Below are 40496 nucleotides of genomic sequence, written 5' to 3' on the forward strand. Positions count from 1 at the left end.
ACTTCGTCTTGCCGGATAGGGCGCTGATCAACTTGCCGACCGGTGTATCCGGCATGCATTCGGGTTTCGACAGAACGGCCGGCGTTTGCTCTTCGAGCGCCCTTGCCTCCTCTTGGAGTCTAGCTTTCACCTCTTGGCAGGCCTGTGCGAGGATGCGGAGAGGGAGCGGCGTGTAGGCGAGATCGTTGGTGTTTTCGACATGATGTTGGCGGTGCGCCAATCGAAGACGCTCACGGCGGAGAGCATTGGGTCGGGCGCGCACCCCTGTGTCCAGGATGCGCTTCGCTTCTGTCCACCTATGTTGAAATCGACACCGGCGGCTGGGGTGCCGATTGCTGCCGCATAGATGTTGGGCAGGATCGCCTCTCCTTTTGGCGAGCGGGCGCGGCAAAGTTGCTTAAGGACACGGGCGTAGCCCGATTTGCCGGCGCCGTTGTCGCCGTAGATAACGGTAACGCCCGTCTTGCCGAAGGACAGACGCTCGCCAGGCGCAAGGGCGTTGACGTTCGACAGGCCATGGAGTGCCCCAAGGTTAACCATAGCGTGGCTGGCGGCCGGATCTCTAATGTGGCTTGCGTCGAGCGGCGCGGCATTGTCCATCCCCTTGCAGATGGAGACCAGGGTCGTGATGTCGCCGGTTTCCAGCTTGGTCTGGCCACATAGCCGGCGCAAAGCGTCACGTTGCCAACCCGGCAGGTCCGCCGACCATTTGAGGATATCGGCGAGCGCCGCTGCCTCGTTCGAGAGATCGCTATCTTGCGTTTCCATTCGTTGTCCTAAATCCTGGCGCCTCTGATGGGGTCGGTCGTTGCCGGTGATTTTCATCTTCGGCGGCTGTGTTTCAGTTGCTGCTTTTGATATGTCGCTCCTCGCCAAGCGGGATGATCCAGCCGCCGGCACGATCAGGGCGAGCAAATTCGTCTGGGGCCCCCTTATCGGCGAGGCGGTTCTGCACGATTTGAGGCTCTGCCTCGATAGCTGCGCGAATGAGATCACGTTCGACACCCACGAAAACCGGCCGCAGATTGAGTCGAGCGAGCGTTTCCTGGTCGGCCGGCGAGACCTCAGCATCGGTGACCGGCCGGGTACGGGTGACGACCCCGCCAACCAGTCCATCTAGCGTGCCCGCTTTCGCGACTTCCCTGACCGGAGCGGCATCCAGAAGTGCTCGGGCGGATTCGAGATCGCCCTGAAGTCGTCGCGCAAAGGACTGGTGCGTGAGGCGTTGGAGCGCGCCGGCCAGTTCGGGATGACCGAGCGGCATGATTAAGTTGGCGATATGGAGCCGAAGGAGTCCAATAAAGAGCGCATCCTTTTCTTCGGGATCGACGGGCTCGCCTTCATCGATGGGATCGCGAACCGATATGAGGGCTTCCGAGGGGCCTGCCGCAGCATTCGCCCAGCGGGTCGCGATCGCGATACGTTTCACCGTGACTTTCCGCCCTCCGGCGGTGACGTCGATCCGTCCCGCTTGCGCCCAAGCGCGGTCCAGCGCCTTGGCGGGCCCTCCAAAATCGTGGCAGCCTTTGGCTTCGGCCACGGTCAGTGACGACAGGTCCGAAGCGCAGGCGATCCAATCAGGTAAATCGCCTCGATATAATCGTTTGACTTTCACTCTTCTGCGCCGATCCAAGTCGATGGTTCGGCTGCCGAGATGAGCGAAAATCGAGAGATTTAAGTGCCGCTCGAGATAAGCGCGAGCGACAAATCGCCCAAATAGGCCCGATAGGGCGACCTTGACTTCGCGAGCCTGACCAAGCGGCTCTTTGAAGATGAAGGGTGTTCCTGGACCGGTTGACGTCAGGAGCGCATCAAGAATAGACCATGCGCCATAAGCAGCACCAGGCGTCTGTAGTACCTCGCGAAGCCCAGCATCCTCAATATGCGTTACCTCTAGGCTGACGGTCGGGCCGACGACCGGGCTTGCTGTCGGCGGATCGAAGTTATGAAGAAAGGTCCTTGTCATGAGTCGGCGGCGGCATTCGGTCTCGATAAGTCACAGGGAGGGTGCGCAGCGCCCCGCAAAACTTGCGAACTCACAAGGGGCGCACGTGCAGGTTCGTGAAAGACTTTTAGAGAGCTTCGTTTGCGTTCTCCGTCTTGAACAAAGCTTTAAATAAATATCTCAATTGTCCTCTTATGCGCCGATGAAAACTCTCCGGGCCGAGGTGCTCTAAGACTTGCGATTGCGGCTCCCCCTTTTGCACGACGTACCTATCCATGATGGATTTTGCGCGGACGACGTGCTTGCCAAACACCCTTTGGACTAATGACGTACGACGTATTCGAACATTAATGTGCAATGCTAGATATCTGCAGACACCGATCGGTACGAATCGTCCTACCGAGCGACGGTCGAACTTCATCCAAACCCGACGAGGACAGGAAGAGCTAGATCCGTGTCGTACGAATCGTGTCTTAGTCGACGGCAAATAGCCGGTCGCGTTCCGTTTGTCGATTGCCCTCGGAAGACACCCGAGCGGGTTAGAATACACACGAGCACGAAAGTAAACAGGGTTTCGCTTCAGCGGAAAGCGCACGAAGCCCGAGCATCGGACGCCGGCAGCAGTCATGATGGGAAGCCGCCGAGATGCGGCAAGAAAGTAGGCCGATTCGAGGCAGCATTCCTGCTCTTTTCAAGGAAAGGATGCATCTTTCCAGCGCGGCGGGTGCATCGCCGAGCTTCGCCGGCACACGGCCCAGCGTTAGATAGACGAACCAGCAAAGGCGCACAGGACTATCAGACATTTGCGGCACGCAGCAAGTCCGAGACGAGGCTCGACGCGGTGTGAGTATTTAACGGAGAAACATGCAAGCGAAACGGCCGGAGCCCAAGTCGTGAGGGCGCGGGCACGCCGAGAACTCGTACTTGGTACTGTCCCGCGGAAGAAACGAATAGCGATAGCCTCAACCTTATCTTGGCGATGCGAATATGTCCGATGCATTTGAAGAGCTGATCAACAATAATCCGGAATGGAAACGTCATTATGAGCTGATCAGGACGCTTGGCGGCGAGAGCGAGCGAGGCATGGCTGTCCTGGTCGGGGCCGAATTGGATCGCGCGCTAGAACTCGTGCTGCACGCGTATCTTGCGCCTGGAAAGGCGCGGACAGAACTCTTCTCTGGCAGCTCCCCGCCGCTCGGCACGTTTTCAGGTAAGATCAATCTTTGTCGAGTGCTCCATCTTATCACGGACGGCGAGTGCGCGGCCCTGCACACCATCCGGAAGATTAGAAATGAGTTCGCACATAACCCGAGCGCATCGTTCGCAAATGCGCAAATCAGGTCCTGGGTGAACATATTAAAGAGCGATCCCGAACAGGATCACAAGGCCAAATTCGAGATTGAGGCCGCGGGACTGATCGCTTCGCTCGAAACGACGGCTGTCGATCAGGCGCACGGGAGAGTCTATGAAGAGTCGTACAACAACTGGTACCGACGTGGTGCCGATCCCGACGCCAAGCCATTCGGATCGAAAGAGGAGGCAGCCCTGGCATATCAATCGAAAGAAACTGATACGGCTGCGCGTTGATTTGGGTGGCGCTTGACAACGGAGCCCCCAAGGAAACCGATCTACCGGTGCTCCTTCATAAAACCGACCAATATCGACTGACAGGTCAACCGTCTGCTCTCGGCGGTCAGGCCTTCAATTTCGTGCGCGCGGTGTAAGGATGGGAGTCCGACATAATGGCTCCCATGTCGTTGCCCAGGACCGAACTCGATCCATATTGAAGTTCAACATAGACCGTTCCCCGGACAACGAGGTCGATAAATTCATCGTCGATACTCACCACGCGAACATCGCCAACGTGGTGCTTATCGAATGTCGTGTGGGTCGAAAGCTCGTCCAACTCCTGCAAGGTCTCCAAGAATGCATCGAAAGGCGTGTCGTTGAACGCTCCGGAACGGATCTATTCAATACCATCCGCGATCAGCTCCTAACCAAATATATGGCTGCTAACGACCGCAGCGCCGGATGCCTCCTTGTCGCCATTGCAAAGGACGATCGGCAAACGTGTCGGCTTTGACGAACTGATGATCGTTCTGACGAGGAAGCCGAGAGGAGATCCAGGGAGTTCGGCGCAACATAAAGCTCATGGCGCGGGGATTGGACCGCCGGCCGCGGCTATCCACGGAAAAGAGTTCTCGCCTGGAGGGTCCATAGAGGGATGCCGAACTACGACCGGTTCTTGTACTCAAGAAAAATTGCCCGATCTCTTGCCCGCGCTTGAGCTTACGGTCATCAACCACGGCAGAGGCAAGATCATAGACTTTATGTGAAGAGAACCTTTTCGAGAGCCGTGACAAGCTCAGCGCGCTTCTCCTTTGATAGTTTGTCGAGATTCTGCTGACGCCATTTGACAGCCGGTAAATCGGCGGCAGATGGCACGCCAAGAAGATTCCAGTCCGGCTGGCCACGCTCGAATAAGACGAGGAATTTGCGGTGGGCCTCCGGCATCTTTCCAACGATCTCGTGCACGAGCGCTTTGCGTGCAGCAAGAAGCTTATCTTTTGAGACGGGCTGGTCGGTCATGCCCTCAAAACCATGAAGAAACTCGTCGCTGATGTCCTTTGGCGGTGAGGCCAGGACCTCAAACATCGGACGGTCATGGCTCAAGAGATAGACAATAAAGGCCTTGCGGAGGTCATCGGTAATGCCCTCATTGGCGAGCAGATCGCGTATATCAAACAGGTCGCGTGGATGCTGCCGGTCCAAAGCAGCGACGATCTTTCCGCCATAGAGATCGGCGAAGGAGACGATGCGGGCCTCCGCAAACCCGAACTCCTTCTGGACGGCCGAACTCGCAGGAGCCAGAACAGGCTCAAACACACAGCCGCGCAGGACGGGCGTGACTTCAATTTTGATCTGGACGCCCTGCGAACGAACGACCAGTTTGACGGTGGCGCCCTCTTTTTGTGTCTCGTGAACCTGCGCTGCCGGAATTGTCTCTCTGACTTTGGTGGCGATGCGCTTCATCGCAGCGTCGATGTCAGCGAGAGACTCGGGTCGTGGCGCGACGGGAACATAGGTCAGGTCGATATCGACGGAGAGACGCGGCATGTTGCGCACGAAAAGGTTGATGGCGGTGCCGCCCTTCAAGGCAAAGCACTTCTCTTCCGTGACGATCGGCAGGACGCGTAGCAGCAGCGCGACCTGCCTTTTGTAGATGTCAGCGAACGCCATCGAGATCTCCAGGAACGGTTATCTGATAGGTGGGATCGAGGATGCCACCTCTCACGAGCAGGCGCTTGCCGTGACCGAGATCAACGGATTCCTTCTTGAGGTACTTGAGCCAGGCATGCTTGTGGCGATCGGCAAAATAAAAGAAGAGACGCTTGACCTTCACGCTCGCGCAATCGTGCAGGAGCTTTTGCAGACGGTCGGGCCGAAGATTGGTGAGACCGCCAAGGAGAGCATCGACCTGCTCGAAACTCTCGTGGTTGGGCAGTTCGTCGAGCAGTTCGAAGACGGCGCGCTCGGGCGTCGAGAGCGTCAGAGGCCAGTCCCATTGCCCCCAGTTCAATTGCGTGACGTCGCCGCCGCGAAATGCCGTGACATCCGTCATCTTCCCGGTTTCGACATTCCAGCGGACGCTGCTTATGCCCTTTGCAACGGGATCGTTTTTGAAGAGCCGCCGGTCGTTGTGATAGACGAATTTGAGGTGCAGCGGCAGCTTGTGGACCCATTGTGGTGGCGGCTTTGGTCCATAGAGATGAACGCGGGTGGCCGATTGTGGAAGGTAGTGCGCATATCCTTGTAGCTCAAGCGCCGTCCGTCCTCCGACAACAAGAGGCGAATAATTAAGGATCGTCTGAAGTGAGATGACCACCTGTTGCCAGCTCAAGCCCCCGCGTGGTCGACGGAAGACGCTGCGGGTCGGCTGCTCGAGCCAACCTGATTTGACGTACTGATGCTGCAGTTGGGTCGAATAGCCTTGGGACTTGAGCCAAGCGGCGTCGACGAGCATGCCTTCCGGGAGGATGCTGGCAAGGCGGTTTAGGAGTCCCGTCTTTTGTCTATCCATACTTGATACTTGAGCATACTCTCAAACCACCGTCAAGTTTGAAAAACCTCTGGAAAATCCAGCAATTATTGACAATTAGCAAAACTTATAAACTGGGGGCGGAAGAGCTTGCGCAGCCAAAGCGCCACGCCTCTGCCAGAGCGGGAATGCCTTACGATAAGCTTCCTCGCCGTGTCGCAAGAACCGGGAGTGCGGGGGGCGGATTTGAACCAACACCCCTCAGGCTATAAGAAATCGAAAAATGCTCCCGGGCGCGTCCAGGCCAATCGAACCTGTTCGTCCTATTTGTACGCTACAATCACCCAGCAGCCATACCTGTGCACGTGATTTCTTTCTGGCTGGAGCAGCTTACGATCTTATCGCCTCAGACCGACCATGGTTCGGGGCGGAGGCATGAGCGGCAAGGACGAAAGGACTAGGACCGAGGCATTAGGGTCACCAGATAGTCGGAAAATGCCGCTTGCCACGAAGCGCCGTCGCAAGAACCGTGGCGTGCCACCGCCGGCGGCGTTCGACATCGATGCGCTGCCGGCCAGCTCCAATTTGACGGCATTGGAGGCGGCCGCCGTTATCCGGCGCACGCCCGGTGCTCTGGAGCAGTGGCGGCGTGATCCGAACCACCCGCTGAAATGGCGCTACGTCGACGGCCGCCCGCTCTATCGTGTCGATGCGGTGCGCGACTATCTGGCCAAGTGCGATAAAACCACTAAGACGCCTCGGCCGCATAATGCTCACGGAGACGCCCGAGGAGCTCGGCCTTGATCGGGTCAAGCGGATTCGTCCGCTGCAGGCGCACGATTTTGCCGACCCGTCTTGCGCCTACCAACTCCGCAATATAGTCGTGAGCCGCTTCGAACGCCATCTTGCGGATGATCCACTGTTCGTCGTGATTGTAGACCTGATCGATTCCGCTTGGCTTTTGCCCAACACACAGCCGCTGGATTTCGTTGTCATAGCCACAGCGTGACATGATGGTGCGTAAGCTGCGCCTTAGGTCATGCATGGTGAACTTGGCGACCCCCGATTCCTTGACCAGGCAGTTGACCATCTTGGTGAAGCCCGACATCTGGCCGCCGGTCTTCGGTGACGGGAAGACACAGTCGGACGTCGCGCGCTGGAAATGTTTCGCTGCTGCGAGCACCTCGTCAACGAGGTGAGTGCGCGGCACATCGTGGTGTAAACCCATCTTGGTCCAAGCCGCATCAAAGGTGACGCGGTCGTTCATGATGTGCTTTTGCCACTCGATGATGGTCGGTTCGCTTCGGCGCGCGCCGCCGAGCAAACACATCCTTGTCAGGAGCCCAAAAGTGCCGAGCTTGCCGGACGCTTGCCAGACCTTGATGATTTCTTCATCGCTCAGTGCGCGGCCCTTCGTTCGGCGTCCCACTCTCTGCGCACGAGTTTCCTTGGGCTCGCGATAGCCAGCCAGCACATTGTGGTCGACATAGCCCTCGCCGACGCACCATTCGAGGAACGTGTGGGTCTGCTTGCGCAGGTCCCTGGCCGCGCCGCGCTTGCCGGTCTTGGCGACGCGGTCGACTGCCGCCATGATTTGCCGCCGCGTCAGGTCCCCTACGCCGCTCTCGGCGTGCTGCTTGAGCCCGCGCCGCAATGCCGACATGGCTGGCTTCCAGTTGACGACCTGACGTCCGGTCAAGGACATCTGGTAGGGACCATCTTCGACGATGAGGTCCGCCAGTGTGGTGCGTTGCTTCTCGGTTGCCTGTTGTCGCTTCGCCTGGCGTTTCGCATCGTTGGGGTCCATGCCCTTGACCACCTCGCCGGCGGCGATGGTGGCAGCCTTGCGCGCGGCCTTCTCGTTATACTTGGGCCACGGGCCGAGGGTCTTGCGCTGGGTCCCCCTCACTCCCGGCTTGGTGAAGAGGTAGACCCAGGTCCGGCCGCCGGTGGCGCGCATGCGCAGGGCGAGGCCGGGCAGCTTGTCGTCGTGGAGATAATGCTGCGCCTTGCCGAGCGGCAGCGTGGCGTTGCGGATCACCGCATCGGTGAGTGTTAGCTGGTTGGTCGGCTCTGGCATGACTCTTTCCCCGCCTTTGTGCCCCGGCGTGCCCCGCGAGGGGAAAATCGCGCCCTATCAGAACCGGCTCTCCGAGCATCACCGTGTGCCCCAAAAAGGAAGGACCGAGAGACCGTAGCTCAGACCCACCCTCATTTTTGTGCCCCAAGGGAAAAATCTGAGGGGGCACAACAGGGGCACACAAAATGCAGCATGGCCGCTTATGGTTCACTGAGGCTTAAAACGACCATAAGACACTGTAATAAAACGAATTATTTCGACATAACTATGGCTAGCTGGGGCCCGCTTGGATCTACAGATTGTGGTTCACACGGGAGAGGTCCAAGGTTCGATCCCTTGTGCGCCCACCATTTATCCTAGATGTCGAGGATCGCTGAGGGCTCCCTCCTGCTGAGGGATGCAAACGTCCGATTTGCCCTCGCAAGCGGAAACCAGGCAGCCGACCGACACAGTCTGCGAGGGCCGAAAAGCCACCGAACGAACCGCACACAACGCGAGCACACCGATGAAGCTTGAGGTCGATCTGTCGAGGTAGAAGGTATGGATTTCTCAGAGTGGATAACGTTTGAAGCTGGCCGAATTATCCGCATGGGACTTGCCGCCCCCGAGGAACACCGAGCGGATTACATGCGGATTCAAATTGAGTGCGCCTTGCGCAAGGCGTTCGCTCACGGGAGAGATGGACTTACTGAGGCTGATCCACCTCGCGCGCTTGGTAGTGCCCACTCCAGGTCAAAAGCGCTTTTAAGGCGCATGAGATCAGGATGAATCGTCATCGCGCTTTGGGTTATTGTTTGAGCTGATCTCCGCGCAATCGCCAGCTTGTCGCACGAACCGTGAACCAGTTCACAGGGTGCTCTGTATGGCTTGCGCTACCTTGGAGCGTGTCGAATTGAAGCGGCAGTCGGCGAGAGGTTCTTTCCGGCGGGGTGATCCACGTCATGCGGTAAACGGAGGTTTATGTCATGTCGGATTCCAATGCGCTTTCAACCGTCGCGATTTCAAGCGTGGTCGCCCTCATTGTTTCCGGGCTCACAAGTTTTACGACTATTCACGTGACGAACAGTGAGATAGCCCAAAAGAAAGAGGAACTTCAGCTGAAACGGCGCGGCGAACGGCTGGAGAATTATCAAACGGCCATTGACCTGCTGACGGATTACGGCTGGCGAAGCGACGACCCCAAATATCGTGATGCGATCGTGCGTGAGTTTACGATCCCACTTGTACAGGCTGCCAATCGGCTGCGGGTTTATGGCAGTCCAGCCACTATTGCCGCGATGGACGAAATCCAAGGTGCATTCGGGATGTTGAATAAGGCCAAGCGGGACAGTGAACGCGCTGATGCCGAGAAAGCGATCAGCCTCGGTCTCGACCACCTCGTCATCGCTGCTCGCGAAGATGTTGGACCGAAGAAAGAGGATGACTTGAAGGATGTCCCATTCCGTCAGGGCGCCGGACCTCGAGCAAACTGAGGCAACAAAATCATACACCGACGTTTGATCTGGATAACTCGCACATCACTTGATCCTGAGCAGCCTTGCCGCGTTCAGACTGGGAACGGACGCCTCAGGCGGATGGCTGAACCGGTAGAGTGAGCTTTCTCGAACTTGTGACCAAATCTTCCAAAGCGCGATGAGATCGGGATGAATCGTCATCGCGCCTTGGATTGTTGTTCGAGCATGATCTCCGCGCAAACAGCGATCCGCTGATGTCGCGAGGGAAAACCGCTGCACGGTTTGCGTAACGCGGCCCTTCGGGGCCGGATCATGCTCTCGATGCCGCCATCAAAGATTCTTGTTGAGGTAGTCGCGAACCAGCAGCTTGTTTTGATTCGGCGTGAGACTGAAGTTGAACTTCACTGTTCCTTCGCCGTCCAGGGTCACCGATGGGGTGGCCGCGCCACCGCAGGTCAGCGTCTTGACCTTTGCGCTCAATGCTTCCTTGCCGAGAGAATCCGAACAGATATCCTCCATCGCAGCCAGGGCCGCGGTACACCACGAGACGACGTTCTGGCTGGCGATCTGCGCGGAGTCGAAGCCGCTCCAGTCGAAGCCAGTCTTCAAATGTGTGCCACAGGCGCGGTCCGTGAGTTCAGCGGCATGCCCCAGCTCAGCTTCGCGTGAAGCGTGCATCCGCCGATCTTCCAACGATTCCGCCGCCGCGATACGTACCCCAAGGCAGCTAAGCGCGAGCGTGAGTGCAAGCGCCGACCACTTCAGGCCACGGATCCTTAGTCTACGCATTGAATTTCTCCCTTGTATTCGTGCAATTGGCCTTGCGATACACCGATTGCCTGTCGGCAAGAGCCATATCACCCAAGCTTGGTCGCAAGTCGCCCTTCTCGGGTTCGAACAGCAGCAAGGCTGCCAGCGAGAACGTTTTCGGGCGAGCGATGGATTCGAACCCACGAGCCCAACCCTGGCAACACAACGAGACGGCGCGCTGTGGCCGGCGATGATGAGAACTACGCCTACGCCGCGGCCCGCTAGCGGCGACGGCAAGACACTGCTATCGACGACAGCGGCGAAGCGGCATGCGCTTGAAGGTGCAAACCGAGACTTCTAAGATATCGGCATGGTCGCGAGCCAAGAGTATGCCGACTTTTTGCGTGAGCAACTGGCCCCGCTGGGCCGGATCACAACGCGACGCATGTTCGGCAAGACCGGCGTATTCTGTGATGACGCGATGCTCGGTATGGTCACGGAGAATACGCTGTATCTCCGGATAGATTAAGAGAACCGTGCGACGTTCGCCGAAGCCAAATCCTATCCGCCGTTGAACTACAGCAAGAAGGGGACTCTCATAGACCTCGCATTCTGGCGTGCGCCGGATCGGCTGTTCGACGACCCTGACGACTTGTCCAATGGGCGCGGTCAGCGTTGGCGGCTGCGCGTCGGGCTGCGGCAAAGAGGAAGGTCTCGAGCGCAAAGAGACCAGCAACCGAACGCGCGTCTACCCGCGTCAGGCGCACCAAATAGCAGCCACTGGACCGCGGCGGTTCAGAACCCGGCCCGGCCGGTCTCTTTCTCTCCTTGCCCGGAGAGGGGGGGGCGCCGGCGGCGCATAGAAGGTGATGCGAGAAACCGAATATTGCTTATATGAGATAACAATGTTTGCTCTGACCTAATCAAGCGATTACGGTCCTCATCCCTTTTTTAGTAATGAGTTCGGGGCCTGCCAATGACTGGTTTCCAAGCCAAGCTGGAACGCTTTGAAAGCCTTGCTGACGAATGCGAGTTGATTGCCAAACGTGCGCATGGAGGCAACCGCGAGTTATACCTGCGGATGCGCGAGCACTATCGCGGCCTCGCAAATGATATGCGCGCCCTCATTGCGTCGTTCGACGTCGCCGCCTGATCGCTCGCACCTCTGCCCCCCGGCGCGCCGTCACCCAATCCGCAGACTTTCCGCAGACATTTTGCCCGAGCGCCCAGCCCTCAGCTCGTAGCTGATCCGCGCGCCCTCGGCCAGGCCCGTATAGCCGGCTTGCTCGACGGCACTGATGTGGACGAAGACGTCTGAGCTGCCGTCATCAGGCTGAATGAAACCATAGCCTTTGGTCGCGTTGAACCACTTTACTTTGCCCATTGCCAAGGTCGTATTCTCCGAATCACGAAAGTATCTCCTAAGGCTAGCCTAACAACGGACGCCTGACTGTTCGATTCCCGACGCTGGAACGGCACCGACCGTCGGCCGGGAGCGGCCAACCAATCACACTGACCGTAGGAACGTTCTGGTCCGCCGCGCGTCACTACAGGCGCAATCGATCCTGTGTGCCTTGGGGGTCGACCAATGGACAGAGCGGCCGCTTACGCCATCTCGGCCCTCCTCTTGGGAGGCGGTATCTGGATCTTTGTCGCGGGCCTGTCCTCCACCTCGCCCACCCTGTGGACTGTCGTCGCGCTAGACCATATCTTAATCGGTCTCATAAGCGCCGTCGGCCCCAGCTAACAATTTCAGTGAGGCCTCAGGATGCTCGACAAAGCGCTGCAGCTTCAGCTTCCTCATTGGCTGATGATCGCCGGCATGTTTCTGGTGATCATCGGGACTCTCGGTATGCTCTTTCCGCGTCGAAGGGAGCCGTCTTCGGAGCGGTCAGTCAATACCGATAACTAGCCTTACCGGCGCCCGGTTGCGCTCGCCCTCGTGACTGCTGGGGAAAATCTGTACTGGGTCAGCCTGTCTGCATTTTCCGAATCGGTGACCCGTGCTCGCTCTCTCCTCGCAGTTTCAAATAGCGGGGTGCGTACGCGTGGGCCATTTCGTCTCGATGCTTCTGCTTGCCATCGCACTCACCCTGACTTTGTGCTTCGGGGTGGCAGCTTGGCGCCTTTCGGCCAGCAGGGATGCCGACATAACTGCAACGATTCCACATCAGGAATACGGCTGGAGGTTGAGGCCCGAACACAACTGAACGCCCTTGCGCATGCTCGCGCTTTCGCAAACATGCGCGTCGAGCCTGAGCCTGTGGAACGCCTCCACGCGCACCTACGCGATCGACAGAATCTCGATCTCCTGATTGCCCGCCCCGACGACGTCTCCCACCGCCTTCCCGATCAGCGATTTCGCGACCGGAGCCACGAACGAGATCGACCCGGCCTTCGGATCCGCTTCATCCTCCCCGACGATGCGATAGGTCTGCACGCGGCCGTCGGCTCGGCTGAACGTCACCGTGCTGCCAAAGGCGACGGTCTCGCTCGACGCCGGATTGGGGACCAGTTGGGCCGTGCGGAGCCTTTCGGCGAGGTAGCGGACGTCGCGCAAGGGGACCGCCGACTGCCGGCGCTTTTCGTTGACGTCTTCGATGCGCTGCGCGGCCTCATAGGCCTCGCGCGCCTGCCGAAGCTGCAACTCCAAAGCCTGCAATCCCGATCGGGTCACCAGGTTGGGATGCGGCGAAATCGGGCGATCCGGCAACAATGTCTCGGACGCGGTTTCGGCACTCTCTTCTTTCGTAAAGGCAACGCTCAATCCAGGACCTCGTCGATGTTGAGAGGCGACGCAACGCCGTCGCGTCGCGCCGCCCGCGAATATGCGCTACTTCTTATCAAACGGAATGTATTGCTGATACTCCTTCGGCACCGAGCTGCGGTAGCGCGAGGGAACCGTGCCGGTGTTGATCGAATGATCTATCTCCTGCTGCCGCGTCATCTGCTTCTTCTTGGCCGGCTTCTTCTCGGTGGTCTTCTTCGAATCCGTTGACGGCGTCGTGGCGGTCGCGGCAGCCGGGGGCGTCGTTGTCGCCGGCGCGGTGGTCTCGGTCGTCGCGGCCGGCGCTGTCGTGGTTCCGGCAGGCGCAGCGGTCGTGGCTTGAGGCGGCGGTGCGGTTGCCGCAGGCGGCATGGTGGTGCCGTCGGTACTCTGAGCCAGCGCGATCGGCATCTGCAACATGAGCGCGAATGCGGCACTCGCGGCGAGCAAATATGACTTTTGCATCGAACCTCCAAAGTTCCTGATCCGAATGATGAAGGCTAATCCCGCGCGATGGGCGTGCGCAAGTCGCCGAGCATAGGCCGAAAGGGCCGCACTGTGGCCAGCCTCACACAGCAGGCATTGCCGTACCGCCTAAAGCGCGATGAGATTAGGATGAAGCGTCATCGCGCTTTAGGTTGTTGTTCTCGAGCATGATCTCCGCGCAAACGCGTTCCGCTGATGTCGCGAGGGAAAACCGCTCCACACTTTTCCGGATCATGCTCTATTGCGGCATACCGGGCCCGGTCTCCTTCAGCCGTTCCGTGAACCAGGCGGTCTGCATCTTGTCGAGCACGCCACCGACATAGATTTCCACGGTCGTTACGTTCGTCCTCGCAAGCACGAGCAGCACGCCGATCTGGTAGGCGAACCAGATATCGGGATCGGTGAGCGCCTTCAGCTTCTGCTGGTCGTGCTCGATCGCGGTGTGATTGCTCGCGTTGCGGATTTCAACGGCGATCAAATTGTTCGGGATCTCGCGCTGATGCACGACGACATCAGGATAGATCGATTTTCCCAAATGATCGTCGGTCGAGATGATCGAGCCGCGCGGCAGGTGCAGCGTGCGCTCGCCGAGGCGATCGTAGTTGCAATCGACCGACCAGCCGGAGAACTGCTTCTCCAGATAGACGGCGAAGCGGTGGGTGATCGCGCGCTCGCCGACATCCTTCGCGAACAGGAAGTCTTCGTGCGTGTAGAGATCCCGCAGCGCCGCGATCATCTTGTTCAGCTCGGTCTGCATCGTGCTCCCCGCCCCCAGGCGCTCTAGTCCTGCCGCGTTACAAGACCCTCATGGTGAGGGGCGCGGAACGCGCGTCTCCGGTCGATGCTGCGCATCGCCGGGAGAACCATGAAGGCCCGGATCTCGCCCGCGGCCATCCTTCGAGACGCCCGCTCATCGCGGGCTCCTCAAAATGAGGGGAGAGTACGTATGGCACAGTCGAAGCAATCGGAGCTTACCTCACATCACGACTTCGATCAGCCGCGGCCCCGGCTCGGCGACGGCTTCCGCAAGCGCCTTGTTGAACTCGTCGGCGTTGGTGACGGCGCGGCCCGGCACGCCCATGCCCTTCGCCAGCGCCACGAAATCGAGGGTCGGGCGATCGAGCCTGAGCATGTCGTTCGCGCGCTGGCCAGGCTCGCCGGCGCCGACGCCGTCGAACTCACCACGCAGGATCTGGTAGATGCGATTGGCGAACACGATGGTGACGATGTTCAGTCCTTCGCGCGCCTGCGTCCACAGCGACTGGATCGTGTACATCGCGCTGCCGTCGCCGACCATGCACATGACCTTGCGATCAGGACAGGCGATCGCAGCACCGATCGAGAGCGGCGTCGAGAAGCCGATCGAGCCGCCCATGTTCTGGATCCAGTCGTGTGGTGCCGCCGCCGCCGTCGGCGGGAAGAAGCCGCGCCCGGTGGTCAGGGTTTCGTCGACCAGGATCGCATTCTCCGGGATCGCGTACGCAATTGCCTGCGCGATGGTGGTGAAATTGAGCGCGCCGGTCGGCTTGACCAGCTCCTGGAGCTGCTGCGGCTTGACGTCGTGAGAGGTGGCATGCAACGCGCCGGCGAGTGCCTCGAGCGCAGCGACTGAGTTCTCGCCCCACTCGGTCATGCGATGAACCTCGCAGCCCTCGGGCTTCAAGAGGCTCGGCTTGTTCGGATAGGCGAAGAAGGCGACGGGATCGTTGGCCTCGACCAGGATGATGTGGCGGAAATCCTTCAGCAGGGGCAGCGCCTGGTCGATCACATAGGGAATGCGGTCGATCGAGAAGCGGCCGCGGCCGCGCGCCATGCGCGGGCGGAAGGTCGGGCCCATCACCTGGCATCCGGTCTTCCCGGCGATGCGCTGCGCCAGCGCCAGCCCCTGCTCGGACAGCGCGCTGCCGACCATCAGCATCAGCGTGCGGCTGCCGTCATTGCGGAGGATCTTGGCGGCGGTGTCGACCGCCTGCGGCGAATAGGACGGGCGCTGCTTCTCGGCCGGCACCTCGGCGATGCCATCGGCCTCGTTCCAGGCGGTGTCGGCGGGCAAGATCAGGGTTGCGATCTGCCCTGGCGCGCTCTTGGCGGCAGCGATCGCCGCGGCGCCGTCGGCGGCGACCGACTTGGCATCCGGCGAGGTCCGCACCCAGGACGACATCGGCCGCGCCAGGCCCTCGATGTCGGAGGTGAGCGGCGCGTTGTAGCCGATGTGGTAGCCGGCATGCTGGCCGACGATATTGACGATGCCGGAATGCGCCTTCTTGGCGTTGTGCAAGTTGGCAAGGCCGTTGGCGAGGCCGGGGCCGAGGTGCAGCAGCGTCGAGGCAGGCAGGCCCTTCATGCGGTAGTAGCCGTCGGCCGCGCCCGTCACCACGCCCTCGAACAGGCCGAGCACGCAGCGCATGCCGGGAACGCGGTCGAGCGCCGCGACGAAATGCATCTCCGACGTCCCGGGATTGGTGAAGCAGATGTCGACCCCGCCCTTGACCAGCGTCTGTACCAGGCTTTCCGCACCGTTCATCGTTTTCGCTCCCGCGGCCTCTTTTCGGATCCGTTATCGATCAACCATTGTTCGCCGTCTTCGTCAAAGCAATAGCAGACATTGCTGCCCTGCCGCGCGACGACGAGGCATCTTGGCTAATGCGTCTTTGCCGTCCTGCGAGGTTTCCGCGTTTGGCAATCGTTAAGGATTGCGCCTGCTCACGCCAGCGTGGCTTGCGAAACGCCGGCAAATATGGCCTGTGGTCGTCCATTGAATCGATTTTTTGCTGGGGGAACGAATGAACCGGTTTTTTGCCGCACCGATCGCCGCCATCGCGGTCCTGACCATCGGCGCTAGCAGCGCGTCTGCGGCGGGGATGTTCGATTTCACTGGCACCAGCTCCACCGGCTATCTCGGCGGCGGGGCGAGCCCGATCCCCCGCAGCACCGTCATGTATCCCACCAACTACGCCCCCGGCACCATCGTGATAAACACCGGCGAGCGGCGGCTCTACCTCGTGTTGTCGAACGGCCAGGCGCTGCGCTACGGTATCGGCGTCGGCCGCGACGGCTTCCGCTGGGGCGGCGTGCATCGCATCTCCGCCAAGAAGGAGTGGCCAGAGTGGACGCCGCCGGCGCAGATGATCGCCCGCCGGCCGGACCTGCCGCGCCATATGCGCGGCGGTATCGAGAACCCGCTCGGCGCCCGCGCGATGTATCTGGGATCGACGCTCTACCGCATCCACGGCTCCAACGAGCCGGAGACGATCGGACAGGCGGTCTCCTCCGGCTGCTTCCGCATGACCAACGACGACGTGACCGACCTCTATAGCCGCGTCTCGGTTGGCACCACCGTCGTCGTCCTGAACAACTAGGGTCACGCACGGCCGAGGGAACCCGATGGGCTCCCTCGAAGGTGGTCTTGTGCGCGCGGCCGTATTCCGGCAGCGTCGGCTGACAATGATCGCATCGCGCCCGCTTTCACATCTCTCGCGCGCCTGCCTGCTGGCTCTCGCCATGCTCGGCTGCGCCGACGTCGGCGCGAACGCAGGCGCGGGGGGCGAGCTGCCGGCGGTCGCATCGCGCCAGCGCAGCGAGAAGAAGAGCTTCACCGACGGGGAGATCGTCGACGGCTTCTTCAAGACGGCGTTCGGCGCCGAATATCACCTCGCCGGCCGCGTCGACCGCATCCGCAAATTCGACGCGCCGGTGCGCGTGTTCGCCGAGAGCGACGGCCGCGCCGACCGCAAGGCGCAGCTCGCCAAGGTCATCGCCGATATCGCGAGGCGTGTGCAGCATCTCGACATCGCCATGACCGACGATGCTGAAGCCGCCAATGTCCGCGTCAAGCTGGTGCGCGACCGCGACCTCTATCGCACCATCTCGACGTTCTATGGTGCGGAGAAGGCGCGCGAGATCCGCTCCTCGCTCGATCCGCAATGTCTCTCCGGCTTCCGCAAGAACGAGAAGTTCGAGATCGAGCATTCCGACGTCATCCTGACGGTCGACAATGGCGACTTCGTCTTCCTCGACTGCGCCTATGAAGAGGTGCTGCAATCGCTCGGGCCGATCAATGACACCGCGAGCGTGCCCTGGACCATGTTCAACGACAATGTGTCGATGGGCTATTTCGACGTCTATGATCAGTACATCCTCAATCTGCTCTATGACCCCCGCATCAAGGCAGGCATGACGGTGCTGGAAGTCCGCAGCGTTCTGCCCGAGGTGCTCGCCGACGTGCGGGCCTGGGTGAAGCAGGTGAACAATCTGGCGGAATGAGCGCGATTGCGCTCCAAAGCGCGCCCCCTTCTCCCGCAAGGGGAGAAGGGGGCGCACCTTGCGATTGTGGCTGCAAGTCGCTGATAGCCGAGATTTCAAGCCTTCTGCGCCTTCGTCATCAAGAACTGCTGCCGCATGACGTTGTTCGCTGGATCAAAATACTCCCCGATCAATCCTTCGAACTCGCTGCGGAAGCTGCGCAGCTTGTCGGGCTCGTCCTTGTACTGCTGCAGCAGCTTGATCAGCGGCCCGATCGTTGCCTCCATCATGCGACGGACATGCTGCGGGCTGAGCGCGGCCGGCGTCATCATGTCCATCTCGAAGGCGAGACCCTTGACCTTGCCGGCGAGGCGCTCCGCGACGACCTTGGGATCGCCCCACAATACCGGCGAGGCAGCGCCCTCGGGCGGCGGCACGTGGCGCGCGACCAGCGCGAACATCCGCCCGACGTAGAGGTGCGGCGGCCAGGTCGAGAAGGCGATCGTTCCGCCGGGCTTCAGGACGCGCAGCATCTCGCCGATCGCAATTTCGGGACGCGGCGCGAACATGTGGCCGAACTGGCTCAGCACCACGTCGAACTCGCCGTCGCCATAGGGCAGGTTTTCGGCATCGCCCTCGGTGAAATCGATGTCGAGCTGAATGAGCCCGGCATGCTCGCGGGCTCGCTCGAGCAGAACGGGAGAGAGGTCAAGCCCCCGCACCTTCGCGCCTCGGCGTGCCGCGGTAATCGCGACCACGCCGGTTCCGCAGCCGACATCGAGTAGCCTCTGGCCGGGCTTGACGCCGGCAAAGCCCACGAGCTTCGCGGCGGTCGGCGTGGTGAACGTCTCCATCGGCGTGAACAGCGACCAGGCTTCCTTCTGGATCGCCTTGAAACCTGCAAACGGGTCTTGAGCGGCCATGGAACTCTCCCTTCGTGGCATCCATCTCAATGAGGCTGGCGATCGAGGCCAGAGGTTCAACGCTGGTCTTGCGACGGATCGCCCGCGAACGCACGGCTGCGTCGTTTCACGCGATCTCACCGCGGTGTCGCCCAAGCGTCACATGCGCTTCAGCCAATCCCGATACTCGGTGCTTCCTTTCGAATAAACCCGCGCAACCTTCATTTCCGCCAGCCCGCAGATCCGCGACGAGACGTCTTCGCTTGAGTGCAGCGATGTACGACATCTGCTACAATGCCCGATGTCGGACTTGATGATGGGTTTCGCTTCGCTCTACCCGTCCTACGTCTGAAAGAAACCACGCCATGCGCATGCTTCAATTGCTGATCCTGGCGGGCGCGACGATGCTGACGGTCGCACCAGCTGCGGCGCAACGCTACGACCCGCGCTACCCGGTCTGCCTGCAGTCATGGCATCAGCGTGGCATGACCATCATCGACTGCAGCTATATCTCGATGGATCAATGCCGGGCGACGGCCTCGGGACTTGCGGCCATGTGCCTGGAGAATCCGTATTGGCAGGGACTGCCGATACGTGGTTCGCGACGGCAAGACCGCGGCTATTAGGCCGCGATGATCGGCCTACATGGAAGAGTAGCGCTACCGCGCTTCGCTCTCGCCGACGAGATGCTCGCGGAAAAACCGCGCGACGCTGGAGTTGAACTCGCGGTGAAAGCCAGTCCTGTCGAAATCCACCGGATTGTCGGTGCAGATGCGCGGGACGGCGGCTGCGAGCTCCGCCGAGCAGGGAGTGAGGAAGGCGTAGTGGCCGGCCGGCACGACGTGGACTTCGGGCGAGCCGGGAAGCTGGCTGGCGATGAGCGCGGTGAACTTCGCCACGACGCCGTAGCCGCCGAGTTCCGAGCGCCAAATCTGTAGCGGAATCTGGATGCCGCTCAGAGCTGCACGGTCGAAAGCCCATGTCGATGCGATATCGGCGAGCACGGCAACCTTGATGCGCGGATCGTGGGGCGGGCTCGGCGGCACATCGCCGCTGCGCGCGCGCTCGCAATTCTCGGTCCTGTCATCCTCCTTGCAGACGATGGTCATCCTGCGGAGGTCCGCGTTGCCGCCGACCAGCACGAGGCCGGTGTAGGCGCCGAGCGAAAAGCCGAAAAGGCCGACCCGCGCGGGATCGATGACCGCCCTGTCTTTCCAGTCGTGCAGCATGAAATCGACGAGGTGGATCATATCGACCGGACGCGACGCCCAGACGGACATCTTGTCGCGTCGCGAGGAGTCGTTGGCATTGTCGCCGGGATGATTGATGGCGGCGACGATGAAGCCCGCATCGGCCAGCGCCTCCGCCGTGTCATGATGTGCGCCGAACCACGCGCCGCGCCCGTGGGAGAAGATGACCAGCGGCAGCCTGGTCCCCGCGACAGGGCAATCCTTCGCGCCCATCAGGCCGAATTCACCCGGCACCGTGAGATTGCCGAGCGCCACGACCTTCGGCTCGCGCGCGCAAGGGTACCAGATGGCGCCCTGGAGGGCCGGATCTGAATCGAGAAGCTGGATGCCCGCGGCGCCAGCGGGAGAGGCCAGACCACTGAGGATCAAGGCACAAGCGATAGACGTCTTGAGTCCCACGGCAGCCCCCTTCATTTGCGCGGCGGAGCTGATCAGCGAACGACGACGGAATTGTGTCGGGAGTTTCTTGCACGCAGGGCGGTAGCGACGTCGGCGCTCAGACCTTCCCGGCCCCGCCACAAATCCCCTTCAGCGCCACCCACTCTTCCGTCGTCAGCAGCGGCTGGCCGCTGGCGGGGCGGTCCTCCTTCGTCATGCGAGCGAGGCGGTCTTCGGTCAGAGGGTGGCTGGCGAGAATCGTAAAGCCGCTTCCACCTTCTTTGCCGGTGATGCGGAACATCAATTCGGCCGCGGGTTTTGGCGAGCGGCCGAGCGCGTGCATCAGGTCGATTGCAAACGTGTCGGCGGCTGTCTCGGCCTCGCGCGAATAGGAGGCTTCGACCACGCTGCGCGAGGCGAAAATCACGGCGCTTGAGCCGGTGACGTCACCGAACAAGAGCCCGATCAGGAACGAGGTGCCGCCGTTGTAGATAATACCGCGCATGTTGTCGTGGTGCCTGAGATGGCCGAGCTCGTGCGCGAGCACGCCGGCGATCTCGTCGACATTCTCGGCCTTGTTGAGCAGCCCGTTCAGCAAATAGACCTTGCCGCCGGGCAGCGCGAAGGCGTTGGGCAACGTGGTCGGCAGCACCGCCGACTTCACGGTGTCATCGAGGCCGGCTGCGTCACGCAGCCGCTTCATGAGCTTTGTGAACGCCGCCTGCCCCGCCGGGTTGTCGCACATGCGGCCACCGAAAGCGGCCTTGACCTGCACCTCGGCGGCATCGCCGATCCGCCGCTCCAGCGGCTCCGGCACGAGCGGCGCAAGCCGGTCGGCCGCGAGCGGCACGCCGAAGTGGATGACCGCGAGAATCGAGACCGCCGCGGCCACCGACCAGCCGACGATCTTTGCGACGCCGCTGCGGCCCGCCTGGTGCTCGTCGAGCCGCGGGCAGCGCGCGGCGATCTCGCGCGCAAGCGGCGTCTCGCGCAGCTCGAGCCGTGCCAGAGGCGGCGCGGAGATGCAGGACAGGCGCAAGACGCCGGGCGGACTGTCGGCGCGGCGGATCTCGGCATAGGCCCAGCGCGTCGGCGTTTCGCCGTCTTCGCGGATCTCGAGCTGGTCTTCGAAGCCGAGCGTGACCTTGCGGCGCCGGCTCGAGACGCCGTCGAAATAAACGGCCGGCGTGCCGGCGTCCTGCGCAATTTCGACCTGTTCGGACAATTCGCTCACGACCTAGAAGCCCGCAACGTCGAGCCCGTCGGCAAAGCCCTCGCCCAGCGCGCTGGCGAGTTCGCCACTGGCCTTGACGTTCGCAGCCGCCTCGATGCCGTGCACATGCGTCGTCTCAAGCACCTTCACCCAGAGGTCCCGCTGGAGACAGACGCGGATCACGACGTTGAATGCAAGGGCCGTGGCAAGATAGCCGACCGCCATCGGCGCCAGCAGTGGAACGCTCGTGCCTGCGGTCGGTCCGAGCAGCTGATCGATCTCCAGGCCGGTGACCCTCATGACCAGCGCGGTGCATCCGGCGGCCCAGGATCCGAACAGCGCGATCAACAGCAGAGACCAGCCGACCACCTTCCAATACAGGCCGTAGAACGCGTCGTGCGGCAGTTTCGAGGAGAGGCTCACGCCACCGATGCGGATGCCCGCCAGCCACCAGCGCCATTCACGCGCCTTGAACTCGGCATAGACGAAAGGCGCAAGCAGCGGGATGGCAATCGCGAACGGGGTCAACAGCCACAGCCACCAGCCGCGCTTGAAAAACTCCCAGCCGGTCCCTTCGAAATCGCCGGAGAGGTCACCATAGTGGGAATGCCGCATCTTGTAGCGCTCGAGCGAGGCCTCGCGCCACGGCAAGGCAAGCCCGAGCGTCAAGTACACGAGCAGGCCCCAGAGCATGGCGCGGAGCGAATAGGCCCAGCCCGAGCCGTCCATCCAGAAACGCACGCCGCGCCACACCGTGCGGGTCAGGCGATAACGCCGCGCGCGGAAAATCGCGAACTGGCCGAAGGCGTAAAAGGTGATGAACAGCGGCGTCGAGGCAAAACCCTGCCAGCGCTCGAACTCGATGCCGACGAGAAAATAGGCGAGATAGATCGGCACCAGGATCGCGAGCGCAAACAGGAAGCCGATCAGGAGCTCCTTAGCCCGCCCGGTATATTCGGCGGCATCGCCGTCGACCGAGGTGTTCGACCAGAGATGCCGGCGGATGTCGGTGACGAGCCAGAAGCGGTAGAAGCCGAAGGTGACGAGCTCGAGCCCCGCACCCCTGGTGACCATCCGACGAAACTCGCCGCGGTGACCGGTGAAGTCGATCTGCGCCGGCGGCAACGGCGGCGGCACGGGCGGCGGAAAGGCGGTCATCTGATTCACGGCGATCAATCCAGGGTGTGCGGACCCGACACGATATAGGGCAGAGATTAGTCGGTCCCCAAGAAGGGGCGGTTCGATTTTCGCGCGGTTTCGGTTGGTTTCTCCGATACTTCCCGATCCGTTAACGTGCTCCAGATCACGCTCACGCGCAGGCAGTCTGCGCGCTCACAAATCCGGATGTGGCAAAACTCGCCCTTGCCCCGACGCACGCAACGGGTTGTAATTGCGGGACAAATGCCGCAGCGCAGAATTCAACAAAAACGCGCCCGGCTGCAAGGGAGAGCAGGTCATGCATGGGACCATCGAGGGCACGCGCGAGGACTTGCATGAGCGCGCCGCATCGCTGCCGCTCGAGCAGTTCGACCCCGGCCATCCCGAACTGTTCAGGACCGATGCGTTCTGGCCCTATTTCGATCGCCTGCGCCGCGAAGACCCCGTACATTATTGCAAGGACTCGATGTTCGGCCCGTACTGGTCGGTGACGAGGTACAACGACATCATGGAGATCGAGACCAACCATTCGGTGTTCTCCTCGGCTTCGTCCCTCGGCGGCATCACCATCCGCGACATCGATCCCGATTTGCGCCGCGAGAGCTTCATCGCCATGGACCCGCCGCGCCACGCCGCCCAGCGCAAGACGGTGGCGCCGATGTTCACGCCGACGCATCTGGACGAGCTCGCACTCAACATCCGCAATCGCTCGGCCGAGTGCCTGGACAACCTGCCTAAAGGTGAGGAATTCGACTGGGTCGACCGCGTCTCGATCGAGCTCACCACGCAGATGCTCGCGGTGCTGTTCGATTTCCCCTGGGAAGACCGCCGCAAGCTGACGCGCTGGTCGGATGTCGCGACCACCATTCCCGGCTCCGGCGGCCTCGTCACCACCGAGGACCAGCGGCAGGCCGAGCTGATGGAATGCGCGACCTACTTTTCGCGGCTGTGGAAGGAGCGCATCGCGCAGCCGCCGAGGAGCGATCTGCTCTCGATGCTGGCGCATGGCGCGGCAACGCGTGACATGGACGCCAAGAACTTCCTGGGCAACCTGATCCTGCTGATCGTCGGCGGCAACGACACCACCCGCAACACCATGTCCGGCTCGATCTACGCGCTCAGCCAGCATCCTGAGCAGTACCGGAAGCTGCGCGAAAACCCCGCGCTGCTCGACAGCTTCGTGCCTGAGGTGATCCGCTGGCAGACGCCGCTCGCCCATATGCGCCGCACGGCGCTCGCCGATTTCGAGTTTCGCGGCAAGCAAATCAAGAAGGGTGACAAGGTCGTGATGTGGTACGTCTCTGGTAACCGCGACGAGGAGGTGATCGAACGGCCCTACGAATTCATCATTGACCGCGCCCGGCCGCGCACGCATCTCTCCTTCGGCTTCGGCATCCACCGCTGCGTGGGCCTCAGGCTTGCCGAGCTGCAATTGAAGATCATTTGGGAAGAGATTTTGAAGCGCTTCGATCATATCGACGTGCTCGGTGAACCCAAGCGGGTGTATTCGAGTTTCGTGAAGGGTTACGAGACGCTCCCGGTCAGGATTGCGGCGTGATTCGCGAAAACTGGAGCCACCAACCATGAACATCCAAACTCCGGTCAGGACCGATAAGGCCGAACGCATGCGCAGGGCGCGCGAGGAGGCCTATGCGACCCCATTGAAGGATTACCATCCGGGCGCGCCGCGGCTGTTCCAGGACGACACGCTGTGGCCGTGGTTCGAGCGGCTGCGCAAGGAAGAGCCGGTGCACTACTGCACTAACGCGCCGATCGAGCCGTACTGGTCGGTCGTCAAATACAACGACATCATGCATGTCGACACCAATCACGGCATCTTCTCCTCCGACTCGACGCTCGGCGGCATCTCGATCCGCGACGTGCCGGCCGGTTACGACTGGCCGAGCTTCATCGCGATGGACCAGCCGCAGCACTCGGCGCAGCGCAAGACGGTGTCGCCGATGTTCACGCCGACGCATCTGGACGAGCTGGCGAAGTTGATCCGCCAGCGCTCGCAGACCGTGCTGGACAATTTGCCGCGCAACGAGACCTTCAATTTCGTCGAGCGCGTCTCGATCGAGCTGACGACGCAGATGCTGGCCACCCTGTTCGACTTCCCCTGGGAGGAGCGGCGCAAGCTGACACGCTGGTCGGACGTCTCCACGGCACTGCCCAAGAGCGGCATCGTCGCATCCGCCGAAGAGCGGCGGAAGGAGATGGACGAGTGCTACGCCTACATGTCCAAGCTGTGGAACGAGCGCGTCAATTCCGCGCCGCGCAACGACCTGTTGTCGCTGATGGCCCATAACGACGCCACGCGCTACATGGACCCCGACAACCTCATGGGCAACATCATCCTGCTCATCGTCGGCGGCAACGACACCACGCGCAACACCATGACCGGCTCGGTGCTGGCGCTGAACGAGAACCCCGAGCAGTACGACAAGCTCCGCGCCAATCCGGCGCTGATCGATTCCATGGTGCCGGAGGTGATCCGCTGGCAGACTCCGCTTGCGCATATGCGGCGCACGGCGCTGCAGGACACCGAGATCGGCGGCAAGGAAATCAGGAAGGGTGACCGCGTCGTGATGTGGTACGTCTCCGGCAATCGCGACGAGGAGATGTTCGAGAAGCCGAACGACTTCATCATCGACCGGCCGCGGCCGCGCACACATCTGTCCTTCGGCTTCGGCATCCACCGCTGCGTCGGCATGCGGCTTGCGGAGCTTCAGCTCAGGATCGTCTGGGAGGAGATGCTCAAACGCTTCGACCGCATCGAGGTGGTCGGCGAGCCCCGGCGGATCTATTCGAGCTTCATCAAGGGGTATGAGACGCTGCCGGTAAGGATTCCGGGGTGAGAGAGGGTTCCCGCTGTAACCACAGCGGCAATGACGGAGAAGATGCCCCGGCGCCTCGTCCAACTTGCATTGCGAGATCAGTGGCGGCAGCCCGGCTATAAAATTCCGGCATGACAGGTCGCACAAGATGCGAAGTGAGGACCGGGCGCTTCCGTTCTAAATCCCCATGAGGTTTCGGACGGAGCGATCGGTGCGTTCCGCGCCTGCGGAGAGCGAGGACGGTCAGCTCAATTTGATGTCCCAGACGCCGTCCTTACGGCAGGCGGCCACTTCCTCGCGCAGGAGCGCGGTGACGGCAACGGTCGCCGTCGAGACGGGGCGGTCGATCGGAGAGGCAACAATGAGCTCGCGCGTCATCGGCTTCGAGACGACGGCGGTTTCCAGCCGCCCGTCTGCGACCTCGCCGTGCACCGACGAAGGCGGTAGCAGGGCGAAGCCGAGGCCCTCCTCCACGAGGCTCGTGAGCACGCGAAACGAATCCGCCTCGAGCTGGACGTTGAGCTTGATCTTGCGCTGGGCGGCCGCGTGCTCGATCAGCGCCCGGAGCCCGTGCGAATGACTGGGCAGCACCAACCGCTGCCTGAGCAGCCAGCCGATCTCGACGCTCTTCTTGCGGGCGAGTCCGCAGCCGCGCGGGCCGACCGCGACGATGTTGTCACGGCCGAGGCTCTGCACGGTGAGGTGCAGATCGGCCGAGCGGCCGTAGAGGATCGCAAGATCCATCTCGCCGCGATGCAGCCATTCGACGAGATGGCCGCTGTAGCTTTCGACGATGCGCAGCGTGATGCCCGGATAGGTCTCGACGCAGCGGCGGGCGAAGCGCGCCGACAGCACGCAGCTCACGGTAGGAACCAGGCCGAGCACGACGTGGCCCGAGAGCGGGCCCTGCGCCGACTGGATGTCGTCGCGGATCTGGTCGATCTGGCGGACGATGCCGGAGGTGCGCGCGAGCAGCAGGCGGCCGGCCTCGGTCAGCACCATGCCGCGGCCGTTGCGCGTGAACAGTTCAGTGCGCAGCTCGTGTTCCAGAAGCTTGATCTGCCGGCTCAGCGCCGGCTGCGCGACCCGCAGCGTATCGCTCGCCTTGGAGAGGCTACCGAGCTCGGCGACGCAACTGAAGGTCCTGAGCTGACGGAAATCCATGCTTGCCAATCTTTGAATGCTACTCCATACGCTATAGCAAATGAGCATAGGGGGTTGGCGTTGTCCAGACAACGCCGGAGGATCGTCCTGCGTTATCCTCTCGAACGAACCCAACGGGAAACGCCATGACCCAACAAGAACAACATAACGACGATCACGCCGATATCCGCGAAGCCGTCGCAAAACTCTGCGCGCAGTTTCCCGGCGAATACTGGCGCAAGCTCGATCGCGAGATGGCCTATCCAAAAACCTTCGTCGATGCGCTCACCGAGGCAGGCTACCTCTCGGTGCTGATCCCCGAGGAATATGGCGGCGCAGGGCTGAAGCTGTCGGCGGCGGCCGCGATCCTCGAGGAGATCCAGCGCGCCGGCTGCAACGGCGGCGGCTGCCACGCCCAGATGTACACCATGGGCACCGTGCTCCGGCACGGCAGCGACGCGCAGAAAGCGAAGTATCTGCCCAAGGTCGCGACCGGCGAATTGCGCCTGCAGGCCTTCGGCGTCACCGAACCGACCAGCGGCACCGATACCTCCTCGCTCAAGACCTTCGCGCGTCGCGAGGGCGACCACTACGTCGTCAACGGCCAGAAGATCTGGACCAGCCGCGCCGAGCATTCCGACCTGATGATCCTGCTCGCGCGCACCACGCCGAAGGAGAAGGCCAAGAAGCGCACTGACGGCCTCTCGGTCTTCATCGTCGACATGCGCGAGGCCAGGGGCAAGGGCCTCGAGATCCGCCCGATCCGCACCATGATGAACCACGCCACCACCGAAGTGTTCTTTACGGACATGAAGGTGCCGGCGGAAAACCTGATCGGCGAGGAAGGCAAAGGCTTTCGCTATATCCTCTCCGGCATGAATGCCGAGCGCATCCTGATTGCCGCCGAATGCGTCGGTGACGCCAAGTGGTTCATTGCGAAGGCGTCGAACTACGCCAAGGAGCGCGCGGTGTTCGGCCGGCCGATCGGCCAGAACCAGGGCATCCAGTTCCCGATCGCAAAAGCCTACGCCTCGATGCGCGCGGCTGAATTGATGGTGAAGGAGGCGACGCGCAAATACGAGGCCGGGCTCGACTGCGGCGCGGAGGCCAACATGGCGAAAATGCTGGCGGCGGATGCGTCCTGGGAAGCGGCGAACGCCTGCATCCAGACCCATGGCGGCTTCGGCTTCGCCGAGGAGTACGACGTCGAGCGAAAATTCCGCGAGACGCGGCTCTATCAGGTCGCGCCGATCTCGACCAACCTCGTGCTGTCCTTCATCGCCGAGCATGTGCTCGGCATGCCCCGCTCTTACTGAGGTCTTGCCATGGGAGCACTTGACGGGATCAGGGTGATTGCGGTCGAGCAGGCCGTCGCAGCGCCGTTCTGCTCGTCGCGGCTTGCAGACGCCGGCGCCGAGGTGATCAAGATCGAGCGTCCCGAGGGCGATTTCGCCCGCGGCTATGACGCGGCGGCCAAAGGGCAGAGCAGCTACTTCGTCTGGCTCAACCGCGGCAAGCAATCGGCCGTGGTCGATCTTGCAACCAAGGAAGGCCGCACCGAGCTCGAAAAGCTGATCGCGAGCGCCGACGTGCTGATCCAGAACCTCAAGCCCGGCTCGATGGACAAGCTCGGCTTTTCGCGCGAGCGATTGCTGCGCGACTATCCGAAGCTGATCTCCTGCACCATCACCGGCTACGGCGACGAGGGCCCCTACGCGCATCGCAAGGCCTACGACCTGCTGATCCAGGCCGAGAGTGGCCTTGCCTCGATCACCGGAAATCCCGACGGCGCCTCGCGCGTCGGCATGTCGATCGTCGACGTCGCGACCGGCGCCACCGCCCATGCGGCGATCCTGGAGGCGCTGATCGCGCGCGGGCGCACCGGCAAGGGCGCCGACATCCGCATCTCCATGTTCGACGTGATGGCGGACTGGTGCACCGTCCCGCTGCTCAATGCGGAAGCCGGCAATCCGCCCAAGCGCATGGGCCTGCGCCATCCCTCGATCGCACCCTACGGCGTGTTCACCTCAAAAGACGGCAAGGACATTTTGATCTCGATCCAGAGCGAGCGTGAGTGGAAGACGCTGTGCGCGGAGGTGCTGGACCAGCCGAGCCTACCCGCCGATCCGCGCGTCGCCAACATGGTCGAGCGCGTGCGCAATCGCGATTTTACCGACAAGACGGTCGCACACAGCTTCGCGAAGATGACCCGTGACGAGCTGTTGAAGCGGCTGTCGGATGCCGACATCGCTTTCGCCGAGGTCAACACCATGGCTGACCTGGCGACCCATCCGCATCTGCGCCGCATCGAGGTCGATACGCCGAACGGCCGCGTCAGCTATCCCGCACCGGCGCCGATCATCGTCGGCGAGACGCGCAGCTACGGCGCTGTGCCCGCCATCGGCGAGCGGCCCGGACAGAAGAAGTAACAAGAGCGAGGCGTCATGACCGAGAAGCTCGACATCGATCATTTGCGGCAATGGATCGGCCGCACCCAGGAGGCCACCGACACCGTCACCGCGCAGCTCGTCAAGGGCCTGCGCGCAACGCTGTTCCAGGAGGTCGGCGAGCCCAGATCCGGCGATGCCGCGCCGTTCACGGTGCATTGGTGCCTGGCGCAGCCGGTGTTTCCGATGTCGATGCTCGGCCCCGACGGCCACCCCACCCGCGGCGGCTTCCTGCCGCCGGTGCCGCTGCCGCGCCGGATGTGGGCTGGCGGCGAGATCGAATTTCTCGAGCCATTGCGCGTCGGCGATGACTCGACCCGGACCTCGCGCATCGCCGACGTTACGGTGAAGACCGGCTCGACCGGCACGCTGTGCTTCGTCGCGGTCGAGCACACCATTACCTCCCCGCGCGGGGTCGCGATCCGCGAGCGGCAGGACATCGTCTATCGCGCGATGACAAGCAGCCAGCCCGGCGGCGCGAAGGCCCCGCCTCCGCCGCCCAAGGCGCAGCACCGCGAGACGCATGTCTCCGATCCCGTGCTGCTGTTCCGCTACTCCGCACTGACCTTCAACGGCCACCGCATCCACTACGACCGCGACTACGTCACCAAGGTCGAGGGCTATCCGGGCCTGATCTTCCATGGGCCATTGCAGGCAGCGCTGATCATCGAGATGGCGGCGAAGATGCGGGGCGGCAAGGCGCCGAAGAAATTCAGCTATCGCGGCGTACAGCCGCTGTTCGAGGGGACGGAGTTCTCCGTCAACGCGAATGACACCGACGCCGGCCTCGAGCTGTGGACGGCGAATGCGGAAGGACAGCCGACGATGAAGGGAACGGCGGTGTGGTGATACACTCTCCTCGTCATTGGGAGGAGCGCACCGACGAAGCAATCCAGACTATCACAGCGGTAGCAGTCTGGATTGCTTCGCTTCGCTCGCAATGACGAGCGGGGCTGGGAGCTTCAATAAACAACAAGGGACGGAAACAGTGGCGAAGAACGGAAAATCCGGCAGCAAATCCGTCTCCGTCAAGGAGGCAACGCTCGACCTGTTGCGCGGCTTCGGCATCAGGCGCGTGTTCGGCAATCCCGGCTCGACCGAGTTGCCGTTCCTCAGCGACTGGCCCGACGATATCGACTATGTGCTGGCGCTCCAGGAAGCCTCCGCCGTCGGCATGGCCGACGGCTACGCGCAGGCAACGCGCAACGCCGGCTTCGTCAATCTGCATTCGGCGGCCGGCGTCGGCAACGCGCTCGGCAACATCTACACCGCGCATCGCAACCAGACGCCGCTCGTGATCACCGCGGGCCAGCAGGCGCGCTCGATCCTGCCGTTGCAGGCGTTCCTCTATGCCGAGCGCGCGTCCGAATTCCCGCGGCCCTACGTCAAATACAGCGTCGAGCCGGCGCGCGCGGAAGACGTGCCGGCCGCGATCGCGCGCGCCTATCACACCGCGATGCAGCCTCCCTGCGGGCCCACCTTCGTCTCGATCCCGATCGACGACTGGACCCATGCGACGACGCCGGTCGAAGCGCGCAAGGTCAGCCGCGAACTCGGGCCCGAGCCGGAGGCGATGAGGGCGCTGGTCGCCGCGCTCAATTCGAGCAAGCACCCTGCCCTCGTCGTCGGCCCCGGCGTCGACCGCGCCGGCGCCGTCGATCGGATGGTACGCGTCGCGGAGAAGGCGAAGGCGAGCGTCTGGGTGAGCCCGTTCTCGGCGCGCTGCTCGTTTCCGGAGCGCCATCCGCAGTTTGCGGGCTTTCTGCATGCCTCGCCCGGCCAGCTCTCGGATGCGCTGCGCGCGCACGATCTCGTCGTCGTGATCGGCGCGCCGGTCTTCACCTTCCATGTCGAAGGCCACGCGTCGATCTTCGACGGGGGCACGCAGATATTCCAGATCACCGACGATCCGGATGCCGCCGCCGTGACGCCGGTCGGCGCCAGCATCGTCGCGACCATGAAGCCGGCGCTGAGCGCGCTGCTCGACCTGCTGCCGGAGAGCAAGCGCGCGACGCCAAAGGGCCGCACACTTCCACCAGCGCCAAAAGCGGCCGATCCGCTGCCGGTCGAGTTCCTTCTGCACTCGCTGTCCGAAGCGATGCCGGAGGGCAGCTCGTTGGTCGAGGAAGTACCCTCGCACCGGCCCGCGATGCAAAAGTTCATGCCGATGCGCGGCCAGGACAGCTTTTACACGATGTCGAGCGGCGGGCTCGGCTACTCACTGCCCGCCTCCGTCGGCATGGCGCTCGGCAAACCGACGAGCCGCACGGTGTGCCTGATCGGTGACGGCTCGGCGATGTATTCGATCCAGGCGCTATGGACTGCCGCGCAGCGCAAGCTGCCGCTCACCGCCGTCGTCATCAATAATTCCGGCTACGGCGCCATGCGCTCGTTCAGCCAGGTCATGCAGGTGCGCAACGTGCCGGGGCTGGAATTGCCCGGCATCGATTTCGTCAAGCTCGCCGAAGGCATGGGCTGCGACGCGATGCGGGTGACGAAGGCGGCGGAGCTTGGGGATGCGCTCAAGCGCGCTCTCACGTCCAACGGCACGAGCCTCGTCGAGGTCGTCGTGGACTCGGCGGTGCCGCTGCTGTACGCGAAGAATTAGGCTGCGTTTAACCCATCATCATTGCGAGGAGCGAAGCGACGAAGCAATCCAGAGTGCCACCGCGGAAGCAGTCTGGATTGCTTCGCTGCGCTCGCAATGACGAGATTGTTGAAACGGCTCGCCAGATTCTCGGTGTCATCGCCCGCCTTGTGCGCAATTGCGCACTGGAGCGGGCGATCCAGTATTCCAGAGGCCGTGACGAATACGGAAAAGCCGCGGCGTACTGGATGCCCCGCTTTCGCGGGGCATGACGGCGTCAGTTGCGGCTGCGCATCCCCCTACTTCCCGAATTCCTCCCGCATCTTGGCCTGGATCTTGGCCATGCCGCCGATCCAGCGGTCGTAGTCCTCGGTCTTCTTGCGCATGTAGCCGAGCACCTGCGCGTGCGGCAGAATCAGGAACGTCTCCTGCGCAATGCCGGCGAGCGCGTCTTTCGCGACCTGCTCGGGCGAGAGGTCGCCGTCGCCACTTTGCGGCCCCTTCGGGATCGCGCGCAGCATGTTGGTATCGACGCCCTGCGGGCAGAGGATCGAGACGCGAATGTTGTGCGCCTTGTGCGAGATCGCGAGGTTTTCGGCAAAGCCCACCGCTGCATGCTTCGTCGTCGAATAAGCGGGGCTGCCGACCTGCGAGAGCAGGCCCGCGGCCGAGATCGTGTTGAGGAAATAGCCGCCGCCGCGGGCTTTCATGCGCGGGACGAGGTGCCGCGCCGCGTACACGTGGGCCATGACGTGGATCGCCCAGCTCCGCTGCCAGGGCTCATCCGACGAGCCGCCGGCGTTTACTGATAAGGGATCGAAGCCGCCGCCGATGCCGGCGTTGGAGCAGAACAGCTCGATCGGGCCGAACTGCCGCTCCGTTTCGTAGATGACATGGGCGATGTCCTTTTCCTGGGCGACGTCGCATTTGAAGGCGGCGCCGTTCACGGTGGCCGCCACTGCGCGCGCGCCGGCGGCCTCCATATCCGCGACCACGACCTTGGCCGCGCCTGCCTGATGAAACACCTCGCACAGCGCCTTGCCGATGCCATTGGCGCCGCCGGTGACGACCACGACTTTGCCGGTCACCTGCATCCGACGTCTCCTCTTATGCCGCTTATACCGCTTCTGTTCGCGCTCAGCTCAGGACGAGATCGAGCACCGCGGTATAATGGCACGCCGCGCCGGCCAAGACAAAGCCGTGCCAGATCGCGTTCTGGAAACGCAGGCGCCGCCAGGCGTGGAAGATCACCCCGAGGGAATAGAGCGCGCCGCCCGCGACCACGAACCACAGCGCCATGGTCGGCAGCGCCTTGACCACGGCGTCGTAGAGCATCAGGCCGCTCCAGCCCATGGCGAGGTAAATACCGACGGCGACGCGGTCGAACCGGCCGGGCCAGCCGAGCTTGAGCACGATGCCGAGGATCGCCACGCACCAGACACCGACGAGCAGCGCCAGCGCGAAGGTGCTGTCCTTTAGTTCCAGGATGAACGGGGTGTAGGTCGCAGCGATGAGGAGATAGATCGCCGAGTGGTCGAAACGCCGCAATATCCATTTGGCCGGCGACACCGGCCACAGATTATAGGTCGCCGACAGCACCAGCATCGAGAGCAGGCCGGCGACGTAGATCGAGACGCCGACGATGTCGACCGCGCTGGCATTGACCGCTGCCAGCACCACCAGAACGGACGCCGCGACGATGCCCGTCAGCACGCCGATGGCATGGATGACGCCGTCGGCGATCAGCTCGGCACGGTCATAGTCCCAGCCGATGACGTCGGCTGCGGCATGGACGGAGGTCGACGCGAGTTCTTTCAGTCTAAAAACGGTCATGGCAGTCCGAAGGCGACGCTGTGGCACTCTTATGTGGGTCTTTCGTGGTCGGCGAGGCGTTCAAAGGCTGGTTCACCCGAAAACGCGGTGGAAGTATGAAGCTTGATTTTCCTCAAGCAGTTGCCACTTTTGTGACTAGTCCAATCTGCCTATTCCGCCGGCACGAGATCCCTCGCCTCCCCCATGGCATTCAGCTTCCAGGATATGGTCGAAGAGGCGCGCCTGTCGGCCCGGGCGCTGCTCGATTATGGCGAGCACTTCTTCAATCCGACCGTCCGGCTCGGCGTCACCGGCCTGTCGCGGGCCGGTAAAACCGTGTTCATCACCGCGCTGATCCATGCGCTGACGCGCGGCGGCCGCTTTCCGGTGTTCGAGGCCTTTGCCTCCGGCCGCATCGCACGTGCAAAACTCGCGCCGCAGCCAGACGATGCCGTGCCGCGCTTCGACTACGAAAACCATCTGCGCGCGCTGACCGAGGACCGGCACTGGCCGAACTCCACCGTCGACATCAGCGAGCTCCGCCTCGTCATCGACTACCAGCGCCAGAACGGCGCGGACCGTAACCTGACGCTTGATATCGTCGACTATCCCGGCGAGTGGCTGCTCGATCTGCCGCTGCTGCAAAAGAGCTACGAGCAATGGTCGGCGGAGAGTCTGGCGCTGTCGCGCGCGGCGCCGCGGGCGCATCCGGCGGCCGACTGGCACGCGCATCTGGCAACGCTCGAGCCCGAGGCAGCCGAGGACGAGCAGGCAACGCTGACCTCCGCAAGGCTGTTCACCGAATACTTGCGCGCCTGCCGCGACGAGCGCTTTGCCATGAGCCTGTTGCCGCCCGGCCGCTTCCTGATGCCCGGCAGTCTCGCCGGCTCGCCGGCGCTGACCTTTGCACCGCTTGATGTGCCCACGGGCGGACAGGCGCCGGAGGGATCGCTGTGGGCGATGATGGTACGCCGCTACGAGGCCTACAAGGACGTCGTGGTGCGCCCCTTCTTTCGCGACCACTTTGCCCGGCTCGACCGCCAGATCGTGCTGGCCGATGCGCTCGCCGCGTTCAACTCCGGCCCCGAAGCGCTGCATGACCTCGAAGCCGCGCTCGCCGGCATTCTGGATTGCTTCCGGATCGGACGCAGCACCTTCATCTCCAGCCTGTTCCGCCCGCGCATAGATCGCATCCTGTTCGCGGCGACCAAGGCCGATCATTTGCATCACTCCAGTCACGACCGTCTCGAGGCCGTGTTGCGGCGCGCGGTGTCGCGGGCTGTCGCGCGTGCTGAAAGCACCGGCGCAGAGATCGATGTGGTGGCGCTCGCCGCCGTCCGCGCGACGCGCGAGGCGCAGGTTGCGCGCGGACGCGACAGACTGCCATCCATTCTCGGCACGCCCACCGCGGGCGAAAGCGCCAATGGCGAACTTTTCGACGGCAGTACTGAAGTGGCGACTTTCCCTGGCGATCTGCCTGCCGACCCGGAAGCGCTGTTCAACGGCGCCGAATCATTCCGCGGGCTTTCGACTGCCGCTGCTGAGACGAGCGACTTCCGTTTCCTGCGCTTCCGCCCGCCAAAGCTCGAGCGCGAGGGGGCTGAGGAGCCGACGCTGCCTCACATCCGCCTTGACCGTGCCTTGCAGTTCCTGATCGGAGACAGGTTGGAATGAACGAGCGACACGAGCAGCGGCGGCCCGCGACGTTCCGCCTGGATGACCCGGGCGTCGTCGTGACCGAAGCCGATGAGCCCGGACGACTCAGCCGCGCCGCGATCCAGATCACGCCGGAGCCCGATCCCTTGGCGCTGCCCGTGCCGGTCGAGACGCCGGTCGTGGTGCGGCGCGGCTTCCCCTGGGGCACGCTGTTCTGGTCGGGCCTTGCCGGGCTGACGCTGCTCGGGGTCGGGCTTGGCGTCGTCCATCTGATCGAGGATCTCTTTGCGCGGAGCGAGAGCCTCGGCATCGTCGGTCTCGCTCTCGCCTTCGTCACCACGCTCGCACTCGCTGTCGTGGTCGGACGCGAGGCGTTCGGTCTTGCCCGGCTCGCGACCATCGAGAAGCTGCACCAGCGCGCGACAAGCGTGCTCGCCAGCGACAACCGCGCCGAGAGTCGCGTCATCGTGCAGGATCTGCTGCGCATCGCGCATCAAAACCCAAAGCTCGCACGCGCCCGCTCGACGCTGCAAAACCACGCCGGTGAGATCATCGACGGCGCCGACATGATCCGCCTCGCCGAGCGCGAGCTGATGACGCCGCTGGATGCGGAAGCGCGGCGGCTGGTGTCATCGGCCGCGCAGCGGGTTTCGATCGTCACCGCGGTGAGCCCTCGCGCGCTGATCGATGTGCTGTTCGTGTTCGTGGCCTCGCTGCGCCTGATCCGCCAGCTCGCGCGGCTCTATGGCGGCCGCCCCGGTGCGCTTGGCATGATCCGGCTCTTGCGCCACGTCATCGCCCACCTCGCCATCACCGGCGGCATGGCCGCGAGCGACAGCCTGGTGCAGCAGATGCTCGGCCACGGGATAGCAGCAAAACTGTCGCAACGCCTCGGCGAAGGCGTGCTCAACGGACTATTGACGGCGCGGCTTGGCCTCGCCGCCATCGACGTCACGCGCCCGTTGCCGTTCGCAGCACTGCCGCAGCCGAAGCTGTCGGATCTTGCGACGGATCTGCTGCGGAAAAAGGAAGACGAGGAGTAGCGCTTCGCGCCACGCGCACGCTGCACCCTCTCCCCTTGTGGGAGAGGGTGGCTCGCCGCGCAGCGGCGAGACGGGTGAGGGGTCTTTCTCCGCGAGTGCATCTCTCACGACTTGAATTCGCGGAAAGAGACCCCTCATCCGGCGCTTCGCGCCACCTTCTCCCGCAAGGGGAGAAGGGAAGAGGCCGTCGCGTCCCTAACTATGCGAGTGCGCGTCTTTCGCATTCGCCCGCCAGCACACGCCACTGGAACAGCGGCGAGTCCTTTGGCGGAGAGAGCTCAGGCGTCCAGCCGGTGAGCTTCTCCAGCGCGTAGGTGTCCATGACGAGGCCGCGCCAGCGGCGGTCGACCTGTTCGAGCGGCTCGCGAGTGACCGGCAATGCATTCCACAGCGGCAGATGATTGTCGGGCTCGCGTCCGACATAGAGGCCGGCATGCCCACTGATGCGGTCCATGCCGGGATCACGAAAATCCTGGAAGCGGCCGCGTTCGTTGATCTCGATGACCGGCACGCGGCCACGGAACAGCCAGCGCAGCATGGCGTAGGTGCGATAGTCGGTCGTCGCGATCCAGGTCGCCCCGGTCTTGTCGAGTTGCGCTTGCGCGCGCGCAGTGACCTGCTCATAGCCGGCCTCGGCGCCGATCGGATCAATCCTGCCGAGGAGATTCCAGGGCGCCACGACGTAGTAGAGAAACACCACGACGACGAAGGCGATGCCGGTCGTGACGGCCGTATCGGCCCAGAAGTTTGCCGATCGGATCATCCGCTCGGACCAGCCCTCGCGCTGCAAGCTCGCGAGATTGATGGCGGCAGCGGCGAACCCGACCGGCCACATGAACATCGGCCAGGTGTCACCGACCCGCAAGGTGAGCGATTTCCAGAGGAAGTAGAGGAACGGCACCAGCACCGCGGTCGAAAGCAGGATAGCGACCGGCTCGCGCGTGCGGTAGCCGCGCCACGCCGTCAGCGTCAGGCCGGATAGCACCACCGGCAGCATGACGAAGCCGACGAGGCCGAATTGCAGGCCGATATAATCGCCGATGGTGCGCAAGGAGACGCCGTAATTGGCGGTCGCGCGCACGCCCTGGAAGCGGAACGAGGCCCAGTCGTGCTGCGCGTTCCAGATCAGGACCGGCGAGAACACGCCAATCGCAATCAGCATGGCGAGATAGGGATAGGGGCTGCGCAGCCAGCGCCAGCGCCAATCCGGCACCAGCACGAACGCGATCACGGCGGGCAGGAACATGATGGCGGTGAACTTGGACAGCAGCGAGAGCCCCGCGAACAATCCGGCCGCGAGCCACCAGCGGCCGTCGCCGCTCTCTGTCAGCCGCACCAGCGACCAGAACATCGCGACCGCGACGGGGATCATCGCGACGTCAGGTGCGACCTTGGACATCAGCAGCCCGTAATAGAGCGCCGCCTCCGGCATCAAGAGCGCGAACACGATCGCGCGAACGTCATGCGTCATGCGTCGCACGATATCGGCGAGCAGGCACTGCGTGACGAACATCGCCACGATGCCGCCGAAGCGGACGCCGAGCTGGGTGTCGCCGAAGATCGCGGTGCCGAAGCGGATCAGCCAGGCGATGCCGGGGGGATGGTCGAGGAAGCTGAGCGCAGCTTCCCTCGACCAGGTCCAGTAATAGGCCTCGTCGGTGCGCAGCTCGAGCATCGAGGCATAGACGATGCGCAAAGCCGTCATTGCCGCGATCACCAGCGCGGCGATGATGAGGTGCCGGCGCGCGGCGCCGTCGGGCTTTGCTGTCATGTCGGGGGCTGTCGTCACGGGCGCGCTTTTCCCCGACTTGGGAGGGGGAGTCAATGCGGGGGACACGGCGCCTCATTCTCCCCTGTCGTCCCGGGCTCGCGAAGCGCAGATCCGGGACGACGACCGAGACAATGCAGCCCCATGCCGCGCAAGTGATCGGGCGAGCTGTTCTCGGCTGGAATTAAACTCTACGATGGCTGATCTACATGACGAGCTGATACAAACCGAATCATGGCGACCGTTCTTGCACGATTTTCCGAACTGTTCCGCGGCACCGGCGTTCGCCAGGTGCGACTGGTCTGCGGCGTCATCCTGTTTAGCTATGTGGTCAGCCATTTCCTCAACCATGCGCTCGGCAATATCTCCGTCGAGGCGATGCAGGCCGGCGTCTACTACCATGTCCTGTTCTGGCAGTTCCTGCCGGTCGCGATCCTGTTCTACACCGCGGCACTGGTGCATGCCGGGCTCGGCGTCTTCGCGCTCTATCAGCGCCGCCAGTTCCGCTGGAAGACGGTCGAGCCGCTCCAGCTCGTGCTGGGCCTCAGCATCCCAGCGCTGGTGATGGCGCATCTGATCGGCGTGCGGCTCGCCCACACGCTGTATGGACATGAAAAGCTCTATCCGCAGGAGCTCTACCTGTTCTTCGTCGCGTCCTCCACCCGGCTGTGGCAGATGACGATCCTGCTCATCGTCGCCTGGGTCCATGGCTGCATCGGGCTCTATTTCTGGCTGCGTATGAAGCCGTTCTTCCAGCGCGCCGCGCCCTGGCTGCTCTCCGCGGCCGTGCTGATCCCGACGCTGGCGATGCTCGGCATCTATCAGGGCGGACGCAGCGTCGCCGCCGACAGCGACGATGCGGACTGGCGCGCGGCCAATCTCACCCAGCGCCAGGTCGGCACCGTCGCGCAAGACCGCACGCTCAACCGCATCACCGGCGGGCTGACGTTCGGCTATCTCGGCCTGCTCGGCATCGTGCTGCTCGCGCGCGGCGTGCGGGGCTTGCGCGAGCGGCGCGGCGGCATGATCGCGCTGTCCTACGGCAACGGCAAGACGGTGCGCGTGCCGAAGGGCCTATCCGTGCTCGAGGCAAGCCTGCGCCACAACGTGCCGCACGCCAGCGTCTGCGGCGGCCGCGCGCGCTGCTCGACCTGCCGCATCCGCGTGATCGGCGATCACGGCATCCTCCCGGAGCCGTCGCAGCGCGAAGCCTTCGTGCTTGCGCGCGTCGGCACCACCGATCCCTCGATTCGCCTCGCCTGCCAGCTGCGGCCGACCTGCGATCTCTCCTTCTTCCAATTGTTCACGCCGCACACCGCGGCGAGCATGGAAGGTTCAGGGCCGGCGCGGATTGGCCAGGAGCGCTATCTCGTCAGCCTGTTCGTGGACATGCGCGGCTCGACCCAGCTCGCCGAGAAGCGTCTGCCCTTCGATACCGTCTTCATCGTCAACCGTTTCTTAGGAGCGGTCTCGCAGGCGGTAATCGAGAATGGCGGCCAGCCGAACCAGTTCGTCGGCGACGGCATGCTGGCGCTGTTTGGCCTCGCGGCCAATCCGCAAACCGCCTGCCGCCAGGCACTGCGCGCGGCAGGCAGCATTGCCAAGCATGTCGACGAGCTCAATGAGCTCTTGAGCCATGACCTGCGCGATCCGATCCGCTTCGGCATCGGCATTCACGGCGGCGAAGTGATCATCGGCGACATCGGCTATCGCGATCACATCGTGTTCACCGCGCTCGGCGACGCCGTCAACGTCGCGGCGCGTTTGCAGGACATGACCAAGGCGCTCGCTTGCGAAGCCATCGCCTCCGACGAAGTTCGCCGCACTGCGGGCCTTGCCGAGGACGCACTGCCGCAGCAGGAGGTCGCGATCCGCGGCCGCGACGAGCCGATGACCGTGCGCGTTATCGCCGATGCCAGGCAGCTCGGCGGCCTGGTCAACCGCGACGAGCGCGCGGCGGCCTGACGCCGCGCATTCATGCTGCGATGCAGCGTCGTGGTCACGCTGCGAAAGCACGAATTGACTTCGCACCCGCCGATGCGACAGATGATCGCGAGGCCAGCGGTGATGACCGCGACTCGACCGAAATGCTCCGGAGGGAGACGATGATCGACAGACGCGACCTGCTCAAGGGAGCGGGACTTGCCGCAGTGGCGGCCACACTGAGCTCGACCAAGGCGCTGGCGCTGGACACCGTCACGCTGCCCTTCGCCAATGGCGAGCGGCCGCTGGTGAAATATCCGCAGAAGCGGCCGATGATCGGCCTGACCAGCCGGCCTCCGCAGCTCGAGACGCCATTCGCGATCTTCAACGACGGCCCGCTCACGCCGAACAACGCGTTCTTCGTCCGCTATCATCTCTCCGACCTGCCCTACAATCTCGATCCCGACAAGTTCACGCTCGAGGTCAAGGGCAAGGTCGACAAGCCGCTCAAGCTGTCACTGAAGGACATCCGCAAGATGAAGGCGGCTGAGATCGTCGCCGTCAATCAGTGCTCGGGCAACAGCCGCGGCTTCTCCGATCCGCGCGTCGCCGGCGG

At 62.9% G+C, this 40496-nt stretch carries 39 protein-coding genes; 19 read left to right on the forward strand and 20 right to left on the reverse strand.

Annotation, left to right across the window (positions count from 1 at the left end):
* Nucleotides 1-126: 126 nt before the first annotated feature.
* Both YUU_RS62265 and YUU_RS0149245 read right to left on the reverse strand, forming a co-directional pair.
* The gene (locus YUU_RS62265; RefSeq protein WP_245288352.1) at nucleotides 127-825 is read right to left on the reverse strand and encodes an ATP-binding protein; all 699 of its coding nucleotides are present in this window, start codon (nucleotides 823-825) and stop codon (nucleotides 127-129) included.
* 16 nt (nucleotides 826-841) lie between these two features.
* A complete protein-coding gene (locus YUU_RS0149245) occupies nucleotides 842-1966 on the reverse strand; it encodes a hypothetical protein (RefSeq protein WP_027528710.1) in 1125 nt (374 codons plus the stop codon).
* 966 nt (nucleotides 1967-2932) lie between these two features.
* Between YUU_RS0149245 and YUU_RS0149250 the strand changes: the two genes are divergently transcribed.
* Nucleotides 2933-3532, forward strand: a complete 600-nt coding sequence (locus YUU_RS0149250; RefSeq protein WP_027528711.1) for a hypothetical protein — start codon at nucleotides 2933-2935, stop codon at nucleotides 3530-3532.
* A gap of 106 nt (nucleotides 3533-3638) precedes the next feature.
* On the opposite strand, the gene YUU_RS0149255 is transcribed toward YUU_RS0149250, so the two are convergent.
* The 3 genes from YUU_RS0149255 to YUU_RS0149265 all read right to left on the reverse strand — a co-directional run bounded on the left by YUU_RS0149255 (nucleotide 3639) and on the right by YUU_RS0149265 (nucleotide 6026).
* Nucleotides 3639-3869 carry a hypothetical protein gene (locus YUU_RS0149255; RefSeq protein ID WP_027528712.1) on the reverse strand — a complete coding sequence of 77 codons (231 nt, stop codon included), beginning with the start codon at nucleotides 3867-3869 and terminating at the stop codon, nucleotides 3639-3641.
* A 404-nt stretch (nucleotides 3870-4273) separates the two neighbouring features.
* Complete coding sequence (locus YUU_RS0149260; protein ID WP_027528713.1) at nucleotides 4274-5185, reverse strand: nucleotidyl transferase AbiEii/AbiGii toxin family protein; 912 nt, start codon at nucleotides 5183-5185, stop codon at nucleotides 4274-4276.
* Entirely contained in the window at nucleotides 5172-6026 is an 855-nt protein-coding gene (locus tag YUU_RS0149265; protein ID WP_027528714.1) for a type IV toxin-antitoxin system AbiEi family antitoxin domain-containing protein, read from the reverse strand. Before YUU_RS0149265 ends, YUU_RS0149260 begins: the two co-directional genes overlap by 14 nt.
* A gap of 393 nt (nucleotides 6027-6419) precedes the next feature.
* On the opposite strand from YUU_RS0149265, the gene YUU_RS58225 reads away from it, so the two are divergent.
* On the forward strand, nucleotides 6420-6788 hold the full coding sequence (locus YUU_RS58225) for a hypothetical protein (RefSeq protein WP_084802093.1): 369 nt from the start codon (nucleotides 6420-6422) through the stop codon (nucleotides 6786-6788).
* Here the strand turns inward: YUU_RS58225 and YUU_RS0149270 are convergent.
* Nucleotides 6733-8064, reverse strand: coding sequence for an integrase arm-type DNA-binding domain-containing protein (locus YUU_RS0149270; RefSeq protein ID WP_027528715.1), 1332 nt, complete (start codon nucleotides 8062-8064; stop codon nucleotides 6733-6735). The two genes, YUU_RS58225 and YUU_RS0149270, sit on opposite strands and share 56 nt — an antisense overlap.
* A 965-nt stretch (nucleotides 8065-9029) precedes the next feature.
* Between YUU_RS0149270 and YUU_RS0149280 the strand changes: the two genes are divergently transcribed.
* Nucleotides 9030-9536, forward strand: coding sequence for a hypothetical protein (locus YUU_RS0149280; protein WP_156945006.1), 507 nt, complete (start codon nucleotides 9030-9032; stop codon nucleotides 9534-9536).
* Between the two features lie 312 nt (nucleotides 9537-9848).
* On the opposite strand, the gene YUU_RS0149285 is transcribed toward YUU_RS0149280, so the two are convergent.
* On the reverse strand, nucleotides 9849-10307 hold the full coding sequence (locus YUU_RS0149285) for a hypothetical protein (protein WP_156945007.1): 459 nt from the start codon (nucleotides 10305-10307) through the stop codon (nucleotides 9849-9851).
* A gap of 406 nt (nucleotides 10308-10713) precedes the next feature.
* On the opposite strand from YUU_RS0149285, the gene YUU_RS62270 reads away from it, so the two are divergent.
* A complete protein-coding gene (locus YUU_RS62270; RefSeq protein ID WP_245288353.1) occupies nucleotides 10714-10797 on the forward strand; it encodes a TfoX/Sxy family protein in 84 nt (27 codons plus the stop codon).
* Nucleotides 10798-11244: 447 nt separating this feature from the next.
* Complete coding sequence (locus YUU_RS60830) at nucleotides 11245-11421, forward strand: hypothetical protein (RefSeq protein WP_198032000.1); 177 nt, start codon at nucleotides 11245-11247, stop codon at nucleotides 11419-11421.
* 30 nt (nucleotides 11422-11451) lie between these two features.
* Here YUU_RS60830 and YUU_RS0149300 read toward each other — a convergent pair whose 3' ends face one another.
* Nucleotides 11452-11658: a cold-shock protein gene (locus YUU_RS0149300; RefSeq protein WP_027528718.1), complete on the reverse strand. Its 207-nt coding sequence runs from the start codon at nucleotides 11656-11658 to the stop codon at nucleotides 11452-11454.
* A 378-nt stretch (nucleotides 11659-12036) separates the two neighbouring features.
* On the opposite strand from YUU_RS0149300, the gene YUU_RS60015 reads away from it, so the two are divergent.
* On the forward strand, nucleotides 12037-12180 hold the full coding sequence (locus YUU_RS60015) for a hypothetical protein (protein ID WP_156945008.1): 144 nt from the start codon (nucleotides 12037-12039) through the stop codon (nucleotides 12178-12180).
* Nucleotides 12181-12552: 372 nt separating this feature from the next.
* Here the strand turns inward: YUU_RS60015 and greA are convergent, their stop codons facing one another.
* The 4 genes from greA to YUU_RS0149340 form a co-directional block, all read right to left on the reverse strand.
* Nucleotides 12553-13035 (reverse strand): transcription elongation factor GreA, encoded by a 483-nt coding sequence (greA, locus tag YUU_RS0149320; protein ID WP_027528719.1) that lies wholly within the window; start codon nucleotides 13033-13035, stop codon nucleotides 12553-12555.
* 66 nt (nucleotides 13036-13101) lie between these two features.
* Nucleotides 13102-13500: a hypothetical protein gene (locus YUU_RS0149325; RefSeq protein WP_027528720.1), complete on the reverse strand. Its 399-nt coding sequence runs from the start codon at nucleotides 13498-13500 to the stop codon at nucleotides 13102-13104.
* A 259-nt stretch (nucleotides 13501-13759) separates the two neighbouring features.
* Nucleotides 13760-14278, reverse strand: a complete 519-nt coding sequence (locus YUU_RS0149330; RefSeq protein WP_027528721.1) for a hypothetical protein — start codon at nucleotides 14276-14278, stop codon at nucleotides 13760-13762.
* Nucleotides 14279-14497: 219 nt separating this feature from the next.
* Nucleotides 14498-16045, reverse strand: a complete 1548-nt coding sequence (locus tag YUU_RS0149340) for an acetolactate synthase large subunit (protein ID WP_027528722.1) — start codon at nucleotides 16043-16045, stop codon at nucleotides 14498-14500.
* Between the two features lie 337 nt (nucleotides 16046-16382).
* Between YUU_RS0149340 and YUU_RS0149345 the strand changes: the two genes are divergently transcribed.
* Both YUU_RS0149345 and YUU_RS0149350 read left to right on the forward strand, forming a co-directional pair.
* Entirely contained in the window at nucleotides 16383-16880 is a 498-nt protein-coding gene (locus YUU_RS0149345; protein WP_371260622.1) for a L,D-transpeptidase, read from the forward strand.
* 85 nt (nucleotides 16881-16965) lie between these two features.
* Complete coding sequence (locus tag YUU_RS0149350; protein ID WP_027528724.1) at nucleotides 16966-17784, forward strand: DUF2927 domain-containing protein; 819 nt, start codon at nucleotides 16966-16968, stop codon at nucleotides 17782-17784.
* Between the two features lie 95 nt (nucleotides 17785-17879).
* Here the strand turns inward: YUU_RS0149350 and YUU_RS0149355 are convergent, their stop codons facing one another.
* The gene (locus YUU_RS0149355; protein ID WP_027528725.1) at nucleotides 17880-18686 is read right to left on the reverse strand and encodes a class I SAM-dependent methyltransferase; all 807 of its coding nucleotides are present in this window, start codon (nucleotides 18684-18686) and stop codon (nucleotides 17880-17882) included.
* Between the two features lie 344 nt (nucleotides 18687-19030).
* On the opposite strand from YUU_RS0149355, the gene YUU_RS0149365 reads away from it, so the two are divergent.
* On the forward strand, nucleotides 19031-19291 hold the full coding sequence (locus tag YUU_RS0149365) for a DUF3551 domain-containing protein (protein ID WP_027528727.1): 261 nt from the start codon (nucleotides 19031-19033) through the stop codon (nucleotides 19289-19291).
* 33 nt (nucleotides 19292-19324) lie between these two features.
* Here the strand turns inward: YUU_RS0149365 and YUU_RS0149370 are convergent, their stop codons facing one another.
* From YUU_RS0149370 to YUU_RS0149380, 3 genes are all read right to left on the reverse strand, one after another.
* Nucleotides 19325-20314 carry a hydrolase gene (locus tag YUU_RS0149370; protein WP_027528728.1) on the reverse strand — a complete coding sequence of 330 codons (990 nt, stop codon included), beginning with the start codon at nucleotides 20312-20314 and terminating at the stop codon, nucleotides 19325-19327.
* A gap of 97 nt (nucleotides 20315-20411) precedes the next feature.
* On the reverse strand, nucleotides 20412-21527 hold the full coding sequence (locus tag YUU_RS0149375) for a M48 family metallopeptidase (RefSeq protein ID WP_035665528.1): 1116 nt from the start codon (nucleotides 21525-21527) through the stop codon (nucleotides 20412-20414).
* 3 nt (nucleotides 21528-21530) lie between these two features.
* On the reverse strand, nucleotides 21531-22664 hold the full coding sequence (locus YUU_RS0149380; protein ID WP_035665549.1) for a YjgN family protein: 1134 nt from the start codon (nucleotides 22662-22664) through the stop codon (nucleotides 21531-21533).
* 298 nt (nucleotides 22665-22962) lie between these two features.
* Here YUU_RS0149380 and YUU_RS0149385 point away from each other — a divergent pair, with 298 nt between their 5' ends.
* Both YUU_RS0149385 and YUU_RS0149390 read left to right on the forward strand, forming a co-directional pair.
* Entirely contained in the window at nucleotides 22963-24222 is a 1260-nt protein-coding gene (locus tag YUU_RS0149385) for a cytochrome P450 (RefSeq protein ID WP_027528731.1), read from the forward strand.
* A gap of 25 nt (nucleotides 24223-24247) precedes the next feature.
* Nucleotides 24248-25522 (forward strand): cytochrome P450, encoded by a 1275-nt coding sequence (locus YUU_RS0149390; protein ID WP_027528732.1) that lies wholly within the window; start codon nucleotides 24248-24250, stop codon nucleotides 25520-25522.
* A 222-nt stretch (nucleotides 25523-25744) separates the two neighbouring features.
* On the opposite strand, the gene YUU_RS0149395 is transcribed toward YUU_RS0149390, so the two are convergent.
* On the reverse strand, nucleotides 25745-26665 hold the full coding sequence (locus YUU_RS0149395; protein ID WP_027528733.1) for a LysR substrate-binding domain-containing protein: 921 nt from the start codon (nucleotides 26663-26665) through the stop codon (nucleotides 25745-25747).
* Between the two features lie 125 nt (nucleotides 26666-26790).
* On the opposite strand from YUU_RS0149395, the gene YUU_RS0149400 reads away from it, so the two are divergent.
* From YUU_RS0149400 to mdlC, 4 genes are all read left to right on the forward strand, one after another.
* On the forward strand, nucleotides 26791-27960 hold the full coding sequence (locus YUU_RS0149400; RefSeq protein WP_027528734.1) for an acyl-CoA dehydrogenase family protein: 1170 nt from the start codon (nucleotides 26791-26793) through the stop codon (nucleotides 27958-27960).
* A gap of 9 nt (nucleotides 27961-27969) precedes the next feature.
* Complete coding sequence (locus YUU_RS0149405) at nucleotides 27970-29073, forward strand: CaiB/BaiF CoA-transferase family protein (RefSeq protein WP_027528735.1); 1104 nt, start codon at nucleotides 27970-27972, stop codon at nucleotides 29071-29073.
* A 15-nt stretch (nucleotides 29074-29088) separates the two neighbouring features.
* Entirely contained in the window at nucleotides 29089-29940 is an 852-nt protein-coding gene (locus YUU_RS0149410) for a MaoC family dehydratase N-terminal domain-containing protein (RefSeq protein WP_027528736.1), read from the forward strand.
* A gap of 139 nt (nucleotides 29941-30079) precedes the next feature.
* Nucleotides 30080-31699 carry a benzoylformate decarboxylase gene (mdlC, locus tag YUU_RS0149415; RefSeq protein WP_027528737.1) on the forward strand — a complete coding sequence of 540 codons (1620 nt, stop codon included), beginning with the start codon at nucleotides 30080-30082 and terminating at the stop codon, nucleotides 31697-31699.
* Between the two features lie 278 nt (nucleotides 31700-31977).
* Here mdlC and YUU_RS0149420 read toward each other — a convergent pair whose 3' ends face one another.
* Complete coding sequence (locus YUU_RS0149420) at nucleotides 31978-32772, reverse strand: SDR family oxidoreductase (protein WP_027528738.1); 795 nt, start codon at nucleotides 32770-32772, stop codon at nucleotides 31978-31980.
* Between the two features lie 43 nt (nucleotides 32773-32815).
* Entirely contained in the window at nucleotides 32816-33511 is a 696-nt protein-coding gene (locus YUU_RS0149425) for a hemolysin III family protein (RefSeq protein WP_027528739.1), read from the reverse strand.
* A gap of 183 nt (nucleotides 33512-33694) precedes the next feature.
* On the opposite strand from YUU_RS0149425, the gene YUU_RS0149430 reads away from it, so the two are divergent.
* Nucleotides 33695-35164 carry a YcjX family protein gene (locus YUU_RS0149430; protein WP_027528740.1) on the forward strand — a complete coding sequence of 490 codons (1470 nt, stop codon included), beginning with the start codon at nucleotides 33695-33697 and terminating at the stop codon, nucleotides 35162-35164.
* Nucleotides 35161-36189, forward strand: a complete 1029-nt coding sequence (locus YUU_RS0149435) for a YcjF family protein (RefSeq protein WP_027528741.1) — start codon at nucleotides 35161-35163, stop codon at nucleotides 36187-36189. Before YUU_RS0149430 ends, YUU_RS0149435 begins: the two co-directional genes overlap by 4 nt.
* Before the next feature lie 199 nt (nucleotides 36190-36388).
* Here the strand turns inward: YUU_RS0149435 and YUU_RS0149440 are convergent, their stop codons facing one another.
* A complete protein-coding gene (locus YUU_RS0149440; protein ID WP_027528742.1) occupies nucleotides 36389-37960 on the reverse strand; it encodes a glycosyltransferase family 39 protein in 1572 nt (523 codons plus the stop codon).
* 231 nt (nucleotides 37961-38191) lie between these two features.
* On the opposite strand from YUU_RS0149440, the gene YUU_RS0149445 reads away from it, so the two are divergent.
* Both YUU_RS0149445 and YUU_RS54835 read left to right on the forward strand, forming a co-directional pair.
* A complete protein-coding gene (locus YUU_RS0149445) occupies nucleotides 38192-39922 on the forward strand; it encodes an adenylate/guanylate cyclase domain-containing protein (RefSeq protein WP_027528743.1) in 1731 nt (576 codons plus the stop codon).
* A 140-nt stretch (nucleotides 39923-40062) separates the two neighbouring features.
* A partial coding sequence (locus YUU_RS54835) for a molybdopterin-dependent oxidoreductase (protein WP_035665552.1) occupies nucleotides 40063-40496 on the forward strand: 434 nt, incomplete at its 3' end.

The sequence above is a fragment of the Bradyrhizobium sp. Ec3.3 genome (assembly GCF_000472925.1).
In the GTDB taxonomy this organism is placed as follows: Bacteria; Pseudomonadota; Alphaproteobacteria; order Rhizobiales; family Xanthobacteraceae; genus Bradyrhizobium.

Coding starts and splice junctions, on each gene's coding strand:
- YUU_RS62265 (WP_245288352.1), bottom strand. CDS start 825: ATGAAAATCACCGGCAACGACCGACCCCATCAGAGGCGCCAGGATTTA.
- YUU_RS0149245 (WP_027528710.1), bottom strand. CDS start 1,966: ATGACAAGGACCTTTCTTCATAACTTCGATCCGCCGACAGCAAGCCCG.
- YUU_RS0149250 (WP_027528711.1), top strand. CDS start 2,933: ATGTCCGATGCATTTGAAGAGCTGATCAACAATAATCCGGAATGGAAA.
- YUU_RS0149260 (WP_027528713.1), bottom strand. CDS start 5,185: ATGGCGTTCGCTGACATCTACAAAAGGCAGGTCGCGCTGCTGCTACGC.
- YUU_RS0149265 (WP_027528714.1), bottom strand. CDS start 6,026: ATGGATAGACAAAAGACGGGACTCCTAAACCGCCTTGCCAGCATCCTC.
- YUU_RS58225 (WP_084802093.1), top strand. CDS start 6,420: ATGAGCGGCAAGGACGAAAGGACTAGGACCGAGGCATTAGGGTCACCA.
- YUU_RS0149270 (WP_027528715.1), bottom strand. CDS start 8,064: ATGCCAGAGCCGACCAACCAGCTAACACTCACCGATGCGGTGATCCGC.
- YUU_RS0149280 (WP_156945006.1), top strand. CDS start 9,030: ATGTCGGATTCCAATGCGCTTTCAACCGTCGCGATTTCAAGCGTGGTC.
- YUU_RS0149285 (WP_156945007.1), bottom strand. CDS start 10,307: ATGCGTAGACTAAGGATCCGTGGCCTGAAGTGGTCGGCGCTTGCACTC.
- YUU_RS62270 (WP_245288353.1), top strand. CDS start 10,714: ATGTTCGGCAAGACCGGCGTATTCTGTGATGACGCGATGCTCGGTATG.
- YUU_RS60830 (WP_198032000.1), top strand. CDS start 11,245: ATGACTGGTTTCCAAGCCAAGCTGGAACGCTTTGAAAGCCTTGCTGAC.
- YUU_RS60015 (WP_156945008.1), top strand. CDS start 12,037: ATGCTCGACAAAGCGCTGCAGCTTCAGCTTCCTCATTGGCTGATGATC.
- YUU_RS0149325 (WP_027528720.1), bottom strand. CDS start 13,500: ATGCAAAAGTCATATTTGCTCGCCGCGAGTGCCGCATTCGCGCTCATG.
- YUU_RS0149330 (WP_027528721.1), bottom strand. CDS start 14,278: ATGCAGACCGAGCTGAACAAGATGATCGCGGCGCTGCGGGATCTCTAC.
- YUU_RS0149340 (WP_027528722.1), bottom strand. CDS start 16,045: ATGAACGGTGCGGAAAGCCTGGTACAGACGCTGGTCAAGGGCGGGGTC.
- YUU_RS0149345 (WP_371260622.1), top strand. CDS start 16,383: ATGTTCGATTTCACTGGCACCAGCTCCACCGGCTATCTCGGCGGCGGG.
- YUU_RS0149350 (WP_027528724.1), top strand. CDS start 16,966: ATGATCGCATCGCGCCCGCTTTCACATCTCTCGCGCGCCTGCCTGCTG.
- YUU_RS0149355 (WP_027528725.1), bottom strand. CDS start 18,686: ATGGCCGCTCAAGACCCGTTTGCAGGTTTCAAGGCGATCCAGAAGGAA.
- YUU_RS0149365 (WP_027528727.1), top strand. CDS start 19,031: ATGCGCATGCTTCAATTGCTGATCCTGGCGGGCGCGACGATGCTGACG.
- YUU_RS0149380 (WP_035665549.1), bottom strand. CDS start 22,664: ATGACCGCCTTTCCGCCGCCCGTGCCGCCGCCGTTGCCGCCGGCGCAG.
- YUU_RS0149385 (WP_027528731.1), top strand. CDS start 22,963: ATGCATGGGACCATCGAGGGCACGCGCGAGGACTTGCATGAGCGCGCC.
- YUU_RS0149390 (WP_027528732.1), top strand. CDS start 24,248: ATGAACATCCAAACTCCGGTCAGGACCGATAAGGCCGAACGCATGCGC.
- YUU_RS0149395 (WP_027528733.1), bottom strand. CDS start 26,665: ATGGATTTCCGTCAGCTCAGGACCTTCAGTTGCGTCGCCGAGCTCGGT.
- YUU_RS0149400 (WP_027528734.1), top strand. CDS start 26,791: ATGACCCAACAAGAACAACATAACGACGATCACGCCGATATCCGCGAA.
- YUU_RS0149405 (WP_027528735.1), top strand. CDS start 27,970: ATGGGAGCACTTGACGGGATCAGGGTGATTGCGGTCGAGCAGGCCGTC.
- YUU_RS0149410 (WP_027528736.1), top strand. CDS start 29,089: ATGACCGAGAAGCTCGACATCGATCATTTGCGGCAATGGATCGGCCGC.
- YUU_RS0149420 (WP_027528738.1), bottom strand. CDS start 32,772: ATGCAGGTGACCGGCAAAGTCGTGGTCGTCACCGGCGGCGCCAATGGC.
- YUU_RS0149425 (WP_027528739.1), bottom strand. CDS start 33,511: ATGACCGTTTTTAGACTGAAAGAACTCGCGTCGACCTCCGTCCATGCC.
- YUU_RS0149430 (WP_027528740.1), top strand. CDS start 33,695: ATGGCATTCAGCTTCCAGGATATGGTCGAAGAGGCGCGCCTGTCGGCC.
- YUU_RS0149435 (WP_027528741.1), top strand. CDS start 35,161: ATGAACGAGCGACACGAGCAGCGGCGGCCCGCGACGTTCCGCCTGGAT.
- YUU_RS0149440 (WP_027528742.1), bottom strand. CDS start 37,960: ATGACAGCAAAGCCCGACGGCGCCGCGCGCCGGCACCTCATCATCGCC.
- YUU_RS0149445 (WP_027528743.1), top strand. CDS start 38,192: ATGGCGACCGTTCTTGCACGATTTTCCGAACTGTTCCGCGGCACCGGC.